This is a genomic window from Croceibacterium segetis (assembly GCF_011320115.1).
GTDB lineage: Bacteria > Pseudomonadota > Alphaproteobacteria > Sphingomonadales > Sphingomonadaceae > Croceibacterium_B > Croceibacterium_B segetis.
On record NZ_JAANOZ010000004.1, the window covers coordinates 214,178 to 267,500 of the forward strand.

Sequence of the window (53,323 nt, forward strand, 5' to 3'; positions counted from 1 at the left end):
TCGTGCGGCTCGAAGCGCCGGGCCCGGCGAGCCTGCTCTACTGGCAGGATCTGACCGCGCTCAATCCCTACTTCGCCGCCACGGAGACCAAGCCCGACGGGGTGGTCGGCGGCGAGTGGCCCGAGCTGGGCTTTCGCCTGCCGACGGCCGCGCAACCGCAAGTCGAATACCCCAAGCCTCTTCCACCCGGACGCCCGACCACGATCTCGCGCGCGCTGGTGGCGCTGCACCAGGGCGAAGCGGGCGACGAAAGCGCTCTGGCGATGCATTTCCTGACCCTGTCGGCGGCGATCTATCCGTTGCTCGAGAAGCCGGCCGCCGAGTTCCGCGACTGGCCCGGCCGCGCCGAGCGCACCGCGCGCGACATCACCGAGGCGCCGGGCGCCACGGTGCGGCACTACGGCCACACGTACGTCCGTCCCTACCACGAGGCCGAAGTCCCCGATTCGATGACCCAGGTCACCCTCGTCACCGCACTGCGCGAGTGGGAGCCGATGCACGGCGAACCGCTGCCGCTGACGGGACAACTGGAAGCCGGCATCGTTCGCTTCTTCGATCCCGAGCTCGGCGCATTGCGGCGATATCTCCCCAATGTTGGGGAGGAAAAGAACTGCGACGAAGTCGACAGCTGGTACCTCTACTACCCGTTGCTCGGCCTCGCGCGGTTGGGCCGCAACGGCAACGAGCGGGCTCGCGAGCTCTACCTGCGCTCGGTCGATTTCGCGATCAAGGCGGCGCAGCATTTCAAATACCGCTTCCCGATCAAGTTCGACATCAACAGCTTCAAGATCATCACCAAGACGCGAGGAGACGAGGAATACGGGCAGACCGACGTCGCCGGGCTCTACGCCTACGTCATGCTGCTGGGCTTCGATCTCACCGGCGAGGACCGTTTCCTCGACGAAGCGCGTGCAGCGATGGACGCGGCGCGCGGGCTTCGTTTCGACCTCAACTACCAGGCCAACCTCACCGCATGGGGCGCGGCGGCAGCGGTGCGGCTGTGGCGGGTGACCGCCAACGAAGACTGGCGGCGTCTGAGCTACATCTATCTCGCCAGCTTCCTGCACAACTGCTCGGCGTGGGAATCCGACATCGGCCACGCGCGGCACTATCACAACTTCCTGGGCGCGACGGCGCTGCACGATGCACCGTACATGGCGCTGCTGGAATGCAGCGAGAGCTTCCTCGCGTTCCAGAGCTACCTGCGCGACAGCGGCCCGGACCTGCATGCCGGGGCGCGGCTGCTGATCGACGAATATTGCCGTTACGCGCTCGACCGCGCGTGGTTCTACTTTCCCGATACGCTGCCCCCCGACGCGATCGCCGAGAGCCCGCGCAACGGGCGAATCGACCGCGAATTGTCGTTCCCCGTCGAGGACCTCTACGTCGACGGGCAGCAGGCGGGCCAGGTCGGTCAGGAGATTTACGGCGGCGGCGCGGCGTTCATCTTCGCCAAGCAGGCGTTCCACCGTGTCGAGGAAGCGCCGTTCGCGCTCTTCTGTGACAGCTTCGTGTTCGGCTGGGAACGGCCGACGCCTCGCTCCGCGCAGCTGACGCTGGGCGGTTCGTCGGCGAACGAGGCGATGCTCGTGCTGATCCCCGTCCAGCGCGACGGCATGGCCGCGATTTCGCTGACGCTGGCGGACGGACGCCGGCGCAAGGGCAAACGCAAGGACGGGAAGCTGGTTTTCACGGTCCCGGCCGACGCCGGCCTGACGCTCAACTGGTAACAAGCCCGGAACGCCCCGGCGGGGCGGGGATTGTCGCATCGTGGCCCAATCAACCGACAAGGAAGCCGAGGAGCGCCGCGCCTATCGCCACGAACTGCGCCTCGTCGCGCGGTTGCTGCGCTGGACCGGAATGGTTCTGGTCGTGCTCGGCACCGTCGGCATCGCGCTCGGGCGCGAGGGCGCGTGGTTCACCGCGCCCTCCTGGATTTCGTTCGTGATCGGTTGGGCGCTGGCCCTCAGCGGCCTGGTCCGCCGGGAAAACAGGGCCACTGCCGTCGATCCCAGCGATTAGCGGTTCAGCCTCACTTTCCAAGTTGGAAAATTATCACTTGCCGAATCGGAAAGTCACGGCTAATCGCTTTCCATCTTGGAAAGTGAAGGACCCGTTCGATGACCAGAGAAACGATGTCTCCCGCCGAAGCGCGCGCCGCGCTCGAAAGCGTCGGCGCAACGCGCGCGCAGATCGCGGCCATGGGTCTGTGCCCGCCCTGGCGCCACGCCGCGTTCGGCGCGGTCATGGGGCTGCTGATCCTCGGGCTCGGCTATCCGCTGACCATCCAGGTCGCCAGCTTGTGCCTGGCGATGGGCCTGATGGTGGTGATCGTCGTCCACGACCGCAGGCGCTACGGCATGTTCATCAACGGCTATCGCAGGGGGGCGACGCGGCCGGTAACTGCGGCCCTGCTGGTAGCGATGCTGTTGCTCATCGTCGTGCAGGTCCGCTTGCGCGAGCAAGGCGTCGAGGCCTGGGTGCCGGTCGCCGTGGCGGGCGTGGCCTTCGCCGTTGCGGTCGCCGGCAGCGTCTGGTGGGCGCGCGTGTTCCGCCGCGAGCTGGGCGCATGACTCCGATCGTGCTCGACGCCCAGCTCCACGCGCCGGCGAGGCTGCAGATCGCCACCGTGCTGGCCAATGCCGACAGCGCCGAGTTCTCCCGCTTGCGCGAGATCACCGGGGTGAGCGACTCGGTGCTCTCGAAACATCTCTCGGCCCTGGTCGAGGCGGGCTACGTCCGGCTGACCAAGAGCGCGCTCGACGGCCGCCAGCGGACCTGGGCCAGCTTCACCCGCGCCGGGCGCAAGGCCTTCGCCGCGCACATGCGCGCGCTGCAGGCGCTGGTCGCCAGCGCCGAGCAGGCGATCGCCGCCGAGTAGCCCCTAGAAGGTGTACCCGAAGCCGACCGCCCCCAGCCACTGGCTGGCGCTGCCGCGGATGCTGGTGAGCGGGGTGCGCTTCGCGTCGCCGAGCATCCGCGTGTAGCCTCCGAGGACGAAAATGGCCGGACCGCCGTCGGTGAGGTCGCCGTCGAGGTCGAAGCCGAGCAGCAGCCGGCTGCCGGCCTTGTTGAAGCCGCCCCGGGCGGTGAACACCGGCAGTCCGCTGGCGATCGAACCCGCCGGGGTTACCGAATAATTGTAATCGGCGAACTTGCGGTTTCCGTATTCGGCATTGAACGCCAGGTTGGCGAGAATTCCCCGGCTGAGCGGCGTGGTGTAACTGACGAGCGGATCGATCACCATGCCCTTGTGGGCGCCGGCGACGTCCCACAACACATCCGCGGTCACCGAAAAGCTGTCGTATCGATTGAGCACATGGGGGAAGGTCAATCCTACCGTCGGGCCGACCTCGACCGCGGTCTCGAGCTTGCCGAGGCTGTCGACCACCGAATCGCCGGTCTTGCGCGTGCGATTCAGCCGCGCCTTCGCGGCAATGCCGAGGTTGAAGCCGACGCGGTCGGGCGGGTCGGGGATAAAGTCGAGCGCGACGCCGGCGGCCCGCGGACCGATGCCGATACCGCCGAGCCTGCCTTGCACCAGCGGCACCGGGAAGACCCTGTAGTCGTTCGAGCCTTCATAGCTCGGCCCGTAGCCGGCGCCGACGCCGACGCTCAGGTAGTCGCCGTCCAGCGCCGACGGCTGGCTGCCTGAGTCCTGCGCGGCGACCGGGCCGGCAAAGCCGAGCGCCAGCAAACCGGCAATGAAGATAGCGCGCCTCATCATGAACCCCTGTGTGACTTGCGTTTCAAACGAAGGGGACTCGGGAGTGTTCCTAGGGGGCCGAGCGCATCAGCCGCCCGCCTGCCATTGACGGATCGCCTCGATCGGCCAGAACAGCATGATCACGTTCAGCGCCAGGTTGTCGCGGATGACGTAGAGCGTCAGCAGCTCGAACACGATCGCGACGGCCAGGCTCACCTTCCACGGCAGGCGCGAGGCGAACAGGAAGCCGATCACCATGCAACCGATGTCGCCCATCGAATTGAGCACGCTGTCGCCGGTGTAGCCGAAGCTGACCGTCACCGCGCGGTAGCGATCGATCACCATCGGGGTGTTCTCGCTGACTTCCCACGCCGCTTCGACCAGCACCGCGATCGGCAGCGCCCAGCGCGCCGGACGACCGCCGAGCAGCCGCCATTTGCTCCACAGCAGCCAGGCGACGAAGTACATGATCAGGCCGTGGATGAAGTGGCTGAGCGAATACCAGTCGGTCAGCTGCTGCGAGTTCTCGGCCGATTGCACCACGCCGTGCCACAGCTTGACCGTGCCGCACGTGCAGATCGGCACCCGGCCCATCGCCAGGAGGATCACGACCGCCGAAACCACGATCGCAAAGGTCGCGAACACCGCGCGGCCGTGGGGCAACAGCGATCGTGCGCCGGCTCTGCTCATCCGTATTCCTTCCCCTCGCCGGCAATGGATGCAGCGCGCGCCGGCGATTGGCAAGGCGGGGCGGGATTGCGCCCCCGGCCCAAGCCGCTAAGGCGTCGGCATGAGCGAGCGCGATTGCGACATTGCGATTGTCGGCGGCGGGCTTGCCGGGGGGTTGACTGCCCTCGCGCTGGCCGAAAAGCGGCCAGGCGTTTCAGTGCGGCTGATCGAGGCCGGGCCGATGCCGGGCGGCAGCCATCGCTGGGGCTGGTTCGGGACCGACGTTTCGCGCGAGGGCAAGGCGCTGCTCAAGCGCTGGAACGAAGGCTACGACGCGGCCTTTCCGGATTACCGCCGTCATGTCCGCACCCGCTACCGCTCGCTGTCGCCGGAGGACTTCGCGGCCGGCCTGACGGCGATGCTTCCGGCCGGCACGATTCTGGTCAACAGCCCGGTGGCCGCTATCTGCGCACCACCCGGCCGCACAAGGTCAAGCGCCCGGTGATCGTGGACGCGACGGTCGGGCAGAGCCGCAGCTTCCGCTTCGTCCAGGTGCTGCCACTCGGCGAATGCGAGCTGTTCATCGAGGACGCTTATTACCAGGACAGTCCGGTGCTCGACCATGACGCGGCCACCCGCCGGCTCGACCGCTATGCTGGCCGCCGGGGTTGGAACGGCGAGATGTCCGGCAGCGAAAGCGGAATCCTGCCGGTGATCGCCGGCGGCGACTTCGCCGCCTGGCAGGACGAACGGCGGATCGACGGCGTCGGACGCATCGGCGTCCATGCTGGGTTCGTACACCCCTTGACCGGCTACACCGTGCCGTTCGCGGTCGAAACCGCGCTCGCCATCGCTCATGCGAAGGACCTTTCAGGGCCCGCGCTGGCGGAGATGCTCGACGAACGCGCGCAGGCGCACTGGAAAGCCACGGGCTACTACCGGCGGGTCGCATCGATGCTGTTCGGTGCCGCCCGCGCCAGCAAGCGCTGGAAAGTGTTCGAACGTTTCTACCACCTGCCTTCGGCCCGCATCGAGCGCTTCTTCGCCGCGCGCGCGACCGGCCTCGACCGGCTGCGGATCGCGTGCGGCAAGCCGCCGGTTCCCCTGCTCCGCGCATTGCGGGCGCTCGTGACCCAAAGGGCGCCGCTGCTGGAGGAGGAATGACGGCGGAAGGCAAGCGGGCATGCGTGATCGGGGCCGGTTTCGGCGGCCTCGCCCTGGCGATCCGGCTGCAATCGGCCGGGGTCGCCACCACCTTGATCGAAGCGCGCGACCAGCCGGGCGGCTGCGCCTACCACTGGCGCCGGGACGATTTCACCTTCGATGCCGGGCCGACCATGATCACCGATCCGGCGAGCCTGCGCGAACTGTGGGAACTGACCGCGCACGACATTGCCGACGACGTCGAATTGATGCCCGTAAGCCCGTTCTGCCGCTTCAGCTGGCCCGACGGAGCGGTGTTCGACTATTCGAACGATCCGCGCGCGCTCAGGGCGGAGGTTGCCCGGCTCGATCCCGCCGATCTCGCCGGGTACGAAGAATTCATGGCCTATGCAGCCGAGGTGGGCCGCGAAGGCTACACCGCGAAGCCGTTCCTCGACTTGCGCAGCATGATCGAGGCAGCCCCGGCGCTGATCAAGCACCAGGCCTGGCGTGCGCTTTACGCCACGATCGCGAGGTTCGTCGGCAACGAGAAATTGCGCGAGGCTCTCAGCTTCCATGCGCTACTGATCGGCGGCAACCCGTTCACCACCAGCGCCATCCAGGCACAGGCCGGCAAGCTGGAGCAAGATGCCGGCGTGTGGTGGGCACGCGGCGGGACCAATCGTCTCGTTGCCGGGATGGTGCGCCAGTTCGAACGCCTCGGCGGCACGTTGCGGCTGGGCGATCCGGTGGTCCAGGTCCACACGCTCGGCACACGGGCGACCGAGGTCGAGACACAAAGCGGCTGGCGCGAGCGGTTCAACGCCGTCGCCAGCAACGCCGACGTAATCCACACGTACCGCGATCTTCTCCGCGCCAGTTCGCGCGGGCCGCAGATGGCGCGCAAGCTGGCGAAGAAGCGCTTCAGCCCGAGCGCGTTCGTCGTCCATTTCGGGATCGAGGGCAGCTGGCCGGGTATCCCACATCACACCGTCCTGTTCGGTCCCCGCTACGAGGGGCTGCTCACCGACATTTACGACCACGGCGTGCTGCCGCGCGATCTGATGATCTATCTGCACCACCCCTCGGTTACCGACCCGAGCATGGCGCCGGAGGGCAAGAGCGCGTTCTCGGCGATGGTCCCGGTGGCCCACCTCGGCAAGCTGGCGATCGACTGGGAGCAAGTCGGCCCGATGCTCGAGAGGCGCGTGCTCGACGAGGTCGCCCGGCGGCTGATCCCCGACCTCGACGACCGCCTCGTGACGAGCTTCCACTACACCCCGCGCGACTTCGCGCTCGACCTCAATGCTCACCTCGGCAGCGCCTTCTCGCTCGAGCCGACGCTGAGCCAAAGCGCCTGGTTCCGCGTGCATAATCGCGACACCGTTATCGCCAACTTCTACCTCGTCGGCGCGGGAACCCATCCCGGCGCCGGGATTCCCGGAGTAGTCGCCAGCGCCATGGCGACCGCCGGACTTATGCTGGAGGATCTTTGCCGATGAACCGCCTGGCCGTCTATTGCGGCTCCGCCACGCCCGAGGACCCGCGCTATGTCGCCTTGGCGCGCGAGGTCGGCGAGATCCTCGCTCGGCGGGGGATCGGCGTCGTCTACGGCGGCGGCAAGCTGGGCCTGATGGGCGCGCTGGCCGACGGCGCGCTCACGGCCGGCGGCGAGGTGATCGGGGTGATCCCGGATGCCATGGTCAAGGCCGAGGTCGCCAATCTCGCCTGCACCGAACTGCGGATCGTCAAGACGATGCACGAGCGCAAGGCCGCCTTCACCGACCTTTCCGACGGCTTCCTCACCCTCCCGGGCGGAGTCGGCACGATGGACGAACTGTGGGAAGCGGTCAGCTGGGCGCAGCTCGGCTACCACGAAAAGCCCGTCGGGCTGCTCAACGCCTTCGGCTTCTACGACGGGCTCATCGAATTCAACGCGCACATGGTCGAGGTCGGTTTCGTGCGTCCGGTGCACCAGGGCATCATCATCGCCGAAAACGAGCTTGGCGCGTTACTCGACAAGATGGCCGCCTATCGCCCGCATACGCCGATCTTCCGGATGAAAGCCGAGGAGCTTTGAAGCCGCCGCGTCCCTTCCGCCCTCGCCCGCTGGCGCCGTCACGCATCCTGCGCACGACGCCGCGCCAGGTCGGCGGCGGGCGCGAGCGTGAGGAACTGGTGGAACTGGCGCGGAAATCGATCCGCCAAGGCAGCAAGAGCTTCGCCCTCGCCAGCCGGCTGTTCGACAAGCCCACGCGCGAAAAGGCCTGGCTGCTCTACGCGTGGTGCCGCCGCTGCGACGACATCGCCGACGGGCAGGATCACGGCGGCACGCTGAACCTAGACGAAGCCACCGCGCAGCGCCGGATCGAGGCGATCCGCGTGCTCACCCGCCGCGCCCTCGAAGGCCAACCGACGGCCGAGGAAGCGTTCGACGCGCTCGGCCAGGTGGCGCTCGAAGCGGGGCTGACGGAGGAAATGACCGACGATGTGATCGACGGCTTCGCGCTCGACGCCGATGGCTGGCGCCCGCGCAGCGAGGCCGACCTGATGCGCTACGCCTTCCACGTCGCCGGCGCGGTTGGCGTCATGATGGCGCGGGTGATGGGCATTCCGACCGACGATCACGCGATGCTCGACCGCGCATTCGATCTCGGCCTCGCCTTCCAGCTCACCAATATCGCCCGCGACTTGTGCGAGGACGATGCGGCGGGGCGCTGCTATCTCCCGCAGGAATGGCTCGCCGAAGGCGACATCCCGCCGGGCGAGCACATGCGCCCCGAGTTTCGCGAGCAACTGGTCGCGCTCGTGTCGCGCCTGCTCGACCTGGCCGACGAACACGAGGCGGCGGCGCGCTGGGGCGCGAACGGGCTGCGCTTGCGCCAGCGCTGGGCGGTGCTGGCGGCGGCGAATATTCACGGCGCGATCCGCAACGAGGTTCGCGCGTTGGGTCCGCACGCGTGGGATCATCGCGTTCGCGTGGGGTTCTTGAGTAAGCTCACGCTCACCTGGCAGGCTTTGCGCGAAGCCTTCGGAAGCGCGCCGCAGCCCGATCCCATGCCGCGCTGGACTCGCGGTGAGCTGATGACGATCGCCCGCATGGCCGGCCCGATCGCGCCGATGCCGCAAACCCCGCTGCCGGACGAGGTGGTGTGAGGCGAGGACATCGGCTAACCGGTTTCGCATGATACGAAGCCTGCTCATCGCCAACCGGGGCGAGATTGCCTGCCGCGTGATGCGCACCGCGCGGGCGCTCGGAGTGCGCACCGTGGCGGTCTATTCCGACGCCGACGCCAAGGCGCTGCATGTGCGCCAGGCCGACGAGGCGGTCCACATCGGCCCCTCGCCGGCGACCGAAAGTTACTTGTGCGGTGACAAGATCATTGAGGCGGCGAAGGCCACCGGAGCCGAAGCGATTCACCCCGGCTATGGCTTCCTCAGCGAGAACGCCGACTTCGCCCGCGCCGTCGCCGAGGCCGGCCTGATCTGGGTCGGCCCCAGCCCCGAGAGCATCGAGGCGATGGGCCTCAAGGATGCGGCCAAGAAGCTGATGCGCGCCGCCGGAGTGCCCGTGACCCCCGGTTACGACGGTGAGAGTCAAGCGACCGAGACGCTGCAAAACGAAGCTGATTCAATCGGTTATCCGGTACTTATCAAAGCTGTCGCAGGTGGGGGCGGCAAGGGCATGCGCAAGGTCGAGGAGCCGGCCGATTTCCTCGCCGCGCTCGAATCCTGCAAACGTGAAGCTAAGTCGAGCTTTGGTAACGACGAGGTCCTGCTCGAAAAATGGATCACCTCGCCGCGGCACATCGAAGTGCAGGTGTTCGGCGACACCCACGGCGACGTGGTCCACTTGTTCGAGCGCGATTGCAGCCTCCAGCGGCGCCACCAGAAGGTGATCGAGGAAGCCCCCGCGCCGGGCATGGACGCGGCCACCCGCGAAGCGATCTGCAGCGCGGCGGTGCGCGCGGCGAAGGCGGTCGATTACGTCGGCGCCGGCACGATCGAGTTCATCGCAGACGCCAGCGCGGGCCTGCGCGCCGACCGCGTGTTCTTCATGGAAATGAACACCCGCCTCCAGGTCGAACACCCGGTGACCGAAGAGATCACCGGCGTCGACCTGGTCGAATGGCAACTGCGCGTGGCGAGCGGGGAGCCGCTGCCGCTCCGCCAAGAGGAGCTGAGCATCAACGGTCACGCCATTGAGGCGCGGCTTTATGCGGAGGACCCGGCGAAGGGGTTTTTGCCGAGCACGGGGCGGTTGGAGTATTTCCAACTCCAAACAGGTGTGCGCGTGGAGACGGGTTACGAAGCCGGGGACCAGGTTTCGCCATTTTATGACTCGATGATAGCAAAGCTCGTGGCGCACGGGGAAACCCGCGACGATGCATGCTGCGATATAAACGTGATGTGCCGCAACGCCGATATCTGGCCTGTCAGGACCAATGCGGGCCTTCTTACGGCTCTGACGGAAGAGCGGGCGTTTTTGGAAGGCAGATTCGACACGGGATACATCGAAGCAAATCAGGAACGCTTGGTTGCGAAACCACCGTTGACCGAGGACGGCCTCGATGCTGCCGCCGTCCTCGTACTTGGCTCGCCGCCAACCGACGAAAACCTGCTGCAGTCGGGCTTTCGCCTGAACGCGACGCCAATTCATCACGCTCTTCTTTCCGTAGATGGCGAGCCGGTGCGGGTCGAACATTGGCCTGAACCGTCCGATCAGGCGAACTATTTCGGCCGCGCATTCAGATCATCGGAAGGACTCATAAAGTTTGATCAAGGCTTCGCTTATCGCATCGGACCTTATGAGGTGCGTGGTTCCGGCCATGCTTCCGCCACCGATGGCGACATCCGCTCGCCAATGCCCGGCAAGGTCATCGCCGTCGATGTCACCGAGGGCCAGGTGGTCGAGGCCGGGCAGCGGCTGATGGTGCTCGAGGCGATGAAGATGGAGCACGCGCTCACCGCGCCGTTCGCCGGGACCGTCGCCGAGCTGGCGGCGCACGAAGGCCAGCAGGTCCAGGTCGAGGCGCTGCTGGCGCGGGTGGAGAAGGCCGAGAACTAATTCCTCCCACACCCGGGAGGATGGTAGCGCTCCCTTTGCGCTTGTGACTCGCCCTCGCCTCCGGCAGTCTACCGCCCGGGTTCAAGGGGAGACAGGAATGGCCACGCTAGCCGCCGAGGATGCGCCGCTGCGCGTGTCGCAAGTCAAGGTGATCGCCGCATCGTCGCTCGGCACGGTGTTCGAGTGGTACGATTTCTACCTCTACGGCCTCCTGGCGACGATCATCTCGGCGCAGTTCTTCTCCGGTGTCAACGACAGCACCGCCTTCATCCTCGCCCTCGCCGCCTTCGCCGCCGGCTTCGCGGTGCGGCCGTTCGGAGCACTCGTGTTCGGGCGGATCGGCGACCTTGTCGGACGCAAGTACACCTTCCTGGTGACGATGGGCATCATGGGCGCCTCGACCTTCGCGGTCGGGCTGCTGCCGAGCTACGCCTCTGTGGGCGTGGCCGCGCCGTTGATGCTCGTCGCCTTGCGCATGCTGCAGGGCCTCGCGCTCGGCGGACAATACGGTGGTGCGGCGACTTACGTTGCCGAGCACGCGCCCGAGGGCAAACGCGGATTCTACACCAGCTTCATCCAGACGACCGCCACGCTCGGCCTGTTCGCCGCGCTGCTGATCGTCATCGGCACGCGTACCTGGCTGGGCGAGGAGGCGTTCGCGACCTGGGGCTGGCGGCTGCCCTTCTTCGCCTCGGCGGCCCTGCTTTGCGTCTCGCTGTGGATCCGCCTGCAACTCGCCGAAAGCCCGGTCTACCAGCAGATGAAGGACGCCGGGGCGACCACCAAGGCGCCGCTGACCGAGGCTTTCGGCAACTGGAGGAGCGCCCGCCTGGTGCTGGTCGCTCTGCTCGGCGCCGTCGCCGGGCAGGCGGTGGTCTGGTACACCGGGCAGTTCTACGCGCTGTTCTACCTCGAGAAGATTCTCAAGGTCGACGGCGCGACCGCCAACATCCTGATTGCCGTGGCGCTGGCGATCGGCACGCCGTTCTTCGTGGTGTTCGGCTGGCTCAGCGACAAGATCGGCCGCAAGCCGATCATCATGGCCGGGTGCGCGCTGGCGGCGGTCACTTACTTCCCGTTGTTCGGCGCGCTGACCGAAGCGGCCAACCCGGCGCTGGCGCACGCGACGGCGCGCAATCCGGTGACAGTCGTCGCCGATCCGGCGAGCTGCTCAGTGCAGTTCGATCCCATCGGCAAGACCAAGTTCGACAAGAGCGGCTGCGACATCGGCAAGTCGGCCCTGGCCAAGGCGGGAATCCCCTACGCCAACGAGGCGACCCCGGGCGATCCGATAATCCGCATCGGCGACGCCCAGGTCCCGATAACCGACAAGGCCAGCTTCGATGCCGCCCTGCCCGCCTTGCTCGCGGACGCCGGCTACCCGGCCAAGGCCGACCCCGCCCAGACCAACACCCCGCTGGTCATCGCCATTCTCACCGCGCTCGTGCTGCTGGTGACGATGGTCTACGGGCCGATCGCCGCGCTGCTGGTCGAGCTGTTCCCGGCGCGCATCCGCTACACCGCGATGAGCCTGCCCTACCACATCGGCAACGGCTGGTTCGGCGGTTTCCTGCCGACGATCGCCTTCGCCACCGTGGCGGCGACCGGCAATATCTACGCCGGGCTGTGGTACCCGGTCGGGGTGGCCGTGCTGACGCTGGTGGTCGGGCTGCTGTGGCTGCCGGAGACCTTCCGCCGGCGGATCGATCACGTAAGCTAGCGCGCGGTCAGTCCGCCTCGACCAGCGCCACGCCCGGCCCGCCCGGCGCGTTGAGCCGCCGGAACAGCCGGCCGCGCTCGCTGAACAGCACGAGGAGCAGCGCCGAGCTCGAACCGAACAGCAGCGCAAAGGCGAACGGGCGCGCGGTCCCGTCGTAGCTCTGGCCGATGACGATGCCGACCACGGCCGCGCCGAACATGCGGAAGAAGGTCTGCACGCTGCTCGCCGCCCCGGCGATCTTGGCGAACGGCTGCATGGCGATCGAGCTGAAGTTGGCGCCGAGGAAGCCGAGCAGCGCGAGGTTGGTCGCCATCAACGGCAGGAACCAGGCGAGCTGGCCGTCGCGATAGATCGCCGCCCAGACTTGCGCCGCGCTCACGCCGATGAAGACGATGACGCCGACATGCGACACCCGCCGCGCGCCGAAGCGCTCGACGATGCGGCTGTTGACGATGTTGGAGACCGCCATCATCGCCGCGGTGCCGCCGAACACCACCGGGAACCAACGCCCTGCGCGGAAATGCTCGCCGATCAGCTGCTGTGCGCTGTTCACGTAGCCGAACACCGCTCCAATCAGCAGCGCCGTGCCGAGCACGTAACCGATCGAGATGCGATTGAAGAGCGCCACGCGCATGTTGCCGAGGATCGCCCTTATCTCGATCTTCTGGCTATATTCGGGGCGCAGCGTTTCAGGCAGCCGCAGCCAGGTCCACAGCGCGGCGAGGCCGGCAAGGCACGCCAGGCCGACGAATATCCACCGCCAGCCGGCAATCAGCAGCACGGCCTGGCCGAGGCTCGGCGCGATCACCGGCACGGTGATGAACACCGCCGAGACCATGCTCATCGTCCGTGCCATCTTGTCGCCTTCGAACTGGTCGCGGACGATCGCCACCGGGGCGACCATCAGGCCGGCGCACAGAAGACCTTGCAAGCCGCGGGCGACCAGGAGCACGGCAAAGCTGTCGACCGTCGCCACGATCAGCGAGAACAGCGCGTAACCGGCCAGCGCGACCATGATCACCGGCTTGCGCCCGAAGCGGTCGGCGAACGAGCCGGGCAAGAGACAGCCGAGGCCGTTGGCAAGCAGGTACACCCCGACGATCAATTGCCGCTGGTTGCCGGCTTCCGCGCCCAGCTCGCGCGCGATGTCGTCGAGCGCCGGCAGCATGCCGTCGATGCACAGCGCGTTGAGGCTCATCAACAGCGCGATCAGCACGATCAACTCGCGCTGGCCGATCGAAATCGGCTGATGGGGGGTGGCCGCGGTGGACATGGGACGCAAGGCCCTAGCCCCATGTTGCAGTGCGGTATAGCCCCTTCGTCTTCGCCGGACTAAAGCAAGACGATGGAGGAGGACGAACCCGATCTCGGCCTGCGCAAGATCATCCACATCGACATGGATGCCTTCTTTGCCAGCGTCGAACAGCGCGACAACCCCGAGCTGCGCGGCAAGCCGGTCGCTGTCGGCGGAAGCGGCAGCCGCGGAGTCGTGGCTGCGGCCAGTTACGAGGCACGCAAGTTCGGCGTCCATTCCGCCATGCCGGGGATGACCGCACGGCGCTTGTGCCCCGACCTGATCTTCGTGCGCCACCGCTTCGAGGTCTATCACGAGGTCAGCCAGCAGATCCGCGCGATCTTCCGCGACTTCACCCCGCACGTGGAGCCGCTGAGCCTCGACGAGGCCTATCTCGACGTGACCGAGGACATTCGCGGGATCGGCAGCGCCACGCGCATCGCCGAGCTGATCCGCCAGCGCATTCGCCAGCAGACCCGGCTCACCGCCAGTGCGGGCGTGTCCTACAACAAGTTCCTCGCCAAGCTCGCCAGCGACCAGAACAAGCCCGACGGGATCTGCGTGATCAAGCCCGGCCAGGGCGCGCAGTTCGTCGCCAGGCTGCCGGTGCGCCGGTTCCACGGCGTCGGCCCGCGCGGAGCCGAAAAGATGGCCCGGCTCGGCATCGAGACCGGCGCCGACCTTGCCGCCAAGGACATCGCCTGGCTGCGCGCCAACTTCGGCAGCTTCGCCGATTACCTCTACCGCGCCGCGCGCGCGATCGACCTCAGACCGGTGCGCGCCAACCGCATCCGCAAGTCATTGGGCGGCGAGCGCACCTACAACGAGGACATCTCGAGCGGCTCAGCCCTCCGCGTCGCGCTCGACGACATTATCGAGATCGTCTGGGAGCGCATCGCCGAGCACGACACCCGCGGGCGCACGGTGACGCTCAAGCTCAAATTCACCGATTTCCAGCTGATGACCCGCGCCAAGTCGCTCTCGCGCGCGATCGACAGCAAGGCGGAATTTGCCCGCCTGTCCCGCGAGATTCTCGACGAAGCTCTACCGCTGCCGATGCCGGTGCGGCTTATCGGCCTGACGCTGTCGAACCTCGAGGGCGAGCAAGGCGACGAACGGGCGCCGGACACTGCGCAGTTGTCGCTGCTCTAGCGATCGGGAAACGCAACCTCGAGGCGATAGCGGGCAAAGCTGATCAGCTCTCCCGGGAGCGCGTCGAGCGCGAACCAGCCGCCGTCGATCACCTCGCGGCCATCGACGCGCGGTTCCGCGGCAAAACGCGCGGTAAACACGAATGCGCGGTGCGGCGCGCCGTCGAGCACCTCGTCGAACCGAGCCGCCAGAGTCAACTGTTCGAGCGCGCAGCCCAGTTCCTCGCGTATCTCGCGCTGCGCGCAGGCTTGCGGGTCCTCGGCCCGGCCGAGCCCTCCTCCGGGGAGCGACCAGCGTCCCGAGCCATAGCCGTGGCGGACCAGGAAGACGCGGCCTGCGTCGTCCACGGCGATCACCGAAACCCCCGCCGTTTCCCTTTTCGCCAGCCGCCGCCACCGCTTGCGCAGCCGGTGGGCGAGCCGCAGCAACGCGCGGTGCAGCGGGGCAGGAATCAGGTGAAGCATGTCACCGGCTGCCGCGCAGCGCCGAGCAGGCGGGCGACCGGCAGGTCGTTCTCGCCGCGCCCCGCCGCCTCGAATAGCGCGCGCTTTTCTTCCCCGCGAATGACGAACATCAACTCATCCGAATCGAGCAGCGCCGGAATGGTCAAAGTTATCCGGGGATACGGCGCCTCGGGCGGCATTGGATCGGGCGTGATCATGCGCACCTTGAGCGGATCGTCGGCGCGCGGATCGGTGTTGGGGAACAGGGAGGCAATGTGTCCGTCGGCGCCCATCCCCAGCCAGGCGAGCGCGAAGTGCGGGACCTGCTCCATGACGCTGAGCGCGACGACCTCGGCGCCTGCGGGCTCGAGCAGCGCGCGGATCTTGCCGGTGTTGCTCGCCGGGTGGTCCTCGGGCACCTCGCGGTCGTCGCCCGGCCACACGGTCACCCGCCGCCACGCGAGCGGCATCGCCGTCAGGCGCTCGAGGATCGGAAATGGTGTCGAGCCGCCGGGAACGGTGATCGCGATCGGCGCCTCGCTCCGGCCCAGCGCGGCCGCGAGCCGGCCATGCAGCCATTCGGCCGCCTGCGCATCGTCGGCGCCTGCAATCAGCTCAATCATCGCGCCAGCCTAGACGGCTGCTGGCTCCCTGTCAGCCGGTCAAGCCGCGCGCGCCCATCGCCACGACGACCGCTGCGAGGCCAAATAGCGCCCCCACGCCGAGGCGAACCGCCCGCAGCGGCAGCCGCAAGTCCCATTCCCCGCCCAGCGCCCATGCCGCGCTGAGCACCGCGCCGCTGCCGAGCGCCCCACCCGCTGCCGCCAGCACGGGAGTGCCGGTCGCCACCGCCAGCGCCAGCACGAAGAACCTCGCCGCGTCGGTCAGTTGTCCCGCAAACAACACCAGCGAGATGGCGCCGAGCGAGCGGGTCGGCTCGGCCGGAACGGCGCGACCACGCGCGACGAGCAGCTCGATCGCCGCCAGCGCCAGCGCCAGGGCAACGAACATCGCCTTGCCCGCCGGCGCCATCTTTGGCGCGAGCAGCGCCCCCGCCCATGCCGCCAGCGCTGACGTCGCGATCGCCGCGAACCAGCCGACGACGAGCAGCCCGGCGCTTTGTCCCAGGATTCCCGCCATCCCCGCCGTCATCCGCGTCGAGCGGCCGCCAAGCATGGCCAGCGCCGAAGTCAGCAGGGCGAGGAAAAGCGCCGGCATGGCCGCGCTTTACCAGCTATGGCGGGAAAGTGGAGCGGGCGAAGGGAATCGAACCCTCGTCGTAAGCTTGGGAAGCTTCTGCTCTGCCATTGAGCTACGCCCGCAAAAGCTTGGAAAACCGTTGTTTTTATCGCCAAGCCCGAAAAGGTTTGCAGTCGGGTTTACAGCCCGTCCCGCAAACGCTCGCCGATTGCCATAGCGATCTGCCCTTGGTCAACACAAACGCGCCCGATGCTGCGGGCCTGGTCTGGCGACCAGCTCATGACATCGGCGACCTGCTCATCGGTGAGACCTGCCTTGAGCGGTTTGGTGCAAAACGTGCCGCGTAGATCGTTTTCCGCTGGCTTCAGGTGGCCCCGGCGACGATTTCCTGTTCGGATCGGTCGGGGCTGAGCGCCAGTCGCACCTGGTCATCGAAGATCATGGTGGGCGCGGTGTCACGTGTGAATGGCGCCGATCTCGCCGCGAAGGCGTGTCTGCGAGCGATCGCCAACTATCCGATCACCAAAATCCCTCAGCTTCGCACGCATTTGAACGATTCGGCGTTCTCCGGATCGGCGTCTGGCGACTTGGGACGCGCGATCGACGGATAGGGACAAAGGGGCCGCGTCCGACCCGGCCATGGGCTGCCGGGAGCGGAGGCGGCGACTATGCGATCCGGCGCCTGGCCATGCTCGACCCAGCCGAGAAGTGCGGTGAAGGCGTCGAACTGATCGGTCGAAGGGCCTCCCCCGCAGTGGTTCATGCCCGCGACCGGGAAGACTCGAACGACCTGCGCGGCGTTGCCATTCTCGCGCGCGTTCACCTCGTCCCACCAGTTCAGCGTATCGGTGACCGAAAACACCGGATCGGACGCACCCTGATAGACGATCATCCGCCCTCCGCGCCGGCGGAAGGCGGACAGGTCCGCGGAACGTGCGCCGATGTCCTGCCAGGCCGAGCGCCTGAAGGCACCGCCAGTCGCGTAGATCTTCGGGGCATCGCGATCGAAATCGAATCCGAGATCGTACGCCAGGCGGTCCTGCGGCGCGGTCGGGGGCGTTGAGAATACGGCTGCCAGGGCTATCGACCCCATCGCCACGTTGAGCGACGGCATGGAGCCGTCGGCCGCGCCGATTTTCCAGCCACGCCAATCGCGGCCGGACCAACCTCCGTCCCAGGGAAACCCGGCGTAAAGGGGCTCACCCCGGCTGTTGCGCGGCCCATCGTGAATCCGCTCCAGCGCCTCGACCTGTGCCGGGATCAGGCAGCCTGACTGCTTAGCCCCACCGCAGGTGAGCCGCTTGAGCTCTGGGAGTACCTTGGCCGACGTGCATTGGCGGAAAGCGCCGACAATCCCGTCACGCAGTCCGTCATCGGCGTCGCACGAAGCAAGAACGGCACCGCGTACAAGGTCGAGATCGGCCCCGCTGAAGCTGCGTGTCAGTGTTGCTGGAGTGACTTGCTCACCTTTGGCGCGAACGACCGCGGCGAACTGCTGTGTGTCCCACGCTTCGGCCAGCGCCGCGCGCGGCAACGAGAAACCCGGCGCTCCCGAAACGATGCCGTCGAACAGCGTCGGATAGCGCTGCGCCGCCATCATGCCCTCTTGCCCGCCTTTGGAGCAGCCGACGAAGTAACTGTAGCGCGGCCCGTTCCCATAGAACCGCTCTGCGAGAGCCTTGGCCGCTAGCGCCACCGGCTTGATGGAAGCGCCGCCGTAATCGGCCCGCGCCTGCGGGTCGAAACCGAAGGCAGCGTCGCCGCCATGCGCGGGATCGTTGTTCGCCCTGGCATCGTGCCCGCTGTCTTGAGAGACCACGGCGAAGCCTTCGCTGATTGCCGGCGGCTTGGTGAATCCGATCATCCCCAGCGCCGACCCGAGGTTGCCGTCAAGCCCGCCGCCTCCTTCGAAGAGCAGCCGCCCGTTCCACTGCTCCGGCAGGCGCACGTGGAAGCGCAGGGCATAGTTCTGTCCGTCGACGCCCTTACGGTGGCGCATGCTGCCGACGATTTCGCAGTGGGCCGGCAAGGTTACGGCCGGTGCGGAAACGCCGGGCGGCCCCGCGGGGGCTTGCGTGCCGGCGGCGAGGTACTCGGCGGTGTCGATCCGCGTGTCCGCCTCAGGCCACGCACCCTTCATCTGCTGGGCGAGAGCGGCGCAACGGGAAGAAAAATCCCCGGCTGAGGCACCTGGCGCCCCAGCCGGAGAAAGGCCCGAGGCCGCGCTGCATGCCGGGAGGAGCAAGAGCGCGGCGGTGTTCCCGAGCAAACGGGCGTCGATCTTCATGTCAGAACCTCACCGACGCACGAACTCCGTACTCGCGCGGCGCGCCGTAGAACTCGTTGTTGATGAACTGGCCGCTGACGTACTTCTTGTTGGTCAGGTTCGTGCCATAGCCCTCTATCGTCCAATCGCCCTTCTGGAGCGTGAGCAACGCCGAGAGCAGGCCACGACCCGACAAGTAATCGGTCACCGGGTTGAACAGCAGGTTGGTCCAGCGCGCACCGATATAGGCATAATTCAGCCGAGGAGTGAGCGTCAGGTCGGAGCCGAGATCGGCCTGGTACTGCACGCCGAAGTTGTATGACCATTTGGGCGAGTACAGGTTCGGACCGCCGCCAGCGGTTGTCGTGAAGGGACCGTAGTCGAAGCAGGTCGGCGGGTTTGACGGTACGCCCGCCGCACACTGCGGCCCCAGGTTGAGGCCGGTCGGCAACAGGCGCTGGTTCACGAACTGGAACTGATCGAGCTTGGAGTCGACATAGGCGATCCCGCCATCGAAACCGAAGCCGCCGATCTTTGCCTGCACTTGCGCTTCCAAACCTTTGATCGTCGCGTTGGCGACGTTGTGAACGCCGCCCTGGCCCGTCGAAGGCTCGATCGAGTCGATCTGGAAGTCCTTGTATTGCATGTAAAATGCGCCGACCTGCGTGCGCACGTGATTGTCGAGGAAGGAAGACTTCCAGCCGGCTTCGTAGTCCCACACCGTTTCCGGGCGAAAGCCAGAAGTTGCCCCGTTTGACCCGCCAGGTTTGTAGCCGCGTGCGGCGAACGCGTAGACCAGGTTATCCTCGTCGGGCGTCCAGTTGAGCCCGACCTTGCCGGTGAAACGGCCGTCCCCGTGGCTGCCGCCCAGATCGGCCACTTGCAGGCCGCCAGGCGGGAAGAATGGTGAGCCATTGCCAATAACGACACTGCCGGCGCTGTCGGCTTTGAAGTGCGAATAGCGTCCGCCGACCTGCAGCTCGAGCTCCGGCAGGATCTTGTAACCCGCCTGGGCGAACACGCCAGTCGTGGTCTTGTTCTGGCCGATCTGGATGTCGGTCGGATCGGCAGGATTGAAGGCAATCGGGTTACTGCTGGTCTGCTGGATGGCGACGTCGATCTTGTTCTTCTGGAAGTATCCGCCAACGATCCAGTTGAAGGCCCCGTCGGTGGGGGAGATGATGTTGACCTCCTGGACCCACTCGCGCTCGCGAACAAACTGGTCCTGCGTCTGGGTCGCGCTGGCTGGAGCGGGATTCTGCGGCGTGGGCGTCAGCTGGGTCATGGCCGCGTCCATATCGTAGAGATTGTTCATCCGCTTGTTGACGTAGCCGCTGACCGAGCGGAGCACGACGCCGCCGTCGAATTCGTACCGCATCTCCAGGCTCGACTGAAAGCCGCGTTCGTGCACTTTGGTCGGAGCGTTGTACGTCAAAGTGCGAATATCGGGCTGTCGGTCGTAGGCGAACGTCGTCCCTTCGATCGGCCGATAAGCGAAGCCCCCGGTGTTGCGATCGACCCATTCCACCTTTGCAACGGCCCGGAACTTCGCCGGCTGGAACAGCACGCTCAGCCGCCCTGCCTTCTCATTCAACCGGTCAGGGTGGTTGTCGTACGGTCCGATGTCGGTGAAGTAGCTGTCGCGCCGCTGGAAGGTGCCGGCTGCACGGACTGCCAGAGTGCTCGACAGGGGGACGTTCACCGCTCCTTCGCCGCCGAGCGCATCGTAGTTGCCGTAGCTGGCCTTGGCGTAGCCGGACACGCCGCTCAGCGATGGATTGGCGGTGTTGATGAAAATGGCGCCGCCGGTGGAGTTCGAGCCGACGAACGTTCCTTGCGGGCCGCGCAGCACCTCGATGGTGCCGATGTCGTAGAACAAGCCGGTCGTCAGGATCGGCGGCTGGAAGATGTTGTCGTAATAAGTGGCGACACCGTTCGACACGGCTGGGGAGCCGCTGGACAGACCGATACCGCGAATGTTGACCGACTGGGTGAGGCCCTGATCGGTGATCGAGAGCGAGGGCGCGGCATATTGCAGGTCCGCCACGCGTTCGACCGCCTTCTTGTCGAGGTCGTCACCGGTGAGGGCGGTTGCGGCCGCGGGCACCTTCTGCAGGTTCTCCTCGCGCTTTTCCGCGGTGACGACGATCTCCTTCAAGCCGCTATTGCGATCGTCCGCCGAAGCTTGCTGTTCATCGCCGGTCTGTTCGGTCGCCGGAGCTTGCAGATCGCTGGCGGATTGTGCCGCCGCCGGAGCTGCCAGAGCGGCAATTGCCCAACCCAAAGCCGTCACCGACACGAGCCTCGAATCCATCCGCCTCATCGCCTTCTCTCCCTCGCCAAGTCGCGGGCTTCGCGCCCGACTCACGGGAGTGCTGATACGACGTTCTGCAATCGATTGCAATATGGTCCAATGTACAGCGAGTTCGTTTTTCGACGGAATTCCAGGGCCAACGACCATGCCTTTCCGGACCGAATGCCACGAATGCTGAGAGTTGGTCCGCCTTAAGTGCAATCGGTATCAGGAATTTGTCGCGATCGCCGCCAGCGCGCACCGACCCACGGCAATCGCCCCGAGCGGACCCGCCTGGGTTCCCAATCCGGCCATGCGCACCACTTGCTCGACCGATCCGCTGTTTACCTTCGGGAGGTAACCGCCCACGCGCTCCAGGACAGCGCCTCGCGCACCGGACAGGAGATGGGGCCGCGACAGCATGACCGTGCCACCCAGAAGCACCCGCTGGACCGAGGTCATCAGCAGGATTGCGGCAACCAGTTCGGCAAGGTCGCTGGCGACGAGCTGCCAGCGCGGATCGGCGTCGGAAAGCGATGCGGGGTCGCGCCCGAACCTCGCGCGCAGGGCGGTGCCCGAGATCAGTCCTTCGGTGCAATCACCATGGAACGGGCAAGTCCCGGCAAAATCATCGCCAGGAGCCCGGCGGAGGCGCAAGTGGCCGATCTCCGGGTGCATCGCGCCATGCACGGCCTGCCCGTTGACCAGCAATCCGCCGCCGACGCCGGTACCGACCGTGACGTAGCAGACATCGCCGCACCCTTGCGCCGCACCCCACCGCAGCTCTGCCAGCGCGGCCGCGTTGACGTCGGTTTCGATTGTCCAAGGGCACCCGAGGCCAGACGTCAGCGCCTTGGCGACGTCGAAGTTGGCCCAGCCCGGCTTGGGCGTGGTGAACAGTTTGCCGAACCCCGGCGACCCCGGATCGAGATCGAGCGGACCGAAGGCGGCAATCCCGAGTGCTGCAAACGGCTGGTCGTTCATCCATTGAAGGAGCTGGGCGCGAGATTTTCCCAACGTCTCTTCAGGCGAGGTGGTCGGGATAGTGTGCTGCTCGATCACTTCGGCGCCGCGGGCAAGCACAAGCACCGCTTTGGTACCGCCGAGCTCGACGCCGGCGACCACAGGTTCTTCGCTGGTCATCCCCCTACAAGCTGCGCCCGCGAACCGTTGAGAGCAAGCCGCAGGGTGGGCGCGAACGTTCCCCCGAATCGGCGGCCCTCAGGTTGTGTCCCGCCTCGCCAGTCGTCGACGAAACTGATCACCGACCGGTCCGGCAGGACGAGCCACCCGTAAGCCTGCCGCGGAGCCTCTGGCGGATTGCAGAAGACCAGGCCGGTGCCGTTGAGCGGCTCCCATTGTTCGCAGAGTTGCGGCGAAACCATTCCGTAGAGACCTGTGGGCCCGATCGGCCCTGCCGGATCGAACACCTGATCCTGCGTCGACCAGAACAGATAATACAAGCCTGCGTGGTGGACGATGTGGGGCCGTTCGAGTTCGTTGTTCAGCCCGTCCGCGCTCAGGATCGGCGGCAGCAGGCGCCACGCGGAGCGCTGTTCGTCCACCGCGGATGCTGCGCCGATCACGCCGTTGTAGGGCGAACTCGACCCCGCTGCCGAGCCGGCGAATACCATGGTCCATGTTCCGTTCGCCGGGTCCAGGAAGGGAAAGGGATCGCGAAATGCCTTGATCGTCCCCGGCGCCCCGCCGCGGTTGGTGGCCATGTAGAACGCCGGGTCGGGTTCAATGATTTCTCGCAGCCCGCTCCACTCGTTCAGTCGATACCCGGCATCGTCGCGCCCAAGGTGGGCGTTCGCCTCGAAGATGCGCTGCTCGTAGCTGACAAGCCGCTCGTTGCGACGTCCGGCGCTCGTGAAATAGACCGTCACAGCACCCGTCGCGGGATCCAGAATCGCGGACCCCGACCATTCACGACTCCCGGGCGAGAAACCTTCGGGCATCGCGGGCCCGAGCATTGTCCAACCTTGCGCGTTTCTCAGCAGCAGATAGATCCTTGCATGGCTATGACGCTCATCGGGATCGGCGAAACGCGGTGCGGCCAGCGCCATCCACAGCGTGTCGCCACCGTCGAGAAGGGCGGGCCGACCATCCGCTCGCTGCACCGGCCACGCGTCCCACAGGCCGAGGCTGGAAACCGGCTTTGCGGCGAGCGCATCGATAACCGGCGCATGATTGACCTTTTGCGCCGCGATGCCCGCGACATGCGCAGCCGTCCAGCGCGACGGCGTTTCGAAATCGCTCCTGCGGCCGGGAATGGAGATTTCGGTGTCGCTCAAATCAGGCCTCGGCTGCGATCGTCATTCGAAGCGCCTTAAATCGAAAGTCGCCTATTCGCAATCGATTGCACGAGGCGCTTTACGTCGAGGAACGGATGACGAGCTCCGGATTGAGCACAACCGAGCCGGTCGCCTCTCCGTCGATACGCTTGAGCAGGAGCTCGACCATCTGGCGAGCCCCAGTGGCGATGTCCTGGCGGATCGTCGTCAGCGGAGGAACCGACGTGCGCGCGAAGGGCAGATCGTCATAACCGACCACCTTGACGTCACCGGGCACGGTCAGTCCGCGGCTGTGCAGCACTTGCATCGCAGTGATCGCGATCAGGTCCGAGGCGGCGAAGATCCCGTCGGGCGGCGTTCCCGCGTGATCGAGGAAGTGCGCGATATCTTCGGCGGTCAGCTCGCCGGCCAGGTGCGTCGGTGTTTCGATCAGCTCGGCGCCAGGGCGCCTTGCCGAAACCGCGGCCCGCGCACCATCGAGGCGCTGGCGGATCTCGACTGCCTGGGGATTGCCGAAAAACGCAATCCGCCGGCAGCCCCGGTCCATCAAGTGTGCCGTCGCTGCGAGTCCGCCAAGATAGTTGTCGGTACCGACCGAGCAGTGGATCTGACCTCGCAGATGCGCGCCCCATGCGACCATCGGCAGGTAATCCCGCGCCATCTTGTCGAGCACCGCCGACTGGTCGGATTGTCCGATGATGATGAATCCGTCGACCCGATCGGCTGAAATCATCTTCTCGAGCCAATCGTCCTTCTTGGGAATGACCCGCGACAGCACGAGGTCGAAACCGCGCTCGGTCAATTCGTCGGCAAGGAAACCGATCATCGTCATGAAGAACGGATCAGATATGTGCTGCGTCGTTTCGTGCCCCAATGGGATGACGACGCCGATCGCGCCTTTCCGGCGAGTGCGCAGGTTGCGTGCGAGGGAGCTTGGCCGAAAGCCATGCTCCTCCGCCAAGCGTTGGATGCGTTCCGCCGTCGCGGAGCTGACCAGCGACTTGCCGGCGAGCGCCCGCGAAACCGTCGCCGCAGACACGCCGGCAAGCTCGGCGAGGTCGTAGATCGTACGTACCTTCTTGCTGCTCAATGCCACCCTCGCCCACCGCCCCTGGTCGGCGCGTTCATCGGCGTAACGCCAGCCGATTGCAACTGCGAGCGGAGCGCACAGCATAGTTGCCTTTGCTTTGCTTGCAATCGATTGCGGTGATGATAGTCTACCGGCAACTGGCGAGGTAAAGGGTGCTGATATGTGGGGATTCGCGACGGTTCGGCGCTGGATGGCGGGGGTTGCCCTCGCCGCGGCTTGTGCCGCCCAGGCTCAAAGCGGCCGCGCTCCCCTGCCGGTTGCCGAAGATGGCACGGTGGAAGTGCCGGCGATGTCGGCCCCGGTTTCCGAATTTCTCAGCCCGGAAGCGCGAGCTTACGTCGTCGAACACCTGCTCGCGGTGGCCAAGCTCGACCCGAGTGCTCCGCCCAGTCCGGTCCCGCCGCTGATTGCGCCCTACATCCCCCGGATGAAGGCGCGGTACCACACCCATCGTGAAGACGCCGTGATCGCCGGAGTTAAGGCCTACGTTTACACGCCGGCCGGCGGCATCGCGGCGAAGAACCGCAAGCGGGTCCTTATCAACTTGCACGGCGGCGGCTTTCGCGAATGCTTCCCCGGCTGTGCGGAGCTCGAATCGATCCCGATTGCGGCCCTGATGAGGATCAAGGTCGTCAGCCTCGATTATCGTCAAGGGCCGGAGTATCGCTTCCCCGCGGCGAGCGAGGACGTCGCAGCCGTCTATCGCCAACTGCTCAAGACCTACCGGCCGGAGGACATCGGCATCTATGGCTGCTCGGCCGGAGGGATCCTCACCGGCATGTCGTTGGCATGGTTCCAAAAGCAAGGGCTCCCTCGCCCCGGCGCGGCGGGCATCTTCTGTGCGGGCGGGACACTCGCCTCGGCCGGTTTCGGCGGCGACGCCACGTACACTGCCTTGCCGCTCGGCGAGGCGCGCATGCCTCCGCCTCCAGCACCGCCTGGGGCAAAGGCTTTGGCCCCGCCGCTCGGCTATCTGACCGGCGCCGACCCGACGGACCCGCTTGTCGCACCGGCGTCGTCGCCCGCGGTCCTGGCGAAGTTCCCACCGACGTTGATCATTACCGGCACCCGCGGGTTCGAATACAGTTCGGCGATCTATACCCATGAAGCGCTGGTCAAGGCCGGCGTCGACGCCGAACTGCACGTGTGGGAGGGACTGTTCCACGGGTTCTACTACAACCCCGATGTGCCCGAATCGCGCGATGCCTTTGACGTGATGGTCCGATTCTTCGACCGGCATCTCGGCAAATAGGGGGAGCGAGGATTTGAACGCGTCGGTTACACAAGCGCGGCATAGCGCGGGGCTGCTCAAGGCGCTCGTGTTCCTGATGTTCGCGATGTTCGCGATGACCAGCGACTCGGTCGGGGGCGTGATCCCCGCGATAATCCAGGAGTTTCACCTCAGTCTCACCGCCGCCGGCTCGTTCCAGTACGCCTCTATGTCCGGGATCGGCATTGCCGCCATCGGCCTCGGCTTCCTCGCCGACCGCTATGGCCACAAGACCACGATCCTGTTCGGCCTCGCCCTGTTCGGCGGGGCATCCGCCCTGTTCGCCGCGGGTCACGCGTTCGGCTTCTTCGTCACGCTGCTGTTCGTCGCCGGGCTTGGCATCGGCATTTTCAAGTCCGCCGCGCTGGCGGTGATCGGCGACCTGTCGCGCTCGACCCGCGAACACGCCGCGACAATGAACCTCGTCGAGGGCTTCTTCGGCGTCGGGGCGATCATCGGCCCCGCGCTCGTCGCGTACCTGCTCCAGCATGGCTCGAGCTGGAAATGGGTCTACGTCGCCGCCGCGGCCTTGTGCGGGCTGCTGATCATCGGCACCTGGACGACCCGTTTTCCGGCCAGCCGCCGTCTTCGCCCGCAGGAGGCCAGCGCCGCGGAGTCGTTGCGTATGCTGCGCGATCCCGTGGCGCTCTACTTCGGGCTGGGCCTGATGCTCTACGTAGGCGCGGAGGCGGCGGTTTACGTCTGGGCGCCGACCTACCTCAGCGGGTACGCCGGCCCGAACCCCTGGCTGGCCGCCTACGTCGTCTCGATCTTCTTCGTCCTGCGAGCGGCGGGGCGCTTCCTCGGCGCCTGGCTGCTCGGGCGCTACAAGTGGTCGGCGGTCCTTGCGTTATGCAGCAGCGCGATGGCTTTGCTGTTTTGGGTGTCTGTCGCCGGCGGCCGGGAGGCGGCGATCTATGCACTGCCCGCCACCGGGCTGTTCATGTCGGTGCTCTATCCGACGATCAACTCGACCGGGATCAGCTGCTTCGACAAGGCGCAGCACGGCGCCATCGCCGGGCTGCTGCTGTTCTTTACCTGCCTGAGCGCGGTGTTCGCGCCGATGCTGATGGCTGCCGTCAGCGATATGCTGGGCGACAGCGTCTACAGCGTGGTCATCGGTGCTTTGCTCGCGACCGCGCTGGCAGCCGGGTGCTGGGCCAATCGCCTCGCGGACCCAGTCGGCCCGCGATTGGCCGCGCGCAACGAGGCTGACTACGCGTCCGTTTGACGGGCTGGAGCCATTCCGAACGCGCGCCGCAGCGCCTCATGCTTGGCCGCGGTGAACTCGCGGGCGAGCCGGGTTTCCGGCGCGACGCGGTCGAAGCCATGGAAGGCGCCGGGGATCAGCAGCATTTCGGTGGGAACGCCGGCCTCGGTCATACGCCGCGCGTATTCGATGTCCTCGCCGACAAACAAATCGACGCCGCCGACCGCGATGTACGCCGGCGCGAGCCCGGCGAGGCTCTTCAGCCGCGCCGGCACGCCCGCCACCGGCACATGCGCGCTCCCCGGTTCAACGCCGAGGAACGAGCGCCAACCGAAGCGGTTGGCCGGCGGGTCCCAGCCGATCGCGCCGATGTAGGGCGGCACCGGCCGCGTGCTGCCCGTGCGGTCGTCGAGCATCGGATAGATCAGCGCCTGCAACACCAGCGGGACTTCGCCGCGGTCGCGCGCCGCGATCGCCAGCAGCGCTGCATGGCCGCCTCCGGCGCTCTCCCCCAAAAGTGCGATCCGCGACCGATCGACGCCCAACTTCTCGGCATTCCGGTGGAGCCACAGCAGGCCGGCATAATTGTCTTCGACCGAGCCGGTGAAGCGTGTCTCTGGGGCGAGCCGGTATTCAACCGTGACGATGGTGCAGTCGAGCGCCTTGGCGGTTTCCTGCAGGTAGCGCTGCTCGGACTTCGCCGAGCCGAGGATGTAACCGCCGCCGTGAGTGTGGAGAATCGCCGGCCGGTGCGCCCCCGGTTGGGAATTGATGACATAGACCGTCACCGCCGGATGCGCGCCTTGCGCGGGCACGCGATCTTCGGCGGTGGGCACGTCGGCCAGCAACGGCGCCGAGGGCGGCGTTCCAGCCCGCATCGCGCGGAGGGTCGCGGCCGAAAAGCTGCCGGTCTGGCCTGACGTGGCGAGCACCTGCCGGGCCGCAGGGCGCAGTTCAGGATCGACGTGGCTGAGCGCGGCGAGATGGGGATCGGCCTTCTGCGCGAAGCCCACACCGCTGCGCACGGCCAGGCCCGCAACCACCGCTGCGCCGGCCAGCCTAGCGAAATCGCGCCGATCCATCCCCGGCATGCGTCGTTCTCCCCTAAGCAGCCTTGGCGGCGATCGCCTCCTGGCGTTCGATCCAGTTGGCTAGCAGCTCGATCCAGCTTCTCACCGGCTTGTCGGGCGGGCCCAGACCGAAGCCGTGCCCGCCTTCCTCGAAGAAATGCGCCTCGACCGGACGCTTGGCTGCGCGCAGCGCACGGAGCATGATGAAACTGTTGTCGACCGGGACCGCGGGATCATCCATCGCGTGCACCAGGAATGTGGGTGGGGTCTCGGCGGTCACGTGAAGCGCGGGCGATCGGCGGGCTACGAGATCGGCCGACGGGCTCTCGCCAAGAAGGCGGAGCGAGCTTTCTGCGTGGCCCACACCAGGCTCATGGCTGATGACCGGATAGATCAACCCCACGGCGCGAGGCCGCGCGCTTTGGGCATCGGCCTTATCGGCGCCGGGATAAACCGGCTGGGCGAAATCTGTCGCCAAGCTCGCAGCGAGATGTCCGCCCGCCGAAAATCCTACCGCGTAAAGCTTCGCCGGATCGCAGCCGTATTCGCCCGAATGAGCCCGGATCAAGCGTACTGCGCGCTGGGCGTCCTGCAACGGCACGTCGGCTCGGCCGGCCCAACCTTCTCCCGGCAGCCGATAGACGAGCACCAACACCGTATAGCCGCGCGCGGTCATCTCGCGCGCGATGTCGACGCCTTCGTTGGCGATCGACACGAACGTGTAGGCCCCGCCCGGGATCGACAGCAGGCTCCGCCCGTTCGGGCGCGCCGGACGGAACACCCGAAGATAGGGCTGCTCGATGTTGCGTAGGAAGACCGGCGGCGAACCCGCGGGCAGCGTCTGTGGGCGGAAACCGCCATTCGGCGCAGCGCCGCTCCACAACGGTATGGTGGCCGCAGCGTTCCATTGGGCCAGCGCCTCGGCGGAGGTGGCTTGCGCCAATGCAGGGCCTGCGCCGGCGGCCGCGATGAGTCCAGCGGAGGCGAATAGGAAGCGCCGCCGTTCGACTCCACCAGATCCCCCTGCATTCCCACTCATCTGCCTGGGGCCCCTCCACTGGCTATCTTCGTCCCGGTCGATGCTATGACGGCTCACGCACATTTGCAACCGATTGCAGACGACCTCGCTAAGGCAACTTCTTTCTTGAGGCGGGGCTGCGGCCCGAAGGAAGTCGTCATGATCCGTTGCCTTGTGATCTCGAAGGGATGATGTCCAATCGGGAGGGATCCCGCCGTAGAGACGGAAGATGGCGCCGGGCCAACAATGTTGGTCGAGTTTACAGTGGTTTGCCAAGTTGCTGAATTCATCGGCATGATTTCGCGAGAGTTAATAGCGAAACGCGCAGAAAACAAATAGAAACAATAGTTTGAGAAGCTTCTGCTCTGCCCTTGAGCTACCCACCCGTGCGGGCCGGTCGACTGCCACAGGGTTCTGCCGGCGGTCGACCCAAAGCGCGCGCGCCGCGCGCGCCTTGCCGCGAAGACGGCGCAGAGTCGTTGACAATCCCGCAGCAGCTTCGCTATCGGCCCGGCCCTACCCGCCGCACGGCTTCGGCGCCGCGCGGCCCAAGTGCCCGGATGGCGGAATTGGTAGACGCACCGTCTTCAGGTGGCGGCGCTCGAAAGGGCGTGGAGGTTCGAGTCCTCTTCCGGGCACCACTTATTCTGGCGGCGTTGGCCGCCAGAGCGTCCAAAAGCGCGGCAATCGGCCAAGAATGACCGCATGGCGGCCATTGGGTACCGGCTCGAAGCCTGAGATGCCGCGGCGTCTCGGTGTCGACCGTTACGGCGACTTCTTTCTCGCCCTCCTCCGCGCGCGTCCCGGGCCCCGCGCCTAGCGCCCGGCGACCCTCGCCCCCTGGATGTCGACCACGCGGGGGCTCTTGGCGAAGAGCTGGCTGAAGGGATCATCGCCCATGTCCATCGTGTGCGGCTCGGTGCCTTCGCGCACGGTGGTGCGGCGCATGTCGCGCTTGTAGGTGTCGTAGGCGTATTCGCCGCCGCGGTGCATCGAGCACAGGTTGTCCCAGATGACCATGTCGCCGGCGTTCCACTTCACGCTGAAGGTGTACTGCGGCTGGGTGCAGTGCTCGATCAGCTGGCGGATCAGCGCGCGGCCTTCCTCCCTGGGCATGCCTTCGACGTCCATCGTGTGCGCGGCGATGAACAGCGCCTTGCGGCCGGAGCCCTTGTGGACGTGGACCAGCGGATGCTTAGCCCGCGGGCGCTCCTCGATCTCCTCGTCGGGAATGTCGGCGCCGGCCATCTTGCGGCTCCACCACAGCGAGTTGATGCCGACCTTGTCCTCGAGGAAGTCCTTCATCTCCTGCGGCAGGTCCTCGTAGGCGCTGCGGGTATCGGCGAACGACGTCTCGCCGCCTTCGGGCGGGACTTCGTGGGCGAGCAGCAGCGAATAGCTGGTGCGCTTTTCCATGAACGCGCTGTCGGTGTGCCACAGGCGGTCGCCCTTGCGGTACTGGATCGCCGCCGGGTCCTGGGTAACTTCGCCATCGACGTTGAGGTTGCTGGCGTCGAACAGCTCGGGAAACGGCAGGCGGAACTTGACGCCCTCGCGCCGCGGCACCCGCTCGAGATAGCCGAAATTGCGGCTGAACTCGACGTGGTCGGCGTCGGACATGTGGGTGTCGCGCCACACGGTAACGCCCCAGGTGTCCATCGCGTCGGTGACTTGCCTGACCTCGTCCTCGGTCAATTTGCGGGTCAGATCGAGCCCCGAGCAGACGGCGCCGAAGCGCGGCAGGATCGGTTCGACTTTGAGCGGCATTGCGACTCTCCAACAAAATTACGTATCATGCTACATAACGCATTCGCGGCCGAATTTGAAGACCCTCGGCCCGCCGTCGCGCCACTTGGGCCGCGGCCACGACCGGGTGACACCTTACGGACCCTGTCACCCAAGCGTCGCCCGAGAAACAACGCATTTCCGCGGGTTTCGGTCTGGGCGACAGGGTGACACTTCTCCAACACGATTTCATCGGGCAGCGACTCGGCAACGGCATGACCGTGCCAAACCCATGCCCCTGTAGGAAAGCGAAATCTTGGCGCTACGCCGGGCGCTTGCGCTGCAGCGAGGCGCGCTTGCAGTGAGCCACGAGCTCGCCGTGCTGGTTGTAGGCGCGGTGGGCAAAGGTGACGATGCCCTGGTTGGGCCGGCTCCGGCTTTCGCGCACCTCGAGCACTTCGGTCTCGATCCGCAAGGTGTCGCCGACGAAGATCGGCGCGGGGAAGCGCACCTCGTCCCAACCGAGGTTGGCGACCGCGGTGCCTTGCGTCGTGTCGTTGACCGAGATCCCGACCATCAGCCCGAGTGTGAAGCACGAGTTGACGAGGATCTGCCCGTATTCGGTCGATTTCATGTACTCGGCGTCGAGGTGCAGCGGCGCGGGGTTGTGCGTCAGCGTGCTCATCAGCAGGTTGTCGGTCTCGGTCACCGTGCGGCGCAACGGGTGGTCGAACAGCCGCCCGACCTCGAATTCCTCGAACCACAATCCGGCCATGGCTTGCCTCCTCGAAGGGAGGCCCTAGCACGGCCGCTCGGGAGCGCGCTATAGGTGCCGGGTGGCCGGGAGAGACCGCATGGGAGACCAGGCATGAGACGCGTTTCGAGCCCCGCCATCGCAGCGCTGCTGGCCAGCTGCGCCGCCACGACGCCACCGGCGGGCGAGACCCCGCCGGCCCGCGACGTCAAAGGCACTTGCCAGCGCGAGCCCGGCCAGCGGTTCATCGGCATGAAAGCGAGCGGCGCGCTCGGCCGCGAAATGCTCGCGGCGACGGGCGCCACGGTCCTGCGCTGGGTTCCCCCGCGCACCGCCGTGACGATGGACTTCAGTCCGTCGCGGCTCACGGTGAGCTTTGACGACGATCTGGTCGTCACGAAGGTCTCCTGCACCTGAGGCGGTTGCATAAGAAACCGGTTGCTCGCCCCAATCGAGCGCCATAGGGAGCGGCCATCCGCAATGGGAGAGGACAAGATCGTGCCCGAACCGCAGGACGGACGCCAGCGCATCCCGCCGCTTTCGCGCTTCGAGGAGCAGGCCCAGTTCACCCGCGCGATCCGCGTCGGCGACCGGATCATCGTCTCGGGCAACATCGGCAGCGAGGCGGACGGAACGATCTCGCCCGACGCCGGGCGCCAGGCGGAACGCTGCTTCGAGCAGATCCTCGATTACATCGGCCAACTCGGCGGCCATTCGGGCGACGTTGTGCGGGTGCGCATGTTCGTCACCGACATCAAGGATGCCGAGGCGGTGACCGCCGCCTTCACCCATGCGGTGGGCCATGCCCGGCCGGCGGGCACGCTGGTCGCCGTCGCCGCGCTCGCCGGGCCCGCGTTCAAGGTCGAGATCGAGGCCGAGGCCGTGGTCGGAAGCGGGCAATGAGCGGACAGTTCGAACTCACCGACGACCAGCTCGCCATCCAGGAGATGGCGCAGCGCTTCACCGCCGACGCGATCACCCCGCACGCGGCCGAGTGGGACGAGAAGCACACCTTCCCCCGCGCCACGATCCGCGCGGCGGCCGAGCTCGGCTTCGGCTCGATCTACGTCAGCGAAGAGAGCGGCGGGATCGGCCTCGGCCGGCTCGAGGCGGCGCTGATCATGGAGGCGATGGCGTATGGCTGCCCCTCCACATCCGCGTTCATTTCGATCCACAACATGGCCGCGTGGATGATCGACCGGTTCGGGTCGCAGGCGGTCAAGGACAAGTACCTGCCGCGCCTGATCGGCATGGAGCAGTTCGCCAGCTACTGCCTGACCGAGCCCAGTTCCGGCTCGGACGCGGCGGCTTTGAAGAGCAAGGCGGTCAAGGACGGCGACGACTGGCTGGTCACCGGCACCAAGCAGTTCATTTCGGGCGGCGGCGAGAACGAGATCTACGTGACGATGGTCCGCACCGGCGAGGACGGGCCGAAAGGCATCTCGTGCGTGGTGATCGAGAAGGACATGCCCGGCGTCAGCTTCGGAGCGCAGGAGAAGAAGCTCGGCTGGCACTCGCAGCCGACCGCCGCGCTCAACCTCGACAACGTCCGCGTGCCGGCGGAAAACATGGTCGGCGGCCTCGGCGAAGGCTTCCGCATCGCGATGATGGGGCTCGACGGCGGGCGGCTCAACATTGGCGCCTGCTCGCTCGGGGGCGCGCAGCGCTGCCTCGACGAAGCGGTCAAGTATACCAAGGAACGCCAGCAGTTCGGACGTGCCATCGCCGACTTCCAGAACACCCAGTTCACCCTCGCCGACATGGCCACCGACCTCGAAGCGGCCCGCGCGCTGCTTTACCGCGCGGCGGTCAAGGTGACCGAGAACGCGCCTGACAAGACCCGTTTCGCTGCGATGGCCAAGCGCTTCGCCACCGACGCGGGGAGCGCGATCGTCGACAAGGCGCTGCAGCTCCACGGCGGCTACGGCTACCTGCAGGATTACCCGATCGAGCGCTTCTGGCGCGATCTCAGGGTGCATTCGATCCTCGAGGGGACCAACCAGATCATGCGGATGATCGTCGGGCGGGACTTGCTGCGGCAGTGATCCTTCGAGACGCGTCTTCGCGACGCCGCTGCGCGGCTCCTCAGCCGCTCCTCAGGATGAGCGGCCATCTTCCCTTTCCGCTCATCCTGAGGAGGGACTGAGCTTGTCGAAGGCCCGTCTCGAAGGACTCCGCGCATGACCGCCGAAGTTCACCTCCACACCCACGGCCGCGTCGGCCACGTCTCGCTCGCTCGCCCCAAGGCGCTGCACGCGCTGACGCAGGCGATGTGCGAGGCCATGAGCGAGGCGCTGCTCGGCTGGCGCGACGACCCGCAAATCGAAGCGGTGCTGATCGACCATGCCGAAGGCCGCGGCTTCTGCGCCGGCGGCGACGTGGCGCTGGTGCGGCGCTCGGCGCTCGAGGACGGCGGCGCGGCGGGGCGGGCGTTCTTCTTCGCCGAATACCGCCTCAACCACCTGCTGTTCACCTACCCCAAGCCGGTCGCCGCCTTCATGGACGGGATGACGATGGGCGGCGGCGTCGGCATCTCGCAGCCGGCGAAGTACCGCGTGGCGACCGAGAACACGCTGTTCGCGATGCCCGAAGGGGCGATCGGGCTGTTTCCCGACGTCGGCGCGGGCTGGTACCTGCCGCGGCTCAAGGGCCGCGCCGGGGCATTCATGGCGCTGACCGGCGCGCGGCTCGACGGGGCGGAATGCCTCTGGGCAGGCCTGGCGACGCATTACCTGCAGAGCGAGCGGCTCGCCGAGGCGAAGGCGCGGATCGCCGACAGGCCGAGCGAAATCGCCGCGATCCTCGCCGAACTATCCGCCGAACCGCCAGCAGCGCGCATCGCGGGCAATGCCGAACGGATCGACCGGTTGTTCGCGTCGGACAGCCTCGAAGAGATCATTGCCGCACTCGAAGGCGATCCGTCGGACTGGGCGGCGAAGGAGCTCAAGGCCGTTACCACCAAGTGCCCGACCACCGCCAAGGTCGCCCTGCGCGAATTCGCCGAAGGCGCGCCCCGGACCGACTTCGCGGAGGAAATGCGCGCCGAATACCGCCTCGCCGCGCGGATGATGCTGCGGTCCGATTTCGCCGAGGGGGTGCGCGCGGTGCTGATCGACAAGGACAACGCGCCACGGTGGAATCCCGCCGCGCCCGAAGGGGTTACGGCCGAAGCGCTCGACGAAATCTTCGCTCCGCTTCCGGCGGGCGAGGAGTGGTCGCCCTTCCCCGCTTAGCCAGCGCAAAGAAAATCTCCGCGCGGTTTCCCTTGCGGTTCACCGCCGCGATGGGCAATTCGCTCGCCATGCAGCGCCTGACCCATCTCCAGCGTCTCGAGGCGGAGAGCATCCATATCATGCGCGAAGTCGTCGCCGAGGCGTCCAATCCGGTGATGCTCTATTCGGTCGGCAAGGACAGCGCGGTGATGCTGCACCTCGCCAAGAAGGCGTTCTACCCCGCCCCGCCCCCCTTCCCGCTGCTCCACGTCGACACCACCTGGAAGTTCCGGGACATGTACGCGCTGCGCGACAAGGCGGCGAAAGACGCGGGGATGGAGCTGCTGGTCTACCAGAACCCCGAGGCCAAGGAGCGCGGGATCAACCCGTTCGACCACGGGCCGCTGCACACCGACATGTGGAAGACCGAGGGGCTCAAGCAGGCGCTCGACCAATACGGCTTCGATGCCGCGTTCGGCGGCGCCCGGCGCGACGAGGAGAAGAGCCGCGCCAAGGAACGAATCTTCAGCTTCCGCACCAACAGCCACGGGTGGGACCCGAAGAACCAGCGGCCCGAGCTGTGGAACCTCTACAACGCAAGGAAAGCCAAGGGCGAGAGCATCCGCGTGTTCCCGCTCTCCAACTGGACCGAGCTCGACATCTGGCAATACATCATGGCCGAGAACATCGAGATCGTGCCGCTGTACATGGCCGCCAAACGGCCCACCGTGGAGCGCGACGGCCTGCTGCTGATGGTCGACGACGACCGCTTCCCATTGGAGCCCGGCGAGGAGCCGGTGATGCGCTCGATCCGCTTCCGCACGCTCGGCTGCTACCCGTTGACCGGCGCGATCGAGAGCGAGGCGGCGACGCTGCCCGAGGTGGTCCAGGAAATGCTTCTGACCACCACCAGTGAGCGCCAGGGCCGGGCGATCGACAAGGACGCCGGCGGCGCCGGCATGGAGAAGAAGAAGCAGGAGGGCTATTTCTGATGGCCGACCAGGCTTCTCCCGAGCCCGCCTACGTCACCGACGCCCTCATCGCCGAGGACATCGAGGCCTACCTCGCGCTGCACCAGCACAAGGGGCTGCTGCGCTTCATCACCTGCGGCAGCGTCGACGATGGCAAGTCCACGCTGATCGGGCGGCTGCTGTACGATTCGAAGATGATCTTCGAGGACCAGCTCGCCGCGCTCGAAGCCGACAGCAAGCGCGTCGGCACGCAAGGGCAGGAGATCGACTTCGCGCTGCTCGTCGACGGCCTCGCCGCCGAGCGCGAGCAGGGCATCACCATCGACGTCGCCTACCGCTTCTTCTCGACCGAGAAACGCAAGTTCATCGTCGCCGACACGCCCGGGCACGAGCAGTACACCCGCAACATGGTCACCGGCGCGAGCACCGCCGACCTCGCCGTGATCCTGATCGATGCGAGGAAGGGCGTGCTGGTGCAGACCCGCCGCCACTCGTATCTCGCGCACCTGCTGGGCATCCGCCACCTGGTGCTGGCGGTGAACAAGATGGACCTCGTCGACTACGACCAGGCCACGTTCGACAAGATCGTCGAGGACTACGGTCATTTCGCTCGCAGCATCGGCATCGAGGCCTTCACCGCGATTCCGATCTCGGGCTTCAAGGGCGACAACATCACGCAGGCACCCTCGGCGAACACGCCGTGGTACGGCGGGTCGAGCCTGATCCATCACCTCGAGACCGTCGAGATCGCGAACGAGGCCGACCAGGCCGGGCCGCTGCGCCTGGCGGTGCAGTGGGTCAACCGCCCCAATCTCGACTTCCGCGGCTTCGCCGGGCTGATCGCCGAGGGCACGGTCAAGCCGGGCGACGCGGTGCGCGTGGTGCCTTCGGGCAAGACCAGCACGGTCGCCCGCATCGTCACCCTCGACGGCGACCTCGACGAGGCGGTCGCCGGGCAGTCGGTCACCCTGACCCTCGCCGACGAGATCGACTGCAGCCGCGGCGACGTCATCGCCGCCGCCGACGCCCCGCCCGAGGCCGCCGATCAGTTCGAGGCGGCGCTGGTGTGGATGAGCGACGAGCCGCTGATCCCCGGGCGCGGCTACTGGCTCAAGCTGGCGACGCAGACCGTCAACGCGACCGTGCATGAGCCGAAGTACGAAGTGAACGTCAACACGATGGAGCACCTCGCGGTCAAGACGCTCGCCCTCAACGCCATCGGCGTGGCGGAGGTCACCACCGACAAGCCGATCGTGTTCGAGCCTTACGAAACGTCGCGCCAGCTCGGCGGCTTTATCCTGGTCGACAAGCTGACCAACGCCACCGTCGCGGCGGGCATGATCCACTTCAGCCTGCGCCGCGCGCAGAACGTCCATTGGCAGGCGCTCGAGATCAGCCGCGAGCAGCACGCCCGGCTCAAGAACCAGAAGCCCGCGGTGCTGTGGTTCACCGGCCTTTCCGGCTCGGGCAAGTCGACCATCGCCAACCTCGTCGAGAAGAAGCTTCACCGGATGAACCGGCACACCTTCCTGCTCGACGGCGACAACGTCCGCCACGGGCTCAACAAGGACCTCGGCTTCACCGAAGCCGACCGGATCGAGAACATTCGCCGCGTCGGCGAAGTCGCCAAGCTGATGGCCGACGCCGGGCTGATCGTCATCACCGCGTTCATCAGCCCGTTCCGTGCCGAACGCGAGATGGTTCGCAAGATGCTGCCCGAAGGCGAGTTCGTCGAGGTGCACATCGACACGCCGCTCGCCCTCGCCGAAGCGCGCGACGTGAAGGGCCTGTACAAGAAGGCCCGCGCCGGCGAGCTCAAGAACTTCACCGGCATCGACAGCCCCTACCAGGAGCCCGAACGGCCGGAAATCCGCATCGACACCACGGCGATGACGCCGGAGCAGGCGGCCGATCTTATTGTCGACAAGGTCGTGGGCTAACGAAAAGCGGATGGGGCCGACAACGATGACCGACGGCGAGCTGGCGGCGCACCTCGCAGCGTGCGCCGGACGCATCCTCATCGAAGTGCGCGCGAGCCGCCTGTTCGAGGGCAAGGCGCTCGGGCTCGCGGGCGACCAGGTCGCCAACCAGTTTCTCGTCCACGCGCTGCGCGCCGCGCGGCCCGACGACGGGCTGCTGTCCGAGGAAAGCAAGGACACCGAGGAGCGCCTGGGCAAATCGCGCGTGTGGATCGTCGACCCGGTCGACGGCACCCGCGAATACGGCGAGGAGCGAGGCGACTGGGCGGTCCATGTCGGCCTGGCGATCGAGGGCGTGGCGGAGATCGGCGCCGTGGCGCTGCCGGGACTCGATGAGGGCCTGGTCCTGCGCAGCGATCGACCCAGCGAACTGGTCGGGCATTCCGGTCCGCCGCGGATGCTCGTCAGCCGCACCCGGCCCGCGGCCGAAGCGCTCGCGGTCGCCGAGAGGCTCGGCGCCGAGCTGGTGCCGCTCGGTTCGGCGGGGGCCAAGGCGATGGCGGTGGTCCGCGGCGAGGCTGAAATCTACCTCCACTCCGGCGGGCAGTACGAATGGGACAGCTGCGCCCCGGTGGCGGTCGCCCGAGCGCACGGCCTGCATGCCAGCCGCATCGACGGCAGCCCCCTCGTCTACAACCGGCGCGACACTTACCTGCCCGACCTGCTGATCTGCCGGCCGGAATGGGCCGAGCCGGTGCTCGGCGCGCTCGAGGCCATGGCTTCGGCCGGATAGAATGGATCACCTCAAACTCGCCTATTCGCTGGCAGGCGCCTTCGTCGGCTTCATGGTCGGGTTGACCGGAGTCGGCGGCGGCTCGTTGATGGCTCCCATTCTGATCCTGCTGGGCTTCAGCCCCGCGGTCGCGGTCGGCACCGACCTCTGGTTCGCCTGCCTGACCAAGGCCGTGGGCGGCGTGGTCCACCATCATCTCGGCTCGCCCGACTGGAAGACCGTCGGGCGCCTCGCCGCCGGCAGCCTGCCCGCCGCGGTGGTGACCTTGTGGTGGCTCGCCAACTATCATCACGGGCATCTTGAATCCAAGGTCCTCATGGACCTGCTCGGCGTCGCGCTGCTGATCACGGCCGCGCTGATGCTGTTCCGCAACCGGATCGCCCGGCCGCTTCGCGTGGCCCATGTCGCGCTCGAGCAGACCTTGCGCCGGGTGCGCTTCAGCCAGATCGTCATGACGGTGCTCGGCGGGGCGTTCGTCGGGGCGCTGGTGACGCTGACCTCGGTCGGCGCCGGCGCGCTCATCGCGGTGATGCTGGCGCTGATCTATCCCCTGCGGCTCGATGCCAAGTCGATCGTCGGTACCGACATCATCCACGCGATCCCCCTGACGCTGGTCGCGGCGCTGGGGCACAGCTGGCTCGGCAATGTCGACGGCTGGCTGCTCGGCAGCCTGCTGATCGGATCGATCCCCGGCATCGTTCTCGGTTCGCTGATCGCCGGCAAGGTCAACGACAACATCGTGCGATACGCTCTCGCGGCGATGCTGGTGGTTTCCGCGGTCAAGATGCTGGCTTGATTCCTTCTCTTTGAGCGCCATCGCGGCGCGCAAAAAAAAAGGCCGGAGGATTGCTCCTCCGGCCCCATTTTCCAGGCTTGACCTGACTTAGCCGCGTTCGCCCTGCGGAGCGACCACCGGCGGCGGAGGCACCGGGCAGTTGTCGTACACGCCGACCGTCGAGCCGTCCGGGCAGGTCTTGGTCTGCGGCGGAGGCGGCGGCGGGGGCGGCGGGGGCGGCGGGGGCGGCGGCGGCGGAGGCGGCGGAGGCGGCGGAGCCGCACCGCCGAAGTTCACCAGAATGCTCGCCATCAGTGAATGGGTACGGGCATCGAACTGGTCCGTGCGGCCGAACGCATCGGTCATCACAAACGGATGGGTATTCAAGTACTTGTACTTGAGGCCCACCTCCACCGAATCGCTGAGGGGTACCCGAAGGGCGGCAATGCCCTGCCACGCCCAGGCGCTGTCATCGTCGTCGAGGAAGCTGACCGCCGTGGGGCTGGTTGCAAAATGGGTATTGGCCCAAGCGCGGCCGGCACCGACGCCGACCGAGAAGCCGACACCGCCGTTGCCGCCGAAGTCGAGCAGCGCGTTGGCCATCGCCGTGTTGACCTTCATCTCACCGTCGGCATTGGCATAGGTTCCGACGGCGGGGTTAGCCAGCCCGGAGACGGTGAGCGATTTGGGACCCCATTCCTTGTGGCCGAATTCGGCCTCGGTACGGATCATGCCCCAGTCATACCCGACCACGACATCGACATCGAAGCGCTTCTTGTTGTCGACGACGATCGCGTTGTTGACGGTGCTGACATCGATCTTGGTGTCCTGCGGAATAACGAGGCCTGCGTCGAGCCCGACGTAGCCCTCGCCATCTCGCGCCTGCGCCGGAACGGCAATCGCACAGGCCGCTACGCTGACCGCCAGCGCGGCCTTGCGGAAATGGCTGAAGTTCTTTTTCATCTAGTATTCCCTCATCTGGACGCCGCCCCCCGAGTGGATTGGCGAAACCTCCGTGCGGCAGTCCGCTCGGCGGGTCGTCAACGACCCCGAAGGGCCGCAACTGCCGCTTAAAGCCGCCAACGGGCGGAATGTTCCGCCACTTTTGTACGCGACGATTTCGCTGTTGCGAAAATGCCACTCATTACTTTTGGGGACGTTTTGGCTGAATTCGTAAAGAAGGGCCGGAGGATTGCTCCTCCGGCCCCATTTTCCAGGCTTGACCTGACTTAGCCGCGTTCGCCCTGCGGAGCGACCACCGGCGGCGGAGGCACCGGGCAGTTGTCGTACACGCCGACCGTCGAGCCGTCCGGGCAGGTCTTGGTCTGCGGCGGAGGCGGCGGCGGGGGCGGCGGAGGCGGCGGGGGCGGCGGAGGCGGCGGCGGCGGCGGCGGCGGAGCCGCACCGCCGAAGTTCACCAGAATGCTCGCCATCAGCGAATGCGATCTGGCGTCGAACTGGTTGGTCCGGCCCAGGGAATCGGTCATCACGAACGGGTGCGTGTTGAGGTACCGGTACTTGAGCCCGAGTTCGACATTGTCGCTGACCGGGAACCGCAGTTCGGCGATGCCTTGCCAGGCCCATGCGCTGTCCTTGTCGGCAAGGAAGCGGGTTCCACCCGACGTGGCAGCCAGGCGGGTGTTGGCCCACGCGCGCCCGGCACCGACGCCGACCGAGAAGCCGACGCCGCCGTTTCCGCCGAAGTCGAGCAGCGCGTTGGCCATCGCGGTGGTGATGGTCGTCCTGCCGCCGGGGTCACCGAACGTGCCGACGACCACGCCTGCACCGGCGGGGTTGGGAATGCCGGGGGCAACGACATCGAGCGAATTGGCTTTCCATTGCTTGCGGGCGATTTCCGCCTCGGTGCGGATCATGCCCCAGTCGTAACCGAGCTTGACGTCGACGTCGTAGCCCTTCTTGTTGTCGACGATGATCGAGTTGTTGAACGTGCGGACGTCGATCTTGGTATCCTGCGGAATGACGATGCCGGCGTCGAGCCCGACGTAGCCCTCACCATCGCGCGCCTGCGCCGGAACGGCAATCGCACAGGCCGCTACGCTGGCTGCGAGAACGGCTTTGCGGAAATGGCTGAAGTTCTTTTTCATCGTGTATTCCCTCAACTGGACGCCGCCCCGAACGGGTTGGCTAGACCTCAGTGCGGCGAGACCGCGCGGAGATGTTTGAGCGACCTGGGGGCCGCGACTACCGCTTAAAACCGCCAACCGGCAGATTGTTCCAGCGCCAGGCCAAACCACTTTAACTCCACTTTAAGGGGCGAAACCAATGCCGCTTGGCGGGTGCGCCCGGGCGCTGCTACGGGCGGGGACAGAAGGGAGAGCTCATCGATGGCGAGGGTAGCGAAGCGCAAGGCGGCAATCGCGGGGGTGTTGATGGGCATGGCCCTGAGCGGGCCCGCGGCGGCGCAAGTCGCCGCCTCGGTGACGCTCGCCAGGGACACCACGGGAAGCCCGGCGGAACGCGCCGCGGCCATGCTGGCGCAGATGACCCAGGCGGAGAAGCTGACCCTGCTGGAAGGTTACTTCGGCACCGACTTCGCTCCGGCCAATTTCACCATGCCGCCGGCCGCGCGCGAGGGTTCGGCGGGCTACGTCCCCGGCATTCCCCGTCTCGGCATTCCGCCCCAGTGGCAGACGGACGCCGGCCTCGGCGTGGCCTCGCAAGGCGGCGCGAAGCAGAAGCGCGCGGCCACCGCGCTGCCTTCGGGGCCGGCGACGGCGGCGACTTTCGATCCCGAGCTGGCCTACGCCGGCGGCCGGATGATCGGCCGCGAGGCGCGCGCCTATGGCTTCAACGTCATGCTCGGCGGCGCGGTCAACCTGCTGCGCGAGCCGAGGAACGGGCGGAACTTCGAATATGCCGGCGAGGATCCGCTGCTTGCCGGCGCTATCGTCGGCGCCGAGATCGCCGGGGTGCAGTCGAACCGGGTGATCAGCACCGTCAAGCACTACGCGCTCAACGACCAGGAAACCGACCGCGGCACCGGCAACTTCATCATCGATGAGGCGGCCTTCCGGATGAGCGACCTGCTGACGTTCGAGCTGGCGATCGAGCGCGGCCATCCCGGATCGGCGATGTGCGCCTATAACCTCGTCAACGGCCTGCATGCCTGCGAGAGCCCGTTCCTGCTGACCGACGTGCTGCGGCGCGACTGGGGCTGGCACGGCTACGTGATGAGCGACTGGGGCGCGGCGCACTCGACCGCCGCCTCGGCCAACGCCGGGCTCGATCAGGAATCCGGCTTCGGGCTGCAGAGCGACGCGTGGTTTGGGCCCGACAAGCTCACCGCGGCGCTCGCCAAAGGCGAGCTTGACCCGGCGCGGATCGACTTGATGGCAGGGCGCATTCTCGCGGCGATGTTCGCGCATGGGCTGATCGACGATCCGGTGACCGGCACCGGCGCGATCGACGTCGCCGCTAACCAGGCGGTCGCGCAGGCCGACGCCGAGGCGGGGATCGTGCTGCTGAAAAACGACGGCAACCGGCTGCCAATCGCCGCCGGGGCGAAGCGGATCGCGGTGATCGGCGGACATGCCGACAAGGGCGTGATCTCCGGCGGCGGATCCAGCCAGGTCTATCCCGATGGCGAGAATGCGGTGCCCGGGCTCAAGCCGACCGGCTGGCCCGGGCCGGTGGTCTTTAATCCCTCCTCCCCGCTTGACGCCTTGCGCAAGCTACTGCCGGGCACGCGGATCGATTACGCCAGCGGCGACGATCCCGCGGCCGCTGCGAAGCTCGCCAGAGGCGCCGACCTCGTCATCGTTTTCGGCACGCAATGGGCGAGCGAGAGCATCGACGTGCCGCTGCATCTCGACGGTGCGCAGGATGCTCTGATCGACACGGTCGCGGCGGCAAACCGGAACACTGTCGTGGTCCTCCAGACCGGAGGCCCGGTGCTGATGCCCTGGGCCGGCAAGGTCCCGGCGATCGTCGAGGCCTGGTATCCCGGGCGGATGGGCGGCGCGGCGATCGCCAACATTCTCACCGGCAAGATCAACCCCTCCGGGCACCTGCCGATGACCTTCCCCAGGTCGCTCGACCAGCTCCCCTACCCCGGCGAGCCGCGCAAGAAGGAAGCGACCTACAGCGAAGGGGCAACGGTCGGCTACAAGTGGTTCGACGCCAAGGGCCTCTCGCCGCAATTCCCGTTCGGCCACGGGCTTTCGTACACCAGGTTCACCTACAGCGACCTCGCGGTAACGCGCACCGACGCGGGCGTCGTGGCCACGCTGACGGTCACCAACAGCGGCGAGCGGGCAGGCGCCGACGCAGTCCAGCTTTATGTCTCGGCGCCGCCGGATTCCGGGTGGGAAGCCCCCAAGCGCCTCGCCGGGTTCGCCAAGGTCGTGCTGTGGCCCGGCCACAGCACCCGCGTCAGCATCGCCGTCGATCCGCGGCTGCTGTCGGTTTGGGACACCAGCGTGCCGGGCTGGTCGCGTGTGCCGGGCGGCTACACGTTCAGCGCCGCGCACAGCTCGCGCGATCTCGGCAAAGGGGTCAGCATCCAGCTCCCGGCGGAGAGGCTCTCGCCGCAATGGCGGCCATGACGGCGTAACGATTTCGCACGGCGCGACTTGTCGCACCGGCGCGGGCTTCCCAAGTCTGGTCCAATGCCCAGGCCGAATGAAGACGCACGCAAGGACAAGCCGCCTCGCACCGGCAAGCGTCTCTTCATGCTCGCGCTCGGCCCGGCGTTGATCGTCCTGTCACCGGTCGTCGGCTTGATCCCGGGTCCTGGCGGGCTGCTTGTGCTGCTCGCCGGCGTCGCCGTCACCCTGCAGAGCAGCCAGGTCGCCAAGCGGCTCTACGTGCGCGCCAAGCGCAAGTGGCCGGGGCTCGGCCATTGGTCCGACAAGGGATTGCGGCGGCCGAGTCACTTCCGGCGCCTGCGCAGGAAAGAGCAAGAGCCCACCGAGGCCAGCGCCGCCGGCGGCGACTAGAACTCGGGCAGCGCCTGCTCGGCAAAGCCCCACCCCGCCAGGGACTTGCTCGCGGCGCGGTCGATCAGCTGCCTGGCGTCGCCGATCGAGAACGGGTGCGCGTCCTTGAAATCCTTGAGCTCGCCCCAGGCGATCGGCGACGCCACCGGCGCGTCCGGGCGGGCACGAGCCGAATAGGGCAGCACCGCGGTCGCCCCGCGCTGGTTGCGCAAGTAGTCGACGAAGATCTTACCCACGCGCTTGGCCTTGCTCATGTTGGCGATGAAGCGTTCGGGCTCGGCCATGCTGAGCGCCTCGGCGAAGCGCTTCGAGAAGTCCTTGTGCGCCTCCCATGAATGCCCCGGCGTCAGCGGCACCACGACATGTACGCCCTTGCCGCCCGAGAGCATCGCAAAGCTGGTCAGGCCGATGTCGGCGAGCTTCTTGTGGATGTCGCGGGCGGCGCTTTTCACGTCCTCGAAATCGAGCCCGACGTCGGGATCGAGGTCGAACACCATCCGGTCGGGCGCCTCGACGTCGCTCGCCTTGCTGCCCCAGCCGTGGAACTCGATCGTGCCCATCTGCACGCAGGTAAGCAGCCCCGCGGCATCGTCGACATAGAGGTAATCCTCGACGTTTCCGCGCTTCTCACGGACGGGAACGTGGTGGACCGAGGGCCCGAACGAGCCGCTGTCGTGCTTCTGGAAGAAGCACTTCTTGGCCCGGCCCTGCGGACAGCGCACGAGGCTGATCGGGCGCCCGGCGAGCCACGGCAGCATCAGCGGCGCGACGGCTTCGTAGTAATCGGCGAGCTGGCCCTTGGTCTGGCCGCTTTCGGGGAAGATCACCCGGCTGCGGTTGGAGATCTTCACCTCCGCCGCGGGATCGTCTTCCGGCGTTTCCTGTGCGACTTCGGGGGTCACTTCTTCCGCCTTCTTGTCGCCGCGCAAGCCGAGATAGCTGCCGTGGCGCACGTTACCATCGGCGGTGAATTCGCTGAAGGCGATTTCCGCGACCAGCTCAGGCCTGAGCCAGGTGACCCCGCGGCTCTCCGAACGGCCGACCTCGGCGGGCGCGGTCTTGCGCTCGAGTCTGGCGAATTTCGCAGCGAGCTCCTGCAGAGCATCCTGGTTGAAGCCGGTGCCGACATTGCCCTTGTAGACCAGCTTGCCACCTTCGTGCTGCGCCAGCAGCAGGCTCGAGAACGGCCGCCCGCGCGCGCTCGATTTCTTCCAGCCGATGACGACGAATTCCTGCCGCCGGGTGCACTTGACCTTGACCCAGGCCTTGGTCCGCTTGCCGACGGAATATTTGGCGTCGATCTTCTTCGAGATGATCCCTTCCTGCCCGGCGTCGCACATCGTCCGGTAGAGCTTTTCGCCCGCCCCTATCAGGTGGTCCGCGACGTGGATCGGCGGCTTCGCTTCGGCCAGCAGCGCTTCGAGCCGCTCCTTGCGCTCGATGTTGGTCAGCTTGGTCAGGTCCTCGCCGTTGACTTCGAGCAGGTCGAAGGCGTGATAGGTGAGGTGGTCGGCCTTGCTCTGCGCGCCGTGACCGCGCTTGAGCACGTTCTGCAGGCTCGAGAAATCGGGGTTGCCGTCCTTGTCGTAGGCGACGACCTCGCCGTCGATCAAACAGCTCGGCAGGTCGAGCGCCTGGAACCGCGCGACCAGCGGCGCGAACTTGTCGCTCCAGTCGAGCCCCTTGCGAGTGTAGATCCTCACCTTGTCGCCCGCGCAAGCGACCAGCGTGCGGTAGCCGTCGAATTTGATCTCGTGCATCCAGCCGTTGCCGGCAGGGACGTCGTCGACCAGCGTTGCCAGCTGCGGCGCGCGGAACCGGGGCGGTGCGCCAACCCTTTTCGCTTTTGCCGGCGCCTTGGTCACCGCCTTGTTGCGCTCGGCCGCCTTGGCCATTTGCGCCCTGGAGGCCTTGTCGCTCTTGCCCGAGAGCGAGAATTCGCCCTTCTTGTCGCCGGCGATCTCGGCCATCGTGCGGCCGGTAAGCACGCTGGTCAGGCCCTGCTCGACCAGCGGATCGCCGGGCTCAGCGTACGCATCGTCGAGCTTGCGCAAGAGCCAGTTCTCGCGCTTCTCGCCGGGCTTCTTCTTGAGGCGGATGAGCAGCCACTCGCCCTTCATTCGCTCGCCATGGAGGACAAAGTGGAGGTGGCCTTTCTCGAGGTCTTTCCAGCTCTTGCCCGGCACCGGCTCCCAGGTGCCCTTGTCCCACAGCATGACATTGCCGCCGCCGTACTCGCCTTCGGGGATGATCCCCTCGAATTCGGCGTAAGACAGCGGGTGGTCCTCGGTGCGCACCGCCAGCCGCTTGATCTCGGGATCGGGCGACGGCCCTTTGGTCACTGCCCACGACTTCAAGACGCCATCGGCCTCGAGGCGGAAATCCCAGTGCAGCCGCGTTGCCTCGTGCTTCTGGACGATGAAGCGGTTGCCACCCTCGCTGTGGGCGATCTTGCCCGACGGCTCGGCGGTCTTCCTGAAGTCGCGCTTGCGGTTGTATTCGGCGAGAGGGTCTGACCGGGCCATCTACGCGCGCTTCCTCGCTTTCGCCGGCGCGTGCTTTTTCGCGTGCGCCTTCTTCGCCGGCGCCTTCTTGGCTGCAGGCTTTTCCTCCTTCCCGCCGACCGACTTCTTCAGCGCCGCCATCAGGTCGATCACGTTGCTGCCGCGCGCGGCTTCAGGCTCCTCGACGTCCTCGAGGATCTTCTTGCCCTTGGCCTTGCGCTTCTTGGCGATCAGGTCCTCGAGCGCCTCGACATAGCGGTCGTGGAACTCGCCCGCGTCGAAAGGCGCGGTTTTCTGGTCGATCAGGGTCTTCGCAAGGTCGAGCATGTCCTTGCTCGGCTTGGCGGTGGGAATGTCCTTGAAGTAGCTCTGCGCCTTGCGGACCTCGTCCTCGTAGCGCAGCGTTTCGAGCACGATCCCCTTGCCGCACGGCTTCAGCGAAACAAGGTATTCGCGCCCGCGCACCGAAAGCTGGCCGAGCGCGACCTTCTTCGCCTCCTTGAGCGCCTCGCGCAGCACGACATAGGCCTCTTCGGCGAGGTCGTCCGCGGGCACGACGTAATAGGGCTTGTCGAAGTAGAACACGTCAACTTCGCTGGCATCGACGAACTGCACCAGGTCGAGCGTGCGCCGGCTCTCGACCTTGGCGGCCTCGATCTCGTCCTCGTCGAGCAGCACATAGTTGCCCTTCGAGACCTCGTATCCCTTGACGATCTCGTCGCGGTCAACCGGGCCGATGCCCTGGACGACCTTCTCGTAGTTGATCCGCTTGCCGCTCGGCTCGTGGATCTGGTGGAACTGGATCGCCGCCCCGCTCTTCGTGGCCGAATAGACCTCGACCGGGATCGAGACGAGCGCCAGCCTGATCTGACCTTGCCAGTAAGCGCGTGCTGCCATCGATGCGTGCCTCCTTGCGTGCGGAGGAGTCAGCGCGCGGAGGCAACGGAGGTTCCGGAAGCTCTTGCTGCGGTGCTAGCGGGTCGAAAACTCGCCGGCCTTGGCGCCGAATTCCTCGACCGCATAGGCGCGCGCGGCGGCGCTCGTCTTGAAGCACTCCTCGACGAGCTTCTTGGTGACCAGGGGATAGCCCTGGCTGTTGTGGCGCGTCTCGCGCACGGTCAAGCGAACTTGGCCGTCCTCATCCTTGGCGATCAGGAACGGTTTCAGCGTGACGTCGGTCATAGACTCATCCTTTTAAAGCGGGAACTTGGTTGAAAACGGTGTGGCGTCGGAGATACGCCTGCGCGCTCTGCGACGTGCGTCGGCGAGCACCGCAAGGCCGAGCATCGCCGCCAGCAAGAAGCCGTAGATGAGGAAGCCGAAATCGATCACGACCCGTCCTCGGATTCGTCCGCCGCCAGCTGGGTCAGCGCGCGGGCTTCGCTCAGCTTGCGCCGCCTCTCCTGCCGGCGCGCATCGCTTCGCGGGTACGACTGATAGCGCCGCCACCAGACGATCGCGGCAAAGGCGGCGGCCATCATGATCATCAGCGCATAGGCGATCAGTTCCCTGTCGGTCATGAGGCGCTCGCCAAACCAGCTTCGCGCCCGCAATCGGCCGCGGAGGGAAGCGGGCGTGCCTGAAATTCCCAGCCCGTCGCGGCCGACGCGCCGAGCGCCCTTTGGGCTATGCCGATCCGCCCTGCGATCCGCGATGCGCGCGAGGCGTGATGGCGCCGATCGTCGCAAGTCGCCGAGCGCGTGGCCCGCATCAACGACATCTGGTGATCGAAATAGAGCCGATTGAGATCCACGCGCTTCTCCTCGTTGTAAGCGGGAGCGCGTCGGATCTCTCAGCCGCAGGCGCCTACAACAGCGATTGCCTCCGGTACGGCCCATGTAGGTCGTGCATGGCTTATTTGTAAGGGAAGGCCGGCGTTGTTCGTCGCATTTTCGGATCGCGGCCGTGCCCGCGAGCCTCGCGACCGGCCGAAAATCGGCGCCCGATTAGGCTTTTCCGCAGACCCGTGCTACGCTTCCCCCGCTGACGTCGAACTTTGCGACGGACTTCGGTGCCAAGACCTCTGCCCTCCGCTTGCGGATGGCCCCGGCCCTGACGACGACTTCCTTTCGATAGACGACTTGACGCACGACCGTCCGCCGCCGTTTGCGGCGGGCACCCTGAAAGGCCTCGCGGCAAATTCGCCGAGGGGCCGACGTTCTCGAAAGGAACGCAATATGCCTATCGGCACAGTCAAATTCTTCAACACCGACAAGGGCTATGGCTTCATCGCGCCGGAAGACGGCGGGGCCGACAGCTTCGTCCACATCAGCGCCGTCCAGGCCGCCGGAATGCAGACGCTGAACAAGGACCAGCGCCTGTCTTACGACGTCGAGCGCGGTCGCAATGGCAAGGAAGCCGCGGTCAACCTGCAGCAAGCCTGATCTCTGATCCTCGGGCGCGCCCTCCGCTCGGTTCGAGCCCGGGCGCGCCCGCTGGCCTTCGCCTGGTGCCAACGGCCCTGTCGAACCCCCAACTGGAATCCCCGATGACCCAGACCTTCGATTTCTACGACCAGCGTGCCAACGCGGCGGAAGCGGAAGCCGATAAGTCGACCCTGGCCAACGTCCGCGAGCGCGAACTGCGCTCGGCCCGCGCGTGGCGCGAGATGGCCGATCGTCAGCTCAAGATCGACGCCGAACGGGTGAAGGCGGATGCCGAGCGCAGCGCGCGCCGCGCCGCCGAGCGTGAGGCTCTCGAAGCCGCAACCCCGCCGCGGTGGGACGAACCCACGCATTAATTCCGGCAGGCCTCAGCCCTGGCGCGCGCTTCTGCGGCGAGCCGGCGAAAACGGGCGCTCACTTCCTTGTTCCAGTCGGTTCGCGCCGCCCATTGCTCGTAACGCTGGGCATCGGCGAGCCAATCTGCGGCCGGACGCGGGTCAAGGCAATTCGATGGCATGATCGCCGGTGTACGCTTGCGCGACAGGCGCTTCGCTCCGCAAATGTCCCGGGGTGCGCCAGCGGCGCTCCAGGCGACGGCCTAGCCTTCGCCGATGGCCGTGAAGAAGCGGTCGAGCATCCGCTCGGCGGCGCCGAGCTCAGCCTCCGAAAAGCCCTCGAGCAGCGCCGCACGGGTCGGATCGAGCACCGCTTTGACTTCGCGGAACACGGCGAGCCCTTTGTCGGTGATGGTGACCCGGCGGCTGCGCTTGTCGGCCGGGTTGATCCGCCGTTCGACCAGCCCCTCTGCCTCGAGCCCGTCGAGCGTGCGGATCAGGCTCGGCCATTGCACTGCCATCCGCTCGGCGAGCTCGATCGTCGCGATCGGGCCGTCGGAGAAGGCGAGCGCCGCCAGCGTCTGCCAGCGCGCCCGCGGCTGCCCGGTCTTCTCGCGGATCGCCTCGTCGATGTAGCTGCTCCAGCGCCTGGCGGCGAGGATCAGCAGGCGCGAGAAGCGGAACTCGAGCTCGGCTCGCGAGCCCTCGGCATAGAACTCGCCGAAACGCATCGCCCAGCTGTCGAATTCACCCTTCCCGCTCATCCCGCCTGCCTAGCGGGTCCGGCGGCGCGGGCCAACGCGTTAGAAGTTGCCCTTCACCAAGATCGAGAAGATTGGTCCGATCAGCTGGTTGTTGGCCTGGTTGTAAAGCACCGGATCGCGCAACCGGCGTCCGTCGTAGACCGTCCGCTCGAAGCGGTGGCGGGCGTTGAGCAGGTTGGCAACCTGGGCGCGCACGGTGAGGCCGAACACGTCCTTGTTCTCGACGTAGAGGTAATCGAACGCCGGTCCTTCCCAACTGTTATCGATCTCGGTCAGGTAGTAGCCTTTCGTCTGGCGGAAGTGGCTGGCGCCAAAGCCAGTGGCCCAGTCGCTCATCGGAATGTCGTAGCGGAAGTCGGCCGAAATGTTGCGCAGGAGGTTGTTGCTGATCGGCCGCGTTTCGCCCGACAGGGGATCGCGCACGCTCGAATGTTCCACCTGTGCGGTCAGATCGAGCTTGGCGCCCTTCCAGCCGATCGGATCGAACTGGAACGTGCTGGTCCACTCGAAGCCGAGCCGCTTGGCCTGCGGCAGGTTGCCGACCGCTTCGCCCTCGCTGCCATCGGCGGCGACGACGGGAATGATGTCGATGATGTCCTCGATGAAGTGGGCGTAGAGCCTGAGCCGCGTCTTACCCCAGGGCCCGAGGGTCTTGCCGGCCTCTGCCTCCACTTCCCAGCTTTGCGGGGGGACGAGGTCGGGATTGCCGCTGTTTTCGCGTTCCTGCTGGAGGTTCGGCTGAGCGAGAAAATCGTAGAAGCTGATCTGGCCGACGCGGCGGCGCAGCTTCACGCTGAGCTCCCACTGGTCGTTCGGCTGCCAGCCGAGCGTCACGCTTCCCTTGGGCCGAAGGAAATGCCGCGGCTTGACGTCGCCGTCGACCCGGGCGAGCTTCGATATCTCGCCACCGCCGTCGACCTGCAGGTCGACCTTGTCGCTCAACGGACGGCTCCAGGTCACGATGCTTTCGTAACGCGTCTCGACGACGTGGCCGCTGCCCTGGGGAAAGTTGACTGGATCGAACTCGCCGTCGGTGCCGAGCGTGAACAGCGCGCCGCGCTGGTCGAGCGAGTTGTAGGCCCGTTCCAGCGAGAGCTCCCAATCGTTCTTGCCGCCTTTCCAGGCGTATTCGACCCGACCGACCGTTTCCGCGATGCGGCTGTCGCGAAGAAAGCGAATCCCCTGGTCGGGGGCGCCGCTGGGAAACCTGTCGATCTGCCGGGTGTCGATCGGCTCGTGATCGAAATGCCGCAGGCCGATCAGCTTGAGCCGCCCAGGGCCAAGCGCGAAGGTGTAGTCGCCGTTGAAATCGACGTAATAGCCATCGAGCGTCTGCCTGGTGAGCCGATCGTCGACCGGCCCGCTGACGGGAGTGCGCACGTCATGGACGAACTCCGGCGCCCAGTAGGGGGTGTAGGCCAGCGTAAGGTTGCCGACCGAACTGCCCGGGCCGTCGATCCCGAGCTTGGTCTGGAAGGTGACGAGGTCGCTTTCCGAGTGATAGCGCTGCTGCCGCCGTTCGGTCACCGCGCCCATCGCGTCGGTGATGACGATGGGTCCGCCGAAGGCGCCGCGCCCCGTCTGGTCCTTGACCGACAGCGTGTAATCCAGCCAGCCGGTCTTGCCCGAATAGCTGACCGAGCCGCGGAACAAGTTGGGCTTCGAGTAATGCGCACGGATGTCCGGGTGCCACTCGAACTGACCGCTCGACGTCCTTTTTTCGCTGAGCACGACGTTCGCCACCTCGCCGGACAGTCCGGCAATTCCCAAGCTGGCTGCATCGACGATCTCGATCCGGTCGACATTGCCGGCAGCGATCCGCTGCAATTCGTCGACCGCGCCGCCCGACTTGTTGGCGATCCGCTTGCCGTCGATCAGCACATTTTCCGAGGCCTGGCCAAGCCCGCGCTCCTGGCCGGCGCTGTGGATGGTAAAACCGGGCACCTGCGTCAGCATGTCGTAGGCCGTCTTGGGCGCGAAGCGCGCGAAGTCGGCGGGGGCATAGACGCGCTTGCCCGTCGCGGCGCCCGGCGCCGGGACCTCCGCGCCGACCGGCGGCGGCATGTCGCCCGTCAGGACCTGGGCCTCAGCCGAAATCGAACACAAACAAGTCGCCAGCGCCATGGCGCTGGCGGCGACCCTCGTAGAATTCACTCAATCTCTCCCAGTGCATTTAGCACGCGCGACATTCGTTTGGCGTAATCCGGCGTGACCCCGAGCGCGCGCATCTGAATCGCCTGGTCGAACTTGAGGCGCGGATATCCCGCTTGCGCCATCTCGCCGAGCCAGGCGGCATCGATGTGCAGCGCGCGCGCGGCGACGAGATCGTCGAGCTGGTCGACCTTCAATCCGGCGCCGCGCAATTCCCCCGCATAGGCCGGGCTGACATCGAGCGCCGCGACCGCAATCAGGTCGTCGGCGTCGCCGAAACGGTATCCCTGGTCGAGCAGGCCATCGACCAACGCAATCCGAGCATCGACCAGGGCCAGCGCGAGCACGTCGTCGCTGTCCTCGGGCGGCAGGCCGCGATGGGTGAGCGCGTCGGTGAAGCGCTTGTCGGGCTCGAAGCGGCAGGTGCCCGAGGCGGCCTCGGCGCGTTCGACGCGGCCGCTGCAAGCGAGCGCGCCGGCCTCGCGGACGAGGGTGAAGGTAACCGCCTCGCCGGGACTGGCGAGCGAGGCGGTCGCGAGCTCTCCCATGATGCCGGCCGCCTCGTCGGGCGAGAAGCTGGTCATCATTCCGTTATGGGAGAACCGCAATTGCCGCGTCCGGCTGGCGCCGTCGTCGTCACGATAGGTCCAGTCGATCGGATTGATCGCCGCGTAGGCCCGGGGAGGCGCTTCCGCAGCCGAAAGGGTGGCCGCCTGGGGCAGGATCGGCGCCGCGGCAAAGAGGGTCAGGGCGGCGAGAATCGGTGTGCGGATCATGGTCGTTCTCCTCGATTTCGCAGGCAAGCCGGTGGCGTGTCCCGGCACGCGGGAGGCAATCGGCAGTCGTTGAAGGGACGAGCGGCTAAGCGGTCAGTTCTTGTCGCGGTCGCCCGGCGGAGCGCCGATCGCCACGCTCGAGCCGTCGGCGCCCCGTGCGCTCAGGCCGGCGCGGCTGACGGACACCCGCGAACCGTCGGCGCCGCGGGCGACGAGCCCGTCTAGGCCGATCGACACGGCGGCGGCCACGGCTCCGGCAATGTGCGGTGCGGCCGGGGCGACAGGGGCGGTGGGAACGCGCAGTGCGTGCTTGGGTGAAAACAGCACGCGGCTCTCGATCGCCTGATCGGGGTCGTTCGCCGGAAGGCCCTGGCGACGCATTTCGCGGACGTA

52 protein-coding genes, 2 tRNA genes and 1 pseudogene (2 of these 55 cut by a window edge) are annotated in these 53,323 nt (G+C 66.7%); 27 read left to right on the top strand and 28 right to left on the bottom strand.

Annotation, left to right across the window (positions count from 1 at the left end; all coding sequences use genetic code 11):
* The 4 genes from G7B69_RS06655 to G7B69_RS06670 form a co-directional block, all read left to right on the top strand.
* Window positions 1–1,730, top strand: the 3' portion of a protein-coding gene (locus G7B69_RS06655; RefSeq protein ID WP_166177408.1) for a hypothetical protein. It extends 463 nt beyond the left edge of the window; 1,730 of the gene's 2,193 nt are visible here — the last part of the coding sequence; the start codon falls outside the window, past its left edge; it ends in the stop codon at window positions 1,728–1,730.
* Window positions 1,731–1,770: 40 nt separating this feature from the next.
* Window positions 1,771–2,022: a hypothetical protein gene (locus G7B69_RS06660; protein WP_166177410.1), complete on the top strand. Its 252-nt coding sequence runs from the start codon at window positions 1,771–1,773 to the stop codon at window positions 2,020–2,022.
* Between the two features lie 98 nt (window positions 2,023–2,120).
* On the top strand, window positions 2,121–2,573 hold the full coding sequence (locus G7B69_RS06665) for a hypothetical protein (protein WP_166177412.1): 453 nt from the start codon (window positions 2,121–2,123) through the stop codon (window positions 2,571–2,573).
* A complete protein-coding gene (locus G7B69_RS06670; protein ID WP_166177414.1) occupies window positions 2,570–2,881 on the top strand; it encodes a transcriptional regulator in 312 nt (103 codons plus the stop codon). Before G7B69_RS06665 ends, G7B69_RS06670 begins: the two co-directional genes overlap by 4 nt.
* A 3-nt stretch (window positions 2,882–2,884) precedes the next feature.
* Here G7B69_RS06670 and G7B69_RS06675 read toward each other — a convergent pair whose 3' ends face one another.
* Both G7B69_RS06675 and G7B69_RS06680 read right to left on the bottom strand, forming a co-directional pair.
* Window positions 2,885–3,727 carry a MipA/OmpV family protein gene (locus G7B69_RS06675; RefSeq protein ID WP_243415056.1) on the bottom strand — a complete coding sequence of 281 codons (843 nt, stop codon included), beginning with the start codon at window positions 3,725–3,727 and terminating at the stop codon, window positions 2,885–2,887.
* A gap of 66 nt (window positions 3,728–3,793) precedes the next feature.
* Entirely contained in the window at window positions 3,794–4,396 is a 603-nt protein-coding gene (locus G7B69_RS06680) for a DUF2585 domain-containing protein (protein WP_166177416.1), read from the bottom strand.
* Window positions 4,397–4,510: 114 nt separating this feature from the next.
* Here G7B69_RS06680 and crtY point away from each other — a divergent pair.
* The 6 genes and pseudogenes from crtY to G7B69_RS06710 form a co-directional block, all read left to right on the top strand.
* Window positions 4,511–5,539, top strand: a pseudogene (gene crtY / locus G7B69_RS06685) (lycopene beta-cyclase CrtY); the annotation flags it as partial.
* The gene (locus G7B69_RS06690) at window positions 5,536–7,020 is read left to right on the top strand and encodes a phytoene desaturase (protein ID WP_166177418.1); all 1,485 of its coding nucleotides are present in this window, start codon (window positions 5,536–5,538) and stop codon (window positions 7,018–7,020) included. The pseudogene crtY and the gene G7B69_RS06690, both read left to right, overlap by 4 nt.
* A complete protein-coding gene (locus G7B69_RS06695) occupies window positions 7,017–7,598 on the top strand; it encodes an LOG family protein (protein ID WP_166177420.1) in 582 nt (193 codons plus the stop codon). The genes G7B69_RS06690 and G7B69_RS06695 overlap by 4 nt, the downstream gene beginning before the upstream one ends.
* A gap of 47 nt (window positions 7,599–7,645) precedes the next feature.
* On the top strand, window positions 7,646–8,674 hold the full coding sequence (locus tag G7B69_RS06700; protein ID WP_207785972.1) for a phytoene/squalene synthase family protein: 1,029 nt from the start codon (window positions 7,646–7,648) through the stop codon (window positions 8,672–8,674).
* A 28-nt stretch (window positions 8,675–8,702) separates the two neighbouring features.
* Window positions 8,703–10,586, top strand: coding sequence for an acetyl/propionyl/methylcrotonyl-CoA carboxylase subunit alpha (locus G7B69_RS06705; protein WP_166177424.1), 1,884 nt, complete (start codon window positions 8,703–8,705; stop codon window positions 10,584–10,586).
* A 97-nt stretch (window positions 10,587–10,683) separates the two neighbouring features.
* Window positions 10,684–12,306, top strand: a complete 1,623-nt coding sequence (locus G7B69_RS06710; protein WP_166177426.1) for an MFS transporter — start codon at window positions 10,684–10,686, stop codon at window positions 12,304–12,306.
* 7 nt (window positions 12,307–12,313) lie between these two features.
* On the opposite strand, the gene G7B69_RS06715 is transcribed toward G7B69_RS06710, so the two are convergent.
* Window positions 12,314–13,579, bottom strand: a complete 1,266-nt coding sequence (locus G7B69_RS06715) for a multidrug effflux MFS transporter (protein ID WP_166177428.1) — start codon at window positions 13,577–13,579, stop codon at window positions 12,314–12,316.
* A 72-nt stretch (window positions 13,580–13,651) separates the two neighbouring features.
* Here G7B69_RS06715 and dinB point away from each other — a divergent pair, with 72 nt between their 5' ends.
* Complete coding sequence (gene dinB, locus G7B69_RS06720; RefSeq protein WP_166177439.1) at window positions 13,652–14,752, top strand: DNA polymerase IV; 1,101 nt, start codon at window positions 13,652–13,654, stop codon at window positions 14,750–14,752.
* Here dinB and G7B69_RS06725 read toward each other — a convergent pair.
* The 4 genes from G7B69_RS06725 to G7B69_RS06740 form a co-directional block, all read right to left on the bottom strand.
* Window positions 14,749–15,216: an NUDIX hydrolase gene (locus tag G7B69_RS06725; protein ID WP_166177441.1), complete on the bottom strand. Its 468-nt coding sequence runs from the start codon at window positions 15,214–15,216 to the stop codon at window positions 14,749–14,751. The two genes, dinB and G7B69_RS06725, sit on opposite strands and share 4 nt — an antisense overlap.
* Complete coding sequence (locus tag G7B69_RS06730) at window positions 15,204–15,818, bottom strand: 6-phosphogluconolactonase (protein WP_166177443.1); 615 nt, start codon at window positions 15,816–15,818, stop codon at window positions 15,204–15,206. Before G7B69_RS06730 ends, G7B69_RS06725 begins: the two co-directional genes overlap by 13 nt.
* 31 nt (window positions 15,819–15,849) lie before the next feature.
* The gene (locus tag G7B69_RS06735; RefSeq protein ID WP_166177445.1) at window positions 15,850–16,413 is read right to left on the bottom strand and encodes a hypothetical protein; all 564 of its coding nucleotides are present in this window, start codon (window positions 16,411–16,413) and stop codon (window positions 15,850–15,852) included.
* Between the two features lie 30 nt (window positions 16,414–16,443).
* Window positions 16,444–16,517: transfer RNA gene (locus G7B69_RS06740), tRNA-Gly, on the bottom strand.
* Here G7B69_RS06740 and G7B69_RS06745 point away from each other — a divergent pair.
* Entirely contained in the window at window positions 16,503–16,742 is a 240-nt protein-coding gene (locus tag G7B69_RS06745; RefSeq protein ID WP_166177447.1) for a hypothetical protein, read from the top strand. The two genes, G7B69_RS06740 and G7B69_RS06745, sit on opposite strands and share 15 nt — an antisense overlap.
* A 185-nt stretch (window positions 16,743–16,927) precedes the next feature.
* On the opposite strand, the gene G7B69_RS06750 is transcribed toward G7B69_RS06745, so the two are convergent.
* From G7B69_RS06750 to G7B69_RS06770, 5 genes are all read right to left on the bottom strand, one after another.
* Entirely contained in the window at window positions 16,928–18,535 is a 1,608-nt protein-coding gene (locus tag G7B69_RS06750; RefSeq protein ID WP_243415057.1) for a tannase/feruloyl esterase family alpha/beta hydrolase, read from the bottom strand.
* A gap of 148 nt (window positions 18,536–18,683) precedes the next feature.
* On the bottom strand, window positions 18,684–20,975 hold the full coding sequence (locus G7B69_RS06755; protein ID WP_166177451.1) for a TonB-dependent receptor: 2,292 nt from the start codon (window positions 20,973–20,975) through the stop codon (window positions 18,684–18,686).
* A 207-nt stretch (window positions 20,976–21,182) separates the two neighbouring features.
* Complete coding sequence (locus G7B69_RS06760) at window positions 21,183–22,097, bottom strand: ROK family protein (protein ID WP_207785966.1); 915 nt, start codon at window positions 22,095–22,097, stop codon at window positions 21,183–21,185.
* Window positions 22,094–23,251 carry a glycoside hydrolase family 68 protein gene (locus G7B69_RS06765; RefSeq protein ID WP_243415058.1) on the bottom strand — a complete coding sequence of 386 codons (1,158 nt, stop codon included), beginning with the start codon at window positions 23,249–23,251 and terminating at the stop codon, window positions 22,094–22,096. The genes G7B69_RS06760 and G7B69_RS06765 overlap by 4 nt, the downstream gene beginning before the upstream one ends.
* A 79-nt stretch (window positions 23,252–23,330) precedes the next feature.
* Window positions 23,331–24,347 (bottom strand): LacI family DNA-binding transcriptional regulator, encoded by a 1,017-nt coding sequence (locus tag G7B69_RS06770; RefSeq protein WP_243415062.1) that lies wholly within the window; start codon window positions 24,345–24,347, stop codon window positions 23,331–23,333.
* A 184-nt stretch (window positions 24,348–24,531) separates the two neighbouring features.
* Between G7B69_RS06770 and G7B69_RS06775 the strand changes: the two genes are divergently transcribed.
* Window positions 24,532–25,593 carry an alpha/beta hydrolase gene (locus G7B69_RS06775; protein WP_207785967.1) on the top strand — a complete coding sequence of 354 codons (1,062 nt, stop codon included), beginning with the start codon at window positions 24,532–24,534 and terminating at the stop codon, window positions 25,591–25,593.
* A 13-nt stretch (window positions 25,594–25,606) separates the two neighbouring features.
* The gene (locus G7B69_RS06780; protein ID WP_207785968.1) at window positions 25,607–26,842 is read left to right on the top strand and encodes an MFS transporter; all 1,236 of its coding nucleotides are present in this window, start codon (window positions 25,607–25,609) and stop codon (window positions 26,840–26,842) included.
* Here G7B69_RS06780 and G7B69_RS06785 read toward each other — a convergent pair.
* The gene (locus tag G7B69_RS06785) at window positions 26,827–27,912 is read right to left on the bottom strand and encodes an alpha/beta hydrolase (protein WP_243415059.1); all 1,086 of its coding nucleotides are present in this window, start codon (window positions 27,910–27,912) and stop codon (window positions 26,827–26,829) included. The genes G7B69_RS06780 and G7B69_RS06785 overlap by 16 nt on opposite strands.
* Window positions 27,913–27,925: 13 nt before the next feature.
* Window positions 27,926–28,834, bottom strand: coding sequence for an alpha/beta hydrolase (locus tag G7B69_RS06790; protein WP_243415060.1), 909 nt, complete (start codon window positions 28,832–28,834; stop codon window positions 27,926–27,928).
* 629 nt (window positions 28,835–29,463) lie between these two features.
* Between G7B69_RS06790 and G7B69_RS06795 the strand changes: the two genes are divergently transcribed.
* Window positions 29,464–29,550: transfer RNA gene (locus G7B69_RS06795), tRNA-Leu, on the top strand.
* A gap of 175 nt (window positions 29,551–29,725) precedes the next feature.
* Here the strand turns inward: G7B69_RS06795 and G7B69_RS06800 are convergent.
* Window positions 29,726–30,676: a TauD/TfdA dioxygenase family protein gene (locus G7B69_RS06800; protein WP_166177459.1), complete on the bottom strand. Its 951-nt coding sequence runs from the start codon at window positions 30,674–30,676 to the stop codon at window positions 29,726–29,728.
* A gap of 280 nt (window positions 30,677–30,956) precedes the next feature.
* Complete coding sequence (locus G7B69_RS06805) at window positions 30,957–31,409, bottom strand: MaoC family dehydratase (protein WP_166177461.1); 453 nt, start codon at window positions 31,407–31,409, stop codon at window positions 30,957–30,959.
* A gap of 93 nt (window positions 31,410–31,502) precedes the next feature.
* Between G7B69_RS06805 and G7B69_RS06810 the strand changes: the two genes are divergently transcribed.
* The 8 genes from G7B69_RS06810 to G7B69_RS06845 all read left to right on the top strand — a co-directional run bounded on the left by G7B69_RS06810 (window position 31,503) and on the right by G7B69_RS06845 (window position 39,079).
* Window positions 31,503–31,805, top strand: a complete 303-nt coding sequence (locus G7B69_RS06810) for an I78 family peptidase inhibitor (RefSeq protein ID WP_166177463.1) — start codon at window positions 31,503–31,505, stop codon at window positions 31,803–31,805.
* 63 nt (window positions 31,806–31,868) lie between these two features.
* Window positions 31,869–32,291 (top strand): Rid family hydrolase, encoded by a 423-nt coding sequence (locus tag G7B69_RS06815; protein WP_166177465.1) that lies wholly within the window; start codon window positions 31,869–31,871, stop codon window positions 32,289–32,291.
* Window positions 32,288–33,433, top strand: coding sequence for an acyl-CoA dehydrogenase family protein (locus tag G7B69_RS06820; protein ID WP_166177467.1), 1,146 nt, complete (start codon window positions 32,288–32,290; stop codon window positions 33,431–33,433). The genes G7B69_RS06815 and G7B69_RS06820 overlap by 4 nt, the downstream gene beginning before the upstream one ends.
* A gap of 135 nt (window positions 33,434–33,568) precedes the next feature.
* On the top strand, window positions 33,569–34,621 hold the full coding sequence (locus tag G7B69_RS06825) for an enoyl-CoA hydratase/isomerase family protein (protein ID WP_166177469.1): 1,053 nt from the start codon (window positions 33,569–33,571) through the stop codon (window positions 34,619–34,621).
* Window positions 34,622–34,689: 68 nt separating this feature from the next.
* Entirely contained in the window at window positions 34,690–35,592 is a 903-nt protein-coding gene (gene cysD / locus G7B69_RS06830) for a sulfate adenylyltransferase subunit CysD (protein WP_166177583.1), read from the top strand.
* Window positions 35,592–37,511 carry a sulfate adenylyltransferase subunit CysN gene (gene cysN, locus G7B69_RS06835; protein WP_166177471.1) on the top strand — a complete coding sequence of 640 codons (1,920 nt, stop codon included), beginning with the start codon at window positions 35,592–35,594 and terminating at the stop codon, window positions 37,509–37,511. The genes cysD and cysN overlap by 1 nt, the downstream gene beginning before the upstream one ends.
* Before the next feature lie 10 nt (window positions 37,512–37,521).
* Window positions 37,522–38,283, top strand: coding sequence for a 3'(2'),5'-bisphosphate nucleotidase CysQ (locus tag G7B69_RS06840; RefSeq protein WP_243415061.1), 762 nt, complete (start codon window positions 37,522–37,524; stop codon window positions 38,281–38,283).
* Between the two features lies 1 nt (window position 38,284).
* A complete protein-coding gene (locus tag G7B69_RS06845; RefSeq protein ID WP_166177473.1) occupies window positions 38,285–39,079 on the top strand; it encodes a sulfite exporter TauE/SafE family protein in 795 nt (264 codons plus the stop codon).
* Window positions 39,080–39,166: 87 nt separating this feature from the next.
* Here the strand turns inward: G7B69_RS06845 and G7B69_RS06850 are convergent, their stop codons facing one another.
* Window positions 39,167–40,021, bottom strand: coding sequence for an outer membrane protein (locus G7B69_RS06850; RefSeq protein ID WP_166177475.1), 855 nt, complete (start codon window positions 40,019–40,021; stop codon window positions 39,167–39,169).
* Window positions 40,022–40,287: 266 nt separating this feature from the next.
* Window positions 40,288–41,163: an outer membrane protein gene (locus G7B69_RS06860; protein WP_207785969.1), complete on the bottom strand. Its 876-nt coding sequence runs from the start codon at window positions 41,161–41,163 to the stop codon at window positions 40,288–40,290.
* A gap of 240 nt (window positions 41,164–41,403) precedes the next feature.
* On the opposite strand from G7B69_RS06860, the gene G7B69_RS06865 reads away from it, so the two are divergent.
* Together G7B69_RS06865 and G7B69_RS06870 are read left to right on the top strand one after the other, a co-directional pair.
* Window positions 41,404–43,623, top strand: coding sequence for a beta-glucosidase family protein (locus G7B69_RS06865; RefSeq protein ID WP_166177477.1), 2,220 nt, complete (start codon window positions 41,404–41,406; stop codon window positions 43,621–43,623).
* 63 nt (window positions 43,624–43,686) lie between these two features.
* Complete coding sequence (locus G7B69_RS06870) at window positions 43,687–44,016, top strand: hypothetical protein (RefSeq protein ID WP_166177479.1); 330 nt, start codon at window positions 43,687–43,689, stop codon at window positions 44,014–44,016.
* Here the strand turns inward: G7B69_RS06870 and ligD are convergent.
* From ligD to G7B69_RS06900, 6 genes are all read right to left on the bottom strand, one after another.
* Window positions 44,013–46,541: a DNA ligase D gene (gene ligD, locus G7B69_RS06875; protein WP_166177481.1), complete on the bottom strand. Its 2,529-nt coding sequence runs from the start codon at window positions 46,539–46,541 to the stop codon at window positions 44,013–44,015. The genes G7B69_RS06870 and ligD overlap by 4 nt on opposite strands.
* Window positions 46,542–47,417, bottom strand: coding sequence for a non-homologous end joining protein Ku (gene ku / locus G7B69_RS06880; RefSeq protein WP_166177483.1), 876 nt, complete (start codon window positions 47,415–47,417; stop codon window positions 46,542–46,544).
* A gap of 75 nt (window positions 47,418–47,492) precedes the next feature.
* On the bottom strand, window positions 47,493–47,702 hold the full coding sequence (locus tag G7B69_RS06885) for a hypothetical protein (protein ID WP_166177485.1): 210 nt from the start codon (window positions 47,700–47,702) through the stop codon (window positions 47,493–47,495).
* A gap of 12 nt (window positions 47,703–47,714) precedes the next feature.
* The gene (locus tag G7B69_RS06890) at window positions 47,715–47,852 is read right to left on the bottom strand and encodes a hypothetical protein (RefSeq protein ID WP_166177523.1); all 138 of its coding nucleotides are present in this window, start codon (window positions 47,850–47,852) and stop codon (window positions 47,715–47,717) included.
* Window positions 47,849–48,040 carry a hypothetical protein gene (locus G7B69_RS06895; RefSeq protein WP_166177525.1) on the bottom strand — a complete coding sequence of 64 codons (192 nt, stop codon included), beginning with the start codon at window positions 48,038–48,040 and terminating at the stop codon, window positions 47,849–47,851. Before G7B69_RS06895 ends, G7B69_RS06890 begins: the two co-directional genes overlap by 4 nt.
* Window positions 48,037–48,273: a hypothetical protein gene (locus G7B69_RS06900; protein ID WP_166176938.1), complete on the bottom strand. Its 237-nt coding sequence runs from the start codon at window positions 48,271–48,273 to the stop codon at window positions 48,037–48,039. The genes G7B69_RS06895 and G7B69_RS06900 overlap by 4 nt, the downstream gene beginning before the upstream one ends.
* A 424-nt stretch (window positions 48,274–48,697) precedes the next feature.
* On the opposite strand from G7B69_RS06900, the gene G7B69_RS06905 reads away from it, so the two are divergent.
* Together G7B69_RS06905 and G7B69_RS06910 are read left to right on the top strand one after the other, a co-directional pair.
* On the top strand, window positions 48,698–48,904 hold the full coding sequence (locus tag G7B69_RS06905) for a cold-shock protein (protein WP_166177527.1): 207 nt from the start codon (window positions 48,698–48,700) through the stop codon (window positions 48,902–48,904).
* A 104-nt stretch (window positions 48,905–49,008) separates the two neighbouring features.
* Window positions 49,009–49,260, top strand: a complete 252-nt coding sequence (locus G7B69_RS06910) for a hypothetical protein (RefSeq protein WP_166177529.1) — start codon at window positions 49,009–49,011, stop codon at window positions 49,258–49,260.
* A gap of 242 nt (window positions 49,261–49,502) precedes the next feature.
* Here the strand turns inward: G7B69_RS06910 and G7B69_RS06915 are convergent, their stop codons facing one another.
* The 4 genes from G7B69_RS06915 to G7B69_RS06930 all read right to left on the bottom strand — a co-directional run.
* On the bottom strand, window positions 49,503–50,003 hold the full coding sequence (locus tag G7B69_RS06915) for a MarR family winged helix-turn-helix transcriptional regulator (protein WP_166177531.1): 501 nt from the start codon (window positions 50,001–50,003) through the stop codon (window positions 49,503–49,505).
* A gap of 39 nt (window positions 50,004–50,042) precedes the next feature.
* On the bottom strand, window positions 50,043–52,157 hold the full coding sequence (locus tag G7B69_RS06920) for a TonB-dependent receptor plug domain-containing protein (RefSeq protein WP_166177533.1): 2,115 nt from the start codon (window positions 52,155–52,157) through the stop codon (window positions 50,043–50,045).
* Window positions 52,154–52,930 carry a hypothetical protein gene (locus G7B69_RS06925; RefSeq protein WP_166177535.1) on the bottom strand — a complete coding sequence of 259 codons (777 nt, stop codon included), beginning with the start codon at window positions 52,928–52,930 and terminating at the stop codon, window positions 52,154–52,156. The genes G7B69_RS06920 and G7B69_RS06925 overlap by 4 nt, the downstream gene beginning before the upstream one ends.
* Before the next feature lie 93 nt (window positions 52,931–53,023).
* On the bottom strand, window positions 53,024–53,323 hold the end of the coding sequence (locus G7B69_RS06930) for a M56 family metallopeptidase (protein ID WP_166177537.1). It continues 1,572 nt past the right edge of the window; the window shows 300 of its 1,872 coding nt (coding positions 1,573–1,872); the start codon falls outside the window, past its right edge — the gene reads right to left on this strand; the stop codon is at window positions 53,024–53,026.

Coding starts and splice junctions, on each gene's coding strand:
- G7B69_RS06665 (WP_166177412.1), top strand. CDS start 2,121: ATGACCAGAGAAACGATGTCTCCCGCCGAAGCGCGCGCCGCGCTCGAA.
- G7B69_RS06670 (WP_166177414.1), top strand. CDS start 2,570: ATGACTCCGATCGTGCTCGACGCCCAGCTCCACGCGCCGGCGAGGCTG.
- G7B69_RS06675 (WP_243415056.1), bottom strand. CDS start 3,727: ATGATGAGGCGCGCTATCTTCATTGCCGGTTTGCTGGCGCTCGGCTTT.
- G7B69_RS06680 (WP_166177416.1), bottom strand. CDS start 4,396: ATGAGCAGAGCCGGCGCACGATCGCTGTTGCCCCACGGCCGCGCGGTG.
- G7B69_RS06690 (WP_166177418.1), top strand. CDS start 5,536: ATGACGGCGGAAGGCAAGCGGGCATGCGTGATCGGGGCCGGTTTCGGC.
- G7B69_RS06695 (WP_166177420.1), top strand. CDS start 7,017: ATGAACCGCCTGGCCGTCTATTGCGGCTCCGCCACGCCCGAGGACCCG.
- G7B69_RS06705 (WP_166177424.1), top strand. CDS start 8,703: ATGATACGAAGCCTGCTCATCGCCAACCGGGGCGAGATTGCCTGCCGC.
- G7B69_RS06710 (WP_166177426.1), top strand. CDS start 10,684: ATGGCCACGCTAGCCGCCGAGGATGCGCCGCTGCGCGTGTCGCAAGTC.
- G7B69_RS06715 (WP_166177428.1), bottom strand. CDS start 13,579: ATGTCCACCGCGGCCACCCCCCATCAGCCGATTTCGATCGGCCAGCGC.
- dinB (WP_166177439.1), top strand. CDS start 13,652: ATGGAGGAGGACGAACCCGATCTCGGCCTGCGCAAGATCATCCACATC.
- G7B69_RS06725 (WP_166177441.1), bottom strand. CDS start 15,216: ATGCTTCACCTGATTCCTGCCCCGCTGCACCGCGCGTTGCTGCGGCTC.
- G7B69_RS06730 (WP_166177443.1), bottom strand. CDS start 15,818: ATGATTGAGCTGATTGCAGGCGCCGACGATGCGCAGGCGGCCGAATGG.
- G7B69_RS06735 (WP_166177445.1), bottom strand. CDS start 16,413: ATGCCGGCGCTTTTCCTCGCCCTGCTGACTTCGGCGCTGGCCATGCTT.
- G7B69_RS06750 (WP_243415057.1), bottom strand. CDS start 18,535: ATGAAGGGTGCGTGGCCTGAGGCGGACACGCGGATCGACACCGCCGAG.
- G7B69_RS06755 (WP_166177451.1), bottom strand. CDS start 20,975: ATGGATTCGAGGCTCGTGTCGGTGACGGCTTTGGGTTGGGCAATTGCC.
- G7B69_RS06760 (WP_207785966.1), bottom strand. CDS start 22,097: ATGACCAGCGAAGAACCTGTGGTCGCCGGCGTCGAGCTCGGCGGTACC.
- G7B69_RS06775 (WP_207785967.1), top strand. CDS start 24,532: ATGGCGGGGGTTGCCCTCGCCGCGGCTTGTGCCGCCCAGGCTCAAAGC.
- G7B69_RS06785 (WP_243415059.1), bottom strand. CDS start 27,912: ATGCCGGGGATGGATCGGCGCGATTTCGCTAGGCTGGCCGGCGCAGCG.
- G7B69_RS06800 (WP_166177459.1), bottom strand. CDS start 30,676: ATGCCGCTCAAAGTCGAACCGATCCTGCCGCGCTTCGGCGCCGTCTGC.
- G7B69_RS06805 (WP_166177461.1), bottom strand. CDS start 31,409: ATGGCCGGATTGTGGTTCGAGGAATTCGAGGTCGGGCGGCTGTTCGAC.
- G7B69_RS06810 (WP_166177463.1), top strand. CDS start 31,503: ATGAGACGCGTTTCGAGCCCCGCCATCGCAGCGCTGCTGGCCAGCTGC.
- G7B69_RS06815 (WP_166177465.1), top strand. CDS start 31,869: ATGGGAGAGGACAAGATCGTGCCCGAACCGCAGGACGGACGCCAGCGC.
- G7B69_RS06820 (WP_166177467.1), top strand. CDS start 32,288: ATGAGCGGACAGTTCGAACTCACCGACGACCAGCTCGCCATCCAGGAG.
- G7B69_RS06825 (WP_166177469.1), top strand. CDS start 33,569: ATGACCGCCGAAGTTCACCTCCACACCCACGGCCGCGTCGGCCACGTC.
- cysD (WP_166177583.1), top strand. CDS start 34,690: ATGCAGCGCCTGACCCATCTCCAGCGTCTCGAGGCGGAGAGCATCCAT.
- cysN (WP_166177471.1), top strand. CDS start 35,592: ATGGCCGACCAGGCTTCTCCCGAGCCCGCCTACGTCACCGACGCCCTC.
- G7B69_RS06840 (WP_243415061.1), top strand. CDS start 37,522: ATGGGGCCGACAACGATGACCGACGGCGAGCTGGCGGCGCACCTCGCA.
- G7B69_RS06845 (WP_166177473.1), top strand. CDS start 38,285: ATGGATCACCTCAAACTCGCCTATTCGCTGGCAGGCGCCTTCGTCGGC.
- G7B69_RS06850 (WP_166177475.1), bottom strand. CDS start 40,021: ATGAAAAAGAACTTCAGCCATTTCCGCAAGGCCGCGCTGGCGGTCAGC.
- G7B69_RS06860 (WP_207785969.1), bottom strand. CDS start 41,163: ATGAAAAAGAACTTCAGCCATTTCCGCAAAGCCGTTCTCGCAGCCAGC.
- G7B69_RS06865 (WP_166177477.1), top strand. CDS start 41,404: ATGGCGAGGGTAGCGAAGCGCAAGGCGGCAATCGCGGGGGTGTTGATG.
- G7B69_RS06870 (WP_166177479.1), top strand. CDS start 43,687: ATGCCCAGGCCGAATGAAGACGCACGCAAGGACAAGCCGCCTCGCACC.
- ligD (WP_166177481.1), bottom strand. CDS start 46,541: ATGGCCCGGTCAGACCCTCTCGCCGAATACAACCGCAAGCGCGACTTC.
- ku (WP_166177483.1), bottom strand. CDS start 47,417: ATGGCAGCACGCGCTTACTGGCAAGGTCAGATCAGGCTGGCGCTCGTC.
- G7B69_RS06885 (WP_166177485.1), bottom strand. CDS start 47,702: ATGACCGACGTCACGCTGAAACCGTTCCTGATCGCCAAGGATGAGGAC.
- G7B69_RS06895 (WP_166177525.1), bottom strand. CDS start 48,040: ATGACCGACAGGGAACTGATCGCCTATGCGCTGATGATCATGATGGCC.
- G7B69_RS06905 (WP_166177527.1), top strand. CDS start 48,698: ATGCCTATCGGCACAGTCAAATTCTTCAACACCGACAAGGGCTATGGC.
- G7B69_RS06910 (WP_166177529.1), top strand. CDS start 49,009: ATGACCCAGACCTTCGATTTCTACGACCAGCGTGCCAACGCGGCGGAA.
- G7B69_RS06915 (WP_166177531.1), bottom strand. CDS start 50,003: ATGAGCGGGAAGGGTGAATTCGACAGCTGGGCGATGCGTTTCGGCGAG.
- G7B69_RS06925 (WP_166177535.1), bottom strand. CDS start 52,930: ATGATCCGCACACCGATTCTCGCCGCCCTGACCCTCTTTGCCGCGGCG.